The organism is Pseudomonas chaetocerotis (genome assembly GCF_015712105.2).
GTDB lineage: Bacteria > Pseudomonadota > Gammaproteobacteria > Pseudomonadales > Pseudomonadaceae > Aquipseudomonas > Aquipseudomonas chaetocerotis.
In genome coordinates, this window is record NZ_JACFYX020000018.1 from 1 (window position 1) to 53,893 (window position 53,893).

Below are 53,893 nucleotides of genomic sequence, written 5' to 3' on the forward strand. Positions count from 1 at the left end.
CTCAGCGCTGAGCAGGGGCAATGCGTCAGGCATCCTCCCGCGCCTTCTCGAGCAGCTCCGAGCGCAGAATGCTGACGGACGCAGGTGCATCGATCCCGATGCGGGCACGGGTGCCGTGCCGGCCGATATCGGTCACGGTGATGGTTATGCCGGAGCGGACCAGATCGAGGATGGCCTCGTCGCTCATGTCCCTTCCGAACGACAGGCGTATCGCCTGGCCCTGCTTGCGCTCAATCACTACGCCCATGTCGCGCTCCTTGCTGATGGTTGAGCCACGAGCGTAGATCATTTCCAACCAGCCCGCCGAGTGCGGGCTTTTTTGTGCCTGGAGAAATCATGACCCAACGTGAACAAGACATCGACGTGCTGGCCCGGACCATTTGGGGCGAGGCGCGCGGCGAAGGGCAGGGCGGCCAGGTCGCCGTGGGCTGGTGCATTCGCAACCGCGTCGAGATGGACCTGCACAACGACGGCAAACCGGACTGGTGGGGCGAAGGCTATGCCGGCGTGTGCAAAGCGCCCTGGCAGTTCAGCTGCTGGAACAAGAGCGACCCGAACAGCCCATACCTGCACGGCGATAAACCGATCCCGGCCGCGCAGTTCATGCAGTGCCGTGAGTCAGCTGTGGCAGTGATTGACGGACATGAACCTGACCCGACTGGCGGTGCCACGCACTACTACTCAACAACTATGAAGAAGCCACCGGCATGGGTGAAGGGCGCCACCCGAACCCGCAAGATCGGCCGGCACATTTTCTTCAAGGACGTGCCGTGATGGCCGCCTGGCTAAAGCTGGTGCCAGCCTGGGGGTGGGCGGTGCTGCTCGGTCTGATTCTGGCTGTGGGTCAGCAGATCCGCGTCAGCCTCCTGCAGGCCGAACTAGAGACAGAGCACACGGCCCGGCTTGATGACGCCGGCAAGCTCGCCGCCTGCCGCACTACGCGCACCACGCTTCTCGGCCAAGTGATTGAGCAGAACGGCGCTCTGGCGGATCTGCGCGCGGCCGAGCTGGAGCGTGCCACTCGTGCGCGCGACGTGCAGCATCATGCCGAGGGCAGGGCACAACAGGCCGACCAGCAGGCGCAGCAGGTGCTACAGGAACGAACTCCGGCCGGCGTCGATGCTTGCACTGCTGCAAGCCGGGCATTCGACGATGAGCTACGGCGGGAGCGTGCGCAATGAAGCGACTGATAGCTGTCCTGTGCCTGGCTCTGGCTGGCTGTGCCGGCCAGGTGGATGGGCCGTCCGAGCCGCAGGTAGTGCGGGTCGAGGTGCCGGTGCAGGTCCCGTGTCGCACCGAGCGCGTACAGCGGCCAGTGTTCGCCGTCGATGTGCTGCCCATCGGCGCCTCGATTGCCGAGCAGATGCGCGCGCTGCGTGCTGATCGCCTGCAGCGGAAGGGGTACGAGCTGAGGCTGGAGGCTGCTGTCGAGGCGTGTCGCTGACCGGCGCTACACCTCAAACTCCGCACTTCTCTGTATGATTCCCTATCTGGGAATCGATGAGCGCCTCAGCAGCGGAGCTCCATAAGTCCATCAATCAGTACATCGTCATAGGTGTGCGACTTCAAAACTGCCAAGATACAAGGCGTCCACGAGGTAAAGTGGGTTCCTATCTCCGGCACCATGTCCAGCAAAGGGTCAGCTTCGGCTGACCCTTTGTCGTATCAGCGCTGCAAATTCCCTGGCGCTGCTGTCAAAGCCGGTGTGATGATGATTTCGGCTCAGGCGCTTGACGTCTGGCCCTGACCCGCAGGGGAGGTGCTCATGTTCATTCGCTCGCTTGTACTGATTCTGGCTGCGTCGTTCGCCGGTGTTGCGTTCGCCGATCAGCCGCAGACCATTCGCGTCATCCCCAAGAGCTACGTCAGCCCCGGCGCCAGTGGCAGCGTCTCGGGTTCGTCGAGTTATCAGCAGCACAACCTCTACGGTGGGCAGCGTCTGCCGCAGGGCAGCGTGCGTCAGGAAAGCAGCTATGGCAGCCATTCCAGCGAAAGCCGTGGTGGCATCCGCCAGAGCATCGAATATCCGGGCGGGCTGATCATCGAGCGCCAGCCGGGCAGTGGCAGTTATCAGCAGCAGCGCAGCCGCTGACGCCTCAGTGGCTGGCGGCAGTCTTGTTTTGGCCGCTAGGGGCATCGGCGATCACCGCGCGATTGCGCCCCTCGCTCTTGGCGCGATACAGGCACTCATCGGCACGCTGCAGCCAGCTTTCCCAATGCTCGCCACTGTGCAGAATGGCGCCGCCGATGGAGACGGTCACCGCGCCGCCAGGGCTTTTCAGCTCCTGTGCGACCCAGCTGAGCAGATTCTGCGCCGCGGCCTGCAGGCCCGCCAGCTCGGTATTGGGCAGCAACAGGAGAAACTCCTCGCCACCAAAGCGGAACAAGCGATCTTCCTTGCGTGAACAGCGCTTGATCAGCTCGACGAAGGCCACCAGCACCTGGTCGCCAACGTGATGACCGAAGCGGTCGTTGATCTGCTTGAAGTGATCCAGATCCATTACCAGCAGGCCGTAGCTGTCGCTGTGGCGGCGATGGCTGGCCATGGCGATCTTCAGTTCTTCGTTCATCGCCCGGCGGTTGCGTGCGCCGGTCAGCGGGTCATGAATGGCCAGTAGTTGCAACTGGTCGCGTTGGTTACGGGTGCGGAAGGCGAAAATGAAGCTGAGCACGCTGGCCATCATGCAGGTGACCAGGAACGACACCATCTGGTAGTGGCTTTCGAACACGCTGCCGGGCACCAGCAGGGCATGGCTGACCAGGCTGACCAGCACCAGTGCAGTGGCCAGCAGGGCCTTGCCAGGCGTGACCATGAAGAAGTTGAAGAGGATCAGCGGGTAGATCCAGAACAGGCCGTTGACCCCCAGGTTGATGGCGATCAGCGTGGCGCCGACAGAGAACACGGCCGCCAGGTAAATACCGGGCTTGACCGTGTCGCGGGTAACCCAGGCATAGAGCACGGCGAACAGCGTGGACAGAACGATGATGGTGTCGGCGATGCCGACCAGATAGTTGCCCTGGAGCAAGCGGTAGATGGCATAGGGCGAGATGCCGATGACACCGAACAGCCCCATCAGGGTGATGATCGACAGCTGGAAATCGTTGCGCAGGCGCTTCAGCAAACGAGCGGTCTGGGTAGCCATAGCGTTTCTTTTCGTTGTTATGGAACAAGCATGCAGAGCTTTGACCGCGAATGGCAAGGGGCATTCCTGAGCAAAGTGCCAGTATTTTTGCCCAGGGCGACAGGCCGCTCAGTGGATGCGCAGCGAGATGAGCGATTTGTTGCGCTGATAGCGGGTCAGTCGTTCGGCCAGCTCGGCCGGCAGGCGTTGACAGTCCTCGAAGCCCAGGCGCTGATAGAAGCTGCGCAGTTCGGGATGGCAGAACAGCCAGACGGGTTCGGGATGCAATGCCAGGCTGTGGCTGAGCAGCGCAGCCGCCACGCCTTGACGTCGCAGCGCAGGGGCGACGAACAGGCCGGTCAGCCACTGCCCGCCCGCCAGTGGACGCAGGCTGAGGGCAGCGACGATCTGGCTGGCGCTTTGCGCCACCCACAGTTCATCTCCCGTCTGGCTGCGCATCGGCGAGCGGTGGTCGCGGTAGAACTTGTCGACCAGAGGTCGTAGCTGCAGGGGCAGATGGCGAAAGTGCGGTGTGATCATGGATTCAGTGGCGGCTTATTTGACCATCGCATTTTGGTTAACGGTTGCGCATTTACGACCTGGCGGGCGGTGACAGCTCGTTCGCGTCGCCGCATCATGGACAATCGCATTTTGCTCAAGGATTCGCCGCGTGTCTCAGCCTTTCCCCGTATCCGTGGTGTTCGCTGCGCAGAGCGTTGCCGGCCAGGTACGCACGCACAACGAGGATGCCCTGGCCTGCCGTCCCGATCTGGGGTTGTGGGCGCTGGCCGATGGCATGGGCGGGCATGAGCGTGGCGAGGTGGCCAGTGCCCTGGCGCTGGAGGAACTGGTGGGCGCCGTGCAGCAGGGCGAGGAGCTGCTTGCAGCGGTGCATGCCGCCCATCTGGCAATCGTAGCGGCGGCGCAGCCCGTTGCGGACGAGGCTGGCATGGGCAGCACCCTGGTTGCCGTGCGCCTGGACGGGGAGGAGTTCGAGCTGGCCTGGGTCGGCGACAGCCGCGCCTATCGCGTCGGCAGCGAACATATCGAGCAACTCAGTCACGACCACAGCTGGGTCCAGGCCATGGTCGATGCTGGCCAGATGAGCGCCGAGGAGGCGCGTGAGCACCCGCGTCGCAACGTGATTCTGCAGTGCCTGGGACAGGTCGGGCAGATGCCTGATGTCGGTCTGCTGCGCGCCCGGCTGGCGCCGGACGAACTGCTGCTGCTGTGCAGCGACGGGCTGACCAACGAGCTGGACGACGCGGCCATCCAGCACTGTTGCGCCGAAGCGGCCACGCTGGAAACGATGGTCGAGCAACTGGTGGGGCTGGCTAATAGCCATGGCGGCAGAGACAATATCAGTTGCATCGTCCTGGGCCTTGGCCCGGCTGCCGAGCCCCACGAAGCGCGGCCCCCCGGTCTGCTGCGCAAGCTGTTCAAGTCCCTCCAACCCTGAGCGCCAGTCGAGCCGCATGAGCCAGCCTTCCATCAGCGTACCCGGTTACAGCATTCATCATCGCCTCGGCAAAGGCGGCATGGCTGAGGTCTATCTGGCGACCGAGCAGGCATTGCAGCGCCAGGTGGCGCTCAAGGTGCTGCTGCATCGTGAAGACGCCGCCTTCACCCAGCGGTTCATCAAGGAAGGCCATACTGTCGCCTCCCTGCAGCATCCCTCGATCATCACCATCTACCGCATCGACCAACTGGACGATGGCCGCCACTTTCTCGCCATGGAATACCTGGCGGGCGGCGATCTGGCCCAGTTCAAGGGGCAGCGCCTGGAGCCGGCGCGTGCGCTGCGCATCGTCCGACAGATCGCCAGCGCCCTGGCGCTGGTACACGACAAGGGCCTGGTGCACCGCGATATCAAGCCCGGCAACATCCTTTTTCGCGACGATGGTACCGCCGTGCTCAGCGATTTTGGCGTGGCCAAGGAGCTGCGGCTCGACAGCGAACTGACCCAGTCCGGCATCGCCGTCGGCAGCCCGGCTTACAGCAGCCCCGAGCAGGCGCAATGTCAGGCGCTGGACGCACGCAGCGACATCTATAGCCTCGGCGTGATCCTGCTGGAGATGCTCAGCGGGCATAACCCCTTCCGCGGCGGCAACTACACCCGGACCCTGATGAACCAGTTGCAGCTGGAGGCGCCGCCGCTGCCGGAGCCTCTGGGCGAGTTGCAGTGGCTACTCGACCGCATGCTGGCCAAGGACCCGGAAGATCGCTTCGCCGACTGCCACGTGCTGCTGGCCAGCCTCGATGAGCTGCAGGATTTCGAGCAGGACCAGACCCGCCTGAGCCCGGCCGTCAGCCTGCCGCCTCGGCCTTCCCGGCGGCGCTGGCTGCCCTGGGCCGTGCTCGGTCTGTTGTTGCTCGGCATGGGCAGCGCGGGCGGCTACTACTGGCAGTTGCAGCAGCGCATCGCCGGGCTGCTCGCGCTGGCTGAAACGCGCTTGAGCGAGGGGCACCTGCTGACCCCGGCGCAAGACAACGCCGACTACTATTTTCGCCAGACGCTGGCCCTGGATGCAGACAACCGGCAGGCCAGCGACGGCCTGCAGCGCGTGCTGCAGGCACGCATCCAGCAGTACCTCGACCTGGCCGAGCAACGCCTGGGCGAGGGCTTGCTGATCCTGCCCGAGGACGACAGTGCAGTGCATTACTTTCGCCAGGTGCTCGGCTGGGAGCCTGACAACCTGCTGGCCCTGGCTGGCATCAATCGCGTGGCGCAGCGTTTCATCGAACAGAGCGAAGCGGCCTATGCGCGGCGTGAATACAACCTGGCGCTGGAACAGATCAAGCAGGGCCTCGAGGCAGAGCCCGACAACGAACGGCTGCTGGCCCTCTATGACAGCCACGAACAGCGCGTGCGCCAGGCGGCGAATCGCCCACGCAGCGCGCAGCCGGCCCAGCAGAACCCGATCAAGCGCTTGCTGAACAACCTATTCGACTGATCCGAGGCGACCACGATGCTCAGACTGCAGTTCCTGGATAACCGCCAAGCGCCGGTCTGGCTGACCGACGAGCGCCTGACCATCGGCCAGGACAGCCGTAACCAACTGGTGCTCGGCGATGCTGGAATCGCCAGCTTCCACGCGGAGATCCGTCAGGATCACGGCTACTACTACCTCAGTGATGCCGGCCAGGGCGCCACCTGGGTCAACGATCAGCGCGTCGGTACCCGTTTTCAGCTGCGCGACGGCGATCGCCTGCGACTGGGCACCGTCGAACTGCAGCTGGTCGACCCGGCGAAAAGCGCGGCCAGGCCCGAGGCCGCGGCGCCGCGCTGGTTTCTGCAGGTGATCCAGGGCGAGCACCAGGGGCGCAAGTTTCATGTGCACGGCTCGATGACCTTCGGCCGTTCGAGCAAGTGCGAGTTGTGCTTCAGCGATCTGGAACTGTCGCGCCGGCATTGCGAGTTCTTTCTCAAGGACGACGTGCTGGAGGTCAAGGACCTTGCCTCGGCCAACGGCGTGTTGGTCAACCAGCAGAAGGTCAGGACCGCCGTGCTGCAACCGGGCGATCAGTTGAAGATGGGCACTGTAACGCTGCTGGTGATCGGGCCGAAGGTGAGCGTGAGCGATGCACCCGACGAGGATGCCACCCAGTTCATGCGCGTGGCGGACCTGCCGCCTGCGCTGGCCGCCAAGGCGGCTGGCGGCGGCGCCACGCAGATCGCCCCTGTGCCGCAGGTGGCGCGCGCCAGTGCCAGGGCTGCGTCGGCGGCGGCCAATCCGCTGCGAGCGGCTCAGGCCAAACCCGCGCCTGTTGTCGTGGCGACTGCGAATAGTGCGGGCAAGCTTTGGCTGGGTGGCATCGTATTGCTGCTGATCGGCGTGGGCCTTGGCGCTGTCGCGGTGCGGCTATTGGGCTGAGCCGGGCGCGTCGCCCACCTTTGATGCGCTGCCCGCGTTGGTGCGCACCAGCCATTTACCGTCCAGATTGAGGCGCGCGTCGCCCGACAGAACCGGCATGGCGGGTTGCCCCCGCCCTGCGGGGTCGCGGTCGTGTCGGAGGGCGGGGGCACCCCGCCGTTGTGATCACGGTGGGGTGGTGCGCACGGCCTGGGTGGCCCCGCGACACCCTAAGGTGCCGCGCATCGCCAGTGCACCACTCGTAGGGTGCGCCGCGCGCACCGAATACACCGAGACACGCCACGTCTCAGGCCGGCGTCAGGCGCCGGCGTTCGGCGTGGATTTCCGGCAGGTCGCTGCGGCGCAGGTAGATGCGCAGCGGTTCGCTGAGGTTGACCCGGTCGTCGATGCGCTGTTCCTGCAGCCAGGCCAGGCGCTGGCGATCCAGACGCATCAGTTCGCCTTCGGCGCTGCTCCATACGTATTCGCAGGTAGGGGTGATGGTTTCGGCTGGCACGTCGAGGCCGAAGCTGTCTTCGGAAAAACGCAGCAGGTACTGGCCGGTCTTGGCATTGAAGCCGACGAAGCCCTGCAACTGGTCGGCGGCCTGGCAGATATGGGCTGAGCTGATACTCATGGCAAACCTCGGAGTCCTGTGGGGTTTGCACGCAAAACGAATGGTTCTGGTTATCGACGCAGCCTAATCGCTGGCGTTGTCACCCGCGTTGTCGTGGATCAAGAAACGGCCGGGAGCGGTTTTTGATATCGCTGGCGACGGCCCTACAGCGATGGCAGGCGCTGCAGAGTCGGCAGCACCTGATCACGCAGCAGCGGTGCCAGGTCATCAGGCAGGGGTAAGGTGGTATCGAGCCAGCGTAGCTCTTCCAACTCGGCGGCCGGCTGCACCGCGTGGGGCAGGACGGCGCGATAGATGTCCGCCTGCACCCAGGTGTCGGCCTCGTTGGCGGCGGGCGCCTGGAACTGGCCGAGCGGTTGCAGGGCGTCTGGGCCCAGTTGTAATTCCAGCTCCTCGAGTAGCTCACGCTCGAGCGCCGACAGCGCGTCTTCGCCCGGTTCACGCTTGCCACCTGGCAGCATGAAGAATCGGGTGTTGCGCTTGCGCACGAGCAACAGACGACCTCGTGCGTCGAACAGGCAGGCGGCGGCGATATGCAGGGTGGTTGTCATGGGGCAAGCAATGAACTGATGGCGTCTCTGGCGAAACCGGACAACGCACGTTGCCAAGCCTCGCCCCGTGGCGGTGCGCCTACGGGGCTGGAAGCCGTGCCTGACAGGGGCGCCGGATCAGGGCGCCCGGCGAACATCAGCCGGCCAGGCCGACGTAAACGTTCTGCACGTCATCGTGGCCGTCGATGGCCTCGAGGAAGGCTTCGACTTCTTCCATCTGCTCCGGCGTCAGGCTGCTTACCGGGTTTTTCGGGCGGTAGCCGAGCTTGGCCGAGTTGACGGTGAAACCCTGCTCCGGCAGCGCCTTGCACACGGCGTCGAGGTCGGTCGGATCGGTGATGAACAGGGTCGAGCCCTCGTCATCGGGCACGAAGTCCTGGGCACCGGCTTCGATGGCGGCCAGTTCCGGGTCGGAACCCTCTTCGCTGCTGGCTTCGATCAGACCAACGTGGTCGAAGTCCCAGCTGACCGAGCCGGATGCACCGAGCTGGCCCTTGCGAAACAGCACACGGATCTCGGCCACGGTGCGGTTGACGTTGTCCGTCAGGCACTCGACGATCACTGGTACCTGATGCGGGGCGAAGCCCTCGTACTGGGTACGCTCGTAGTTGATCACTTCACCGGACAGACCGGCGCCTTTCTTGATGGCGCGCTCGAGGGTGTCCTTGGGCATCGAGGCTTTCTTGGCCTGGTGCACGGCCAGGCGCAGCTTGGGGTTCATGTCCGGGTCGGCGCCGTTACGCGCGGCGAGCATGATTTCCTTCACCAGCTTGCCGAAGATCTTGCCTCGGGCATTGGCGGCGGCTTCTTTGGGTTTGGCTTTCCACTGGGCGCCCATCTGGGGTCTCCTGGCCGATAGGTGAGAGGGTGTCGCGGTGCGCAGAGGCGGCCGGACGATCACTTAGGCTGCGGATTCTAGTGCCTTGCGGCGCCGGCGGCACGCGCAATTTCCTGGAGGGTGTTGGCGGCGGTGGAGGGCCGACGCAGCGAGGCTGCGCCGGCAGGCTGGAACTCAGGCGTCCGGTGAGTGGCTGCCGAGCAGGGTCTGGCCGTGCTTTTTCTCGCGCTTGGCCATGCGTTTCTCATGCGCCGTTTTCAGCGGTTTCTTCTTGCCTTCTTTGTGTGAATCCATGCTTTTGCTCATGGTCGCGCCTCCGGGAAGCAGTTCATTGACTGGGGGGATGCGTTCGGGTCACTGCCACCTCCTCGGCCCCTGTAGCCGACTGCAATGCGATATCGCCTTTCAAGCATAGCTGGCGGGCAACACTCTGTTGCGAATCGTGGGTCGTCACGCTGTTCGGTTTTTCTATGCTTGGTCTTCGTCGTCACTCGCTCGAGGAACTCACCATGCCCCGTTTACTTCAGCGTTTCGCCGCCACGCTCGGCCTGCTGGTATTGCTGGGCGGCGCCCCAGTGCTGGCACACGCGGACGCCTTGCGTATCGGCATCATCGGCACCGGCAATATCGGCGGCGCGCTGGCGCGATTGTGGGTCGAAGCGGGGCATGAGGTGATGATTTCCTCGCGCAATCCCGAACGCCTGCAGCCGCTTGCCAGTGAGCTGGGCGAGCGTGCCCGCGTCGGCACCCCGCGTGAGGCGGCGGCCTTTGGCGAGGTGATTCTGCTGGCCGTACCCTACGGCGCGACGCCGCAGGTCGGGCGCGACTACGCCTCTGAGCTGGCTGGCAAGGTGGTGCTGGACGCCGGTAATCCCCGTCCGGGACGCGACGGGCCGATGGCCGAGGCGGCGGTCGAGATGGGCGCCGGATTGGCCTCGCAGCAGTTTCTGCCAGGCGTGCGCCTGGTACGCGCGTTCAATGCCATTTCTGCGCACAACCTGTGTAGCCAGGCCCATCGCAGCGGCGAGAAGCTGGCCATCCCGCTGGCCGCAGATGACGAGGCGGCGCTGGAGGTGGCGGCGCGTCTGGTGACCGATGCCGGCTTCGATCCGGTGATCGTCGGGCCGCTGGCCAGCGCCAAGGCCTTCGACTTCAACAGCGGTGTGTCGGCGCGCATGCCCACCGCGCGTGAGCTGCGCGAATTGCTGGGGTTGTGATGGCGCTTGCCTGGCTTGCTCGGGCCAGGGAACATGACGGCCCTGCGCAATCATCAAAAGGAGTTGTTCATGTCGCGTCGGATGCTGATCTCGGCTCTGCTGCTGGCGGCGGGAATGGTCCAGGCAGCACCCGAGCAGGTGCCGCTGTACCGGGAAATCAAGGATTGGGTGATCGCCTGCGACAACCTGCGGGCATGCCAGGCGCTGAGTGCCACGCAAGGCTTTGATTACACGCCATTGAGTCTTCATCTGCAGCGTGCTGCGGGTGCGCAGGCGCCGTTGGCGTTGTCGCTGCACTATGCGGGGCGAGGTGGATATGCACCGCTGCAGCTCGATGGTCACGCATTATCCAGTGCCGGGCGCCTGCGCCTGGTGGACAAGGATGGTGAAACACTGCTGGCGGCCGAGGGGGCCGATGCCCAGGTCGTGCTGGCCGAATTGCGTAATGGTGCGCAGTTGCGTATGGCAGGCGATGGCGAGCACCAGGCGGTGGTGTCGCTCAGTGGGCTGTCCGCTGCATTGCTGCTCATGGATGCCGTGCAGGGGCGGAAGGATACCCGCACGGCGTTGTACCGGTCGGGTACGCGCCCTGACAGCGAGGTGCCGGCGCCGCCGCAGGCGCCACGTCTGCGTGCCTATCCTGGCGCTGCGCCACTGAGCGAAGTCGAACAGCGTGACATCGCCCGGCACCTGATGGCCGCGACTCGCAACCAGTGGTTCGAGGAGGGCATGACAGACGAGCCTGAGGCCGAGGCCTTCGCACTCAACGAGCGCGAGGCGTTGGTCATCATTCGTACCTGGTGTGCGGCCTACAACTGCGATTTCGCGGTCTATCGCGTCAGCCGTCAGTCGCCGTATGTAGAGCAGGACATGCAGATCGATCCGCTGCCGTTGGGGCACGATGGGTTATCCGGCTGGGTCAGTTATCAGCCGCAGACAGGCGAGCTGGCATACCTGCACAAGGGACGTGGCATTGCCGATTGCGGCGAGTCGGGTAGTTGGCGCTTCGATGGCGAGCGTTTTCAGCTGGCCTCGTTCAGCTTCCTGAACCGCTGTGCGGGGCGTAACCCCGGCGAGTGGCCGCAGCTGTGGCGGGTGATCGAGCCCTGAACCGGCGTGGGTAGTTGGGCGCACCAGGGCTTCAGGCAGTATCGGGTCACGATCCAGAAAGCGGTGCGCACGGCGCACCCCAGGGGCGGGGGATCTATAGGTAGCGCCAGATCAGTTGCACACCCGCCATGAGAATGCCCAGCCGCGCGATGCGGTAGAACCACAAGTGGTTGACGCGCGATTGCAGCCACAGGCCGCTCCATACACCCAGCGGTACGATGGGCGCGAGCATCAGGCTCAGCAGCAGGTTTTCCTCGGTGAACTGGCCCAGCGCCGCGTAGGGGAACAGCTTGGCGGCGTTGGTCAGCAGGAAGAACAGGTTGATGGTGGCGACGAAGCGCACCTTGTCCAGTTGCTGCGGCAGCAGGTGCATCATCACCGGGGGGCCGCCCGCGTGGGCGACGAAGCTGGTGAAGCCGGCCAGGCTCGACAGCAGTGTGCCGCGCCCTTTGTGCAGCGGCCGTGGCGCCTGGCTGCCAACCACCAGGCCGAGCCCGACGAACGTGATGGCGATGGCGCCGATCAGCAGGCCGATGGCGCGTTCGTCGAACAAGCCGAAGGTCATCGAGCCGATGGCGATGCCGATCACTGCACCCGGCAGCATGACCTTGAGATTGGCCATATCCCATTTGCCCCAGTAGGCCTTCAGGCCCACCACATCGGCCAGGCAGAGAATCGGCAGCATCACCGCCACCGCCTGTTTCGGCGAAGTGGCCAGTGCCAGCAATGGCACGGCGATGCCGCCCAGGGCGCCGCCGAAGCCGCCCTTGGACAGCCCGGTGAGAAACACTGCCGGCAAGGCGAACAGAAGGAAATCGTGCAGAGTCATCGGCTTGGCATAACGCTACAAAAGCGCGCAGGTTAGCAGTCGTCAGTGGCTGTGTGGCTTTTTTCCTCGGCCTCTGTGTCTTTCTGCTGTTGGGGGGAGGCTGCTCTAATGCCGGCTCACTCAACCTGAGGTTTGCACTCATGACACCCAAGGATCTGCTGCTGGCGCTGCTGGTGATCGTCGTCTGGGGGCTGAACTTCGTGGTGATCAAGGTTGGCCTGCATGGCATGCCGCCGATGCTGATGGGCGCCCTGCGCTTCATGCTCGCAGCCTTTCCTGCGATCCTCTTCGTGCGGCGGCCGCAGGTGCCGCTGCGCTGGATGCTGGCCTATGGCATGACCATTTCAGTGGGGCAGTTCGCCTTTCTCTTCTATGCCATGTATGTCGGCATGCCGGCTGGCCTGGCGTCGCTGGTGCTGCAGTCGCAGGCGTTCTTCACCCTGTTCTTCGCCGCGCTGTTTCTCGGCGAGCGGCTGCGTCGCAGCAACCTGTTCGGGTTGCTGGTGGCGGCCAGCGGTCTGGTGTTGATCGGTCTGCAGGGCGGGCAGGCGATGACCCTGGCGGGCTTCGCCCTGACCATTGCGGCGGCCTCGATGTGGGCGCTGGGCAACGTGGTCACGCGCAAGCTGGGCAAGGTCAATCTGGTCGGCCTGGTGGTCTGGGGCAGCCTGATTCCACCGCTGCCATTTCTGGCCCTGTCGCTGTGGCTGGAAGGGCCGGAGCTGATCGGTCAGTCGCTGCGCACGCTCAGTCTGGACTCACTGCTGGTACTGGCTTACCTGGCGTTCGGCGCGACCATCCTCGGTTATGGGCTTTGGAGTCGCTTGCTTTCGCGCTATCCGGCCAGCCAGGTGGCGCCGTTCTCGCTGCTGGTGCCGGTGGTGGGTATCAGCTCCTCGGCACTGTTGCTCGGCGAGCGCCTCGGCAGCCTGCAGATGGTCGGTGCGGCGTTGGTCATGGCCGGGCTGCTGATCAACGTCTGGGGCGGACGTCTGCTCGATAGCTGGCGTCAGCGCGAGCCGACACTGCGGTAGGGGGCGCTGTGCGCACCGCTTTCTGAATCGTGACCCGATACTGCCTGAAGCTCTGGTGCGCACGTCGCACCCTACAACGACAGGCTCAGTCTTGCGGGCGTTTGCTCGATGGCTGGCGTCGACGTGAGTCGACAAGGCGTCACGAGATGCTGAACCGGATGAGCGCTGCGGTCACGAGCGGGGTACTTGAACCGAAGAGCCGCGCAGGCGACTCTTCGGTCTAGTCAGATCAGTCCTGGCGGCTGGTGACTTCCAGCAGGTGGTAGCCGAACTGGGTCTTCACCGGGCCCTGCACCACGCCGACCGGCGCGCTGAAGACGACGGTGTCGAATTCCTTCACCATCTGGCCGGGGCCGAACGAGCCCAGGTCGCCGCCGCTGCGGCCGGACGGGCAGGAAGAATTGTCTTTGGCCAGTTGGGCGAAGTCGGCACCGCCTTCGATGGCGGCTTTCAGTTCGTTGCACTTGTCTTCGCTGGCAACCAGGATGTGGCGGGCAGTGGCGCGGGCCATGGGAGTACCTCCTATCAATGAAGGTGCAGAGCCTAGCGCAATCGCTTCCACAAGCAAACGGTAGTCCGTTCGTCCATTTGCCTGGAGTTCTTAGGTGTCTGGCTTGTCCCATTTTCTATAAGTGGGCATGTGCCCTGAACTCGGGTTTCACTGAGGAGGCGTGCGGATGAACACCCTGAGCATCGACGGTTGGCGCAAGGCCGACAACGACAGCAAATCTATCCCCATCGGTACCCTGCAGTTCTATGTCAGCGAGGCGGAGCACCTGCGCCTGGAACGGGCCGAGGAAGAGCTGCAACGCAGCGGGCTCAGAGACACGATGATTGACGCCGACATGCAGACGCTGGAGTTGACCATGCCCAATGGCTTCGGCCCGCTGAGCGAATGCAAATGGCGCGTATACATCGGCGGCGAAGAGAGGCGGGGCCAGTTTCATCTGGTCGGCTACAGTGCCGAAGATGGCTGCCTGATCTACAGCAATGCGGTGATGGTCGACCTGTTGGGTTGACCGGCACAGGCAAAACCTTGCCCCGCGGTGGCAAGCCGCTGCCGCGAAAGGATGCGCAACCCGCGTAATCACGGGCCTGCAGTGGCTGGCCCGGAATCTGCTTTGCATGAGGCGAACGGATTTCGCGGAGGCCTCATGACCAGTATCAACAACAGCATGCCTGCCATGCTCAGCTACTACGGCAGTCAGCTCAACAATCGCTCGAGCGCAGGCAGTGGCGACACCGGCGACCAGGCCAGTCAGGACCCGCTGGCCGACCTGCGGCGTTTCGCCCAGCAGGTGGTGGCGCGCAGTGATGGCGGACTGCTGCGGGCGATGAATGGCGGCGCGGCGCAACCCCGCAACGCCGTGCAGCCCACTGGCGACAGCCAGCCGGCGACCCCTTCGGTGATTCGATTGCCGGACGTGATGCAACTCGATCGCGACGATGCAGCCACGCTGCTGGCGCAGGTACAGAAGATGGTGGATGCCGGCATGGAGGGCAGCGTGCGCATCTCCGGCTACAACGGCGACCAGCAGACCGACTCGCTGGAGACCTATCGTCAGTGGCTGCAGGAGAAGGGTGGGGTCAGCATCTACGTCTGATCCGCACCCGTTCAGTCCAGAACGGGCTCTACGTCCTCTCGGGTGATCACCCGGTTACGCCCGGCGCGTTTGGCCGCATAGGTGCGCCTGTCCGCCGCCAGCATCAGCTCGTCCAGTGATTGCCCGTCCCCCCCTAAGCAGGCCACGCCGGCGCTGAGGGTCATGCGCAGCGTGGTCTCATTCACCGCCAGCGGCTGTGCCGCCAGGCGTTCGCGCAGGCTTTCGGCGATTTCTCGAGCTTGCGTCGCCGTGCTGCCTGGCAGCAGTACGGCAAACTCCTCGCCACCCAGGCGGCAGAACAGATCGTTGACCCGCAAACGCTGCGCCAGCACCGCGGCGAAGTGAACCAGAGCGCGGTCGCCGACCTCGTGGCCGAAGCGGTCGTTGATCTGCTTGAAGTGGTCGATATCGACGAATACCAGTGAGAGCGGCGTGCCATTGCGCAGCGCATGGGCACGCTCGCGCTCGAATACCTCGGCCAGCTTCAGCCGGTTTGGCAGACCGGTGAGGGAATCGGTAGTCGCCTGATCGGTCAGACGCTGCTCGTTTAGAAGGCGGCTGCGCTCGTAGATGTGCGCAAAAATCATCACTGCCAGGCTGGCCAGGCCAAGATTGGCAATGATCTCGATGTTTTGCAGCAATTGATCAGAGGCAAACCGCCGGCTGAAGACGAACAGGCCGATGCCGACGAACAGCACCGAGCCGTACATGCCCAGACGCAGCCCCAGCAGCAGATAGCAGATGATCGGAATCGACTGTATCCAGGCGAACACCGCGAAGGTGGTGTGGGTCTGAGCCAGCGCCAAAATCATGATGCTGAAGAACGGCAGCAGGTAAACCGCGGTCAATAGCTGCAAGTTGTGCGTTCGGTCGACGATGGTCAGCAGATACAGCGACACAGCGGCGTAGCCGATCTCCAGACCGGCCAGCAGCCAGTTGTCGTGCAGCAGATTGACCACGGAGAAGAACAAACCACCGCCCAAGGTGATCCATAGCAAGGCCTTGAGCACCAGGCGACGATGTTGTTCGTTCTTGGCGAAGTAACCGGGCATCAGTGTTCTCAGCGGGAGAGGCAAGTGCGCAAATTGTTCGATGACGGCAGATGGCGTCATGCAGGAACCCTGCCGTTCGGCCGCGATGCCAGTGCATGCGGGCGTTCGATGGGACCAGGAAACCGGCCATGATCCTGCGCCGGAAATTGCGTCAGAATCACGACGTTAGTTGGGAGAGGACGGTATGACAACAATAAAGGACATATGCGGATGGCAACGCTGCCTGTTGGCGCTGCTGCTGATGGGCTTTTGGGGCGCGGCTCAGGCCGCTGAGGACCTTGCGCTGATCGAGACGATCAACAGCTATCGCAGCGAGGTGCAACGCTGCGGCGTGCAGGCCTCCGAGCCACTGCCGCCGTTGACCAACGACCCACGCCTGATCCTGCCTGCCAATGGCACTGGGGATCTGCAGGATTCGCTGAGCGCGGCCGGTTATCCGTTGGTCAACGTACAAGCCATCACGCTCTCCGGCCCGCGCAATGCGCAGGCGGCCATGCAGGCCTTGAGCGAGAGTTTCTGTCGTGTGTTGCTCGATCCGCAATTCATCGACATCGGTGTCAGCCAGCAGGATCGTGACTGGCGCATCGTGCTGGCAAGGCCGCTGCTCAGTGCGCGTCTGCAAACCTGGCAGACCGAGGGGGAAAGTCTGCTGCTGCTGATCAACTCGGCCAGCGCCGAGGCGCGCCAATGCGGTGACCAGCGCTTTGCCGCTGCCGCGCCGCTGGTGTGGAATGCCGAGCTGGGTAGCGCCGCCGAGAGCCACAGCCGGGCCATGGCCAACGGCAACTTCTTCGCCCACCAGGGGCGCGACGGCCTGACGCCGGGTGACCGCGCGGAGCTGGCGGGTTACGGCGGTAGCAAGGTCGGCGAGAACATCGCGGCGGCGCTGGATAGCACCGCCAGGGTGGTCGAGGGCTGGCTGGCCAGCTCCGGGCACTGCGCCAACATCATGAACCCGGCGTTCAGCGAACTAGGCGCTGCCTACGCCAACGATCCGCAGAGCGATGCCGGTATCTACTGGACGGCGCTGTTCGGCGGCGAGTGAATCCGTTTCGCACTTTGGCCATTTGCCACTGCAGCATCCACGGAGGCTACGTATAATCCGCGCCCTTCGATTGGCGCCTCGTGCCGAGGTGATCCATGTGGTTTGAGGGTGTTGCATGGTGCGTATGTTTTTCCAGGCCCAGCTGGTTGGCCTGTTGTTGTTCATGGGCGGTTGCAGCATTACCGAGCGCTCCGCGCTGGTCAGCGACCGTCTGAGTCCTGCGCCTGGGGAGCCGGCGGCCTATCTGGTTGGCGCCGTTGGCCCTGATGGGGTGATGGCCGCCACGGCGCAGAACCAGCGCCTGCTGTTTCGTCTGCGCGGCTCGGAAGAGGGCGCCGCTGCAGTCTGGATCGACAATGGCATACGCCAGACGCCGAAGGACATCCAGGACGGTTCGGCCAGCGCCAGCGTATTCGTGATGCCACTGAAACCCGGCGATTACGAGCTGTACGACTTCCAGTTCTTCTCCTCCACGAGTACCGGTTACGGCACCTACTACTCCTCGATGCAGGCGCGGGAGAAGTTCGTCGTGCCCATGCGCCTGGAGGCCGGCAAGGCCTATTACATCGGCGAGTACCGCTCGCGTTGCATCAGCGGCAGCCTGTGCCTGTTCGTGCAGCGCGAGCGTCTTGCGCGTGACGAAGCCATCGCGCGCCAGCAGTTCCCCGCATTGCCCGAGCTGCAGCTGCTGCCTTTGCAGCTGGAGCGGGCGAAACCGTTCATCCTGCCCGAAGCAGCCAATTCTTCATCCCGGACGAAGGACCGCCCCACACCATGAAACCGTCTCGTTACCTGCTGCTCGCCAGCGTACTGCTGTCGGGTTGCGCCGCGACTCATACCTTGCCGTCTACCGAATTGCGTTACGGCGAGTCCTACCTGCCGCCCATTCATGTGATGAGCAACGACCCTCTCAAGGGCGGGGAAATCCGCAACAGCCTGCGCGCCACGGGGATGTTCGAGGACGTGCTCGCCGGCCAGGCGCCGGGCGATGCCTACGCGGTGCGCGTCCAGGTCGCGCAGGAGCGTGACCATGCCGCTTTCCCGCTGGTACTGCTCAGTGCTGCGACCCTGTTCCTGCTGCCGCTGCCCAGCGACGCGGATACGCGCATGGACTTCACCCTGCTCAAGGGTGAACGCACGCTCAAACGCTACAGCTACGAGAATCGCACGCGCGCCTATTTCTGGCTGCTCGACCGAGGCGACGAGGCGAACGCGGAGCACCTGCGCCGCATCACCCGCTCCTTTGCCCGCGACGTCCAGCAGGACGATCTGATGCAGGCTGGGGTGGCGCAATGAGAATGTCCGACAAGGTTGTTTTACCGCTGCTGGTAGTGTTGTCGCTGCTGAGCGGCTGCTCCACCACGCTACCGCCGCTTGAGCATCGGCAGGTCGAACCGTTCGTGCCGGTCGGGCTGCGAGTGTCCATGCTCACCACGGGGCGCAAGGGCGACACCAGCAACCGCCAGGTGGTGCAGCGTCTGCAGCAGTCCGGCAGTTTTTCCTGGCTCGATGAAGGCATCAGCCGTAACGGCTACAGCCTGCTGATCGTCGAGCCGGCAGGCAAACGTGCCAACACGGGTGTCGTCCTGTTGGGGGCGCTGACCTTGCTCACGCTGCCGTTGCCGGTCAGCTACGAACAGCACCTGCGCGGTACCGTGTTCAAGGATGGCGTGCCGATCAAGTCCTACGACTATCGCCGCGATGGTTGGGGGGTATTGGCCTGGTACGTGCCCATGCCCTTTGACCGCAACAAGCGCGACATGCTCGACGAACTGCTTGGTGACATCGAGCGCGAGCAGACGATTCCCAAGCAGCGCTGATAGCACGGCGTATCAGTTGACGCCGAATACCTGGGCCAGGTGCTGCTCGTAGCGCACCACGTCGCGCTCGATGTTCGGCACCTTCATCACGTCGTTGCAGATGAAGGTGGGCAGGCCGCTCATGCCGAGGAATTCGTTGGCCTTGTGGAAGGGGAAGTACACCGCGTCCACGCCTTTGCCTTCGAAGAAATCGGTCGGGTCTTCGAAGGCCTGTACCGGGGCGTTCCAGGTCAGCGACAGCATGTACTGCTTGCCCTGGATCAGGCCGCCGCTGCCGTACTTCTGCGAGGCGTCGGAACGGGTACGGCCGTCGTTGGCATAGAGGCTGCCGTGACCGGCGGTGAACACCTCGTCGAGATACTTCTTCACCGTCCAGGGCGCGCCCATCCACCAGCCAGGCATCTGGTAAATCACCACGTCGGCCCAGAGGAATTTCTGCACTTCTTCCTCAGCGTCGTAGCCGCCGTCGATGAAGGTGGTCCTGACGTCGAAGCCGGCGCGGTCGAGGAAGGCCAGCGCCGCATCATGCAGGGTGTTGTTGTACTGGCCCTGGGAGTGGGCAAAGGCTTTGCCGCCGTTGAGCAGGAGGATCTTTTTCATGGGGGTCTCCAAAAATGTGGCGGCAGGTTATCCGGCCTCGCGCAGGCGAAACACCCCGGAACGGTCAAATGATTGTTGACTGAAAGTCATGAAAGGCTTGTCGAATACCGCGTTATGGTGGGGCATCTTCCCACATCGAGGAACCTGCTCCATGTACGGCTTCATCCTTCACGCCCACACCAGACCCGAACAGGCCGAGGCCTTCGAGCAACTGTTCCGTGCTTACGTCGAACCCAGTCGCGCCGAGCCCGGCTGCATCGAATATCACATGCTGCGCGACGCGCAGGACCCGACGCTGTTCATCTTCTTTGAAGTGTGGGCGTCACGGGAGGCGCTGGCCGAGCACACAGCCCTGCCGCACATGCGCGAGTTCCATGATCAGCGTATGGACTACCTGCGTCGTGATTTCGAGATTCGTGAAATCGAGATGCTCAGCCCGGCCCGTTGAGTGAGTCGCTTAGAACCCGCTGCGCACGACCTGGGCGGCCCCGCGACACGCTACGGTGTGCGTCGCCGTTGTAGGGTGCGCCGTGCGCACCGAGGCCAGGACGATGCAGCCGCAGGCCCGAGTACAAGCCGACAACACAAGCGTTGCGGCCGCTCAAGCCCGCTCGGCAGCGGCAGGGCGCTTTCGGCCCATCTGCTTGCTGGCCATGCTCATCAGGCGCTGAAAGGTGGGGCAGCTCAGGTGGTTGTCGGCTGGGCAAAGCGCCGTATGGCGCAGCCCGTCGCGAATGGCGGACAGGCGGCGAATGGTGTGATCCAACTGCTCTGCCTTGCGTTCCAGTTGCTCACGGTCGATGGCAGGACCGCCCTCGGCCGCCAGCATCTCGGCAATAGCGTCCAGCGAGAAACCAGCCGTGCGCCCGAGTGCGATCAGCGACAGGCGCTGCAGCACCGACTCGGCGAAGACCCGCTTCAGGCCATTGCGCCCGATGGAGTGGATCAGCCCTTTTTCTTCGTAGTAACGCAAGGTCGAGGCCGGCAGACCTGACCAGCGCGCGACCTTGCCGATATCCAGCTCTTTCATGCTTGACCTCAAGTCGACTTTAACTGGCAGCCTTGTTTTGAAGGCTTTCCAGATAGATTAGATGGAGGTGTGTATGGCAGTCGAGATCATCATGCTGGGTATTGGCGCAACGCTGTTGATGGACCTGTGGGCGCTGGCGCGCAAGCGCTGGTTCGGTGTGGCGGCGCTGGATTACGCCTGGGTCGGGCGTTGGCTGGGGCACATGGGGCATGGGCAGTTTCGCCATGCGGCGATTGGCAAGGCGCCCACCCTGCGCGGTGAGCGTGCGCTGGGCTGGGGCGTTCATTACCTGACCGGATTGCTATTCGCCGCGTTGTTCCTGGCCTGGGTTGGCGAGGCCTGGCTGCAGCGTCCAACGCCCGCACCGGCGCTGGCCTTTGGTGCGCTCAGCGTGGCCGCGCCCCTGCTGCTGATGCAGCCGGCGTTCGGCATGGGCATGGCCGCTTCACGCACGCCGCAGCCCTGGCGGGTGCGTGTGCGTGCGTTACTGACCCATCTGGTATTCGGCCTGGGCCTGTACCTGATGGGCCTGTTGGCTCAATGGCTGTAACCCGGCTTCTGGCGAATGGTCTTGAGCAGGTCGTCCGGGCTGATGTGGCCGACCACCTGGGTGGCGGCGCTGCCCGGTTGCGGCAGGTCGAGGATGTGGCCCTTCATCTTGCCGATCACGTGCATCTCGCACGGCTTGCAGTCGAACTTCAGGGTCAGTACCTCATCGCCATGTACGAGCTGCATCGGCGCCACCTTGGTGCGCACGCCGGTCACGCCCTTGGCCTGCTTCGGGCACAGGTTGAAGGAAAAACGCAGGCAGTGCTTGGTGATCATCACCGGCACTTCGCCGGTTTCCTCGTGGGCCTCGTAGGCCGCGTCGATCAGCTGCACGCCATGGCGATGGTAGAAGTCGCGCGCCTTCTGGTTGTAGACGTTGTAGAGGAACGACAGGTGCGACTCCGGGTACACCGGCGCCGGCTCGGTCTCGGCCTTGCGGCTACCGCGCGGGTGAGCGGCGACGCGCGCTTCGGTCAGCGCCTCGATGGCGTCACGGCGCAGTGCCTTGAGCTGCGAGTTGGGCACGAAGAACGCCTGCGGTGCATCCAGCGCCACGCTCTGGGCGTGGTAGATGGTGGTGCCGAGCTGGGTGAGCAGGTCGCGCAGGCCATCGAGCGCCTGCTCCGGCTTGTTGGCGACGCCGAACGGGCCGGGCAGGGCGACCTCGACGCTGATGCCTTCTTCGCTGGTGGCGACGAGTTTCAGCGCGTCCTCACGCAGCTCGGCCTTCCAGCTGACGCCGATACGGCGTTCGGCGCTGGTGCGCTGCAGCGCCTGCTGCCAGTTGTGGTCGAGGTTGCGGCTCAGTGGATGATTCGGACGCAAGCGGAACAGCCCTTCGGGCATTTCGTTGGGCTCGACGCGGTAGCGGTAGCGCTTCTCGCCGTCTTCCTCGAACTCCGCCTTCAGTTCGGCGATATTGGCGCGGAACCCCACCACCTCGCGCTTGACCAGCACGTTGAGGCCGTCGCCGTTGGACAGCGGCGCGTGAGTCACGGCGATCAGGTCGCGCTTGCCCACTTTCTCGACACAGCCCACAGACAGCCCGGTGAAGGTGGGCGAATCGAAGGCGCCGATGTCCACCTTGCGCTCGGTGACGAAGTAATCGGTGCTGCCGCGATGGAAGGTCTTGTCCGGATCGGGCACGAAGAAGTGCGCGGTACGGCCGCTGGAAGCGCGGGCCAGGTCCGGGCGGTCTTCGAGGATGGCGTCGAGCTCGCGGCGGTAGTGGGCGGTGATGTTCTTCACGTAGGCCACGTCCTTGTAGCGGCCCTCGATCTTGAACGAGCGCACGCCGGCCTCGACCAGGGCGCGCAGGTTGGCGCTCTGGTTGTTGTCCTTCATCGACAGCAGGTGTTTTTCGTAGGCGATCACGCCGCCTTTTTCATCCTTGAGGGTGTAGGGCAGGCGGCAGGCCTGCGAGCAGTCGCCACGGTTGGCGCTGCGCCCGGTCTGCGCGTGGGAGATGTTGCACTGGCCGGAAAAGGCCACGCACAGCGCGCCGTGAATGAAGAACTCGATGGCCGCGTCGGTGGCATCGGCAATCTGGCGGATTTCCTGCAGGTTCAGCTCGCGCGCCAGCACCAGCTGGGAGAAGCCGGCCTGGTCGAGGAATTTGGCCCGTTCCAGCGTGCGGATGTCGGTCTGGGTGCTGGCATGCAGCTCAATGGGCGGAATATCCAGCTCCATCACGCCCATGTCCTGCACGATCAACGCATCCACGCCCGCGTCGTAGAGCTGGTGGATCAGCGCGCGCGCCGGCTCCAGCTCATCGTCATGCAGAATGGTGTTGATCGTGGTGAACACCCGCGCGTGATAGTGGCGGGCGAACTCCACCAGCCTGGCGATATCGCTCACGTCGTTGCAGGCGTTGTGCCGCGCGCCGAAGCTCGGGCCGCCGATATAGATGGCGTCGGCGCCATGCAGAATGGCTTCGCGGGCGATCTCGACGTCACGCGCAGGGCTGAGCAGTTCCAGGTGGTTCTTGGGCAAGGACATGGTGTTTTCTTTTATCAGGCTGGCACACGGGCAAGGCGCGCATTGTACCGGGCTGACGGCCTGTGGGCACTGGCCAGATGCCGGACGGCTGGTAATACGCACCGATGGCGTTACAGTAGCGGCCTTTTTCAGGCGGAGGCGTGGCGATGGACAACAGAGGGTTGGAGAAGCTCGATCAGTGGCTGCTCAAGTACGGCAACGATGACTCGATCCTGTCCGCCAGCGAGCTGGACGGTTATTTCGCCGCCATCGTCTCCGGGCCGCGCCAGGTCGCGCCTGCCGTCTGGTATTCGGCGATCTGGGCCGACCAGCCGCCGCAATGGCCGAGTGACAAGGACGGCGAACGCTTCATGAAGCTGGCCGTCGAGCTGATGAGCGAGGCGGCCTACATGCTCAGCGAGGAGCCGGATGATTACGAGGCCATCTTCCTCGCTGACAACAACGGAAAGGGCGAGAAGCTGATCGTTTCCGAGTGGTGCGCAGGCTACCTGCGCGGCGCCGCGGTTGCCGGTTGGCTGGAGGAGGCGCTGCCCGAGTCGGTGCAGGCCGCCCTGGCGCTGATCACCCTGCATGGCGATGAAAGTGGCAGCGAGACGCTCAAGGCCATGTCCGACGCCGAATACGAGGCCAGCACGGCGATGCTCGAACCGGCTGCTGTCGAGCTTTACGAGTACTGGCAGGAGAATCTGCAACCCGTGTTGCCGGTGCGCCGTGATGACGCCAAGGTCGGGCGCAACGACCCGTGCACCTGCGGCAGCGGCAAGAAGTACAAGCAGTGCTGCATGCGCTGAGCGGTTGCCGTCACCCTGCCGGCGAGCGAGCCCCGATGGTGCGCTCAACCGCAGTGCGGGTCCTCGGTCATGGGCAGCAGTTCGGACCGTGCGCCGAAAATCTGCATCACGTCATTGACCGACATCCACCAGTCGTCGTGCCACTTGAGTACGCGCAGGCGCTTGTCTGCGGTATTCAGCTGGCGATAGCTGGGCGGGCTGGCGCTTCTTAACAGGTTCGGCAGCAAGACGTGGCAGAACCAGCTGCGCAGACGCTCGGCGCGTGAGCTGGTGCAGCTCAGGCTCAGGCGTAGCAGGTTTTCCAGGTCGATCATGGCTTGAGGCGCTTGCTCGTTGCCGAAGAGAATCCCCTCCGGCCGGCAATGCAGCAGCAGGGCGGCTTGTTCATCCGCCAGTTCCAGGGCCTGGCAAACGGCCTGCGCGGTGAACCAGAAGCGGCCGTCGGCGGCGCGCCGCACGGTGAGACGGATACCTTCGAAGATGGGATTGATCGGACTGGTCATGGCGCCCTCCCTGGTGCATGAAACAATGGCTTGTCGAATGCAATGAAACCATCAATTTCATTTAATATGCAACTGACTGTTCAATCAAGCATGGAAGCGGAACTTAACGTCCGCGTCCATGACCGAGAAAACCGAATTCGCCCAGCGCCTGCGTGGCGCCATGATTGCGGCTGGATATCCAGATCGCCCTGCTGTGCTCGAGCGCGAGTTCAATTCGCGTTACTGGGGCCGTTCCGTGACCTTCCAGGCGGTTTCCCGCTGGTTGCGTGGCGAGGCAATACCGTCGCAGGACAAATTGCAGGTCCTTGCCGAGTGGCTGCGCATCGAACCACAGGTACTGCGCTTCGGCGAACAGGCCGGCGCTGCCGTGCGCGGGCAGCGTGGCCGCTGGGAAGACCCCAAGTACTATCAGGAACGTGAGGTCATCGAGGCTTTTCTGGCGCTGCCGGCAGCACAACGCAAGGTGGCCCGCGAAGTGGTGATGGCCCTGGCAGTTGCGGCCAAGGCTGACTCCGGCAAGAAGCCTGGCTGAGGCCCTGCCTGAAGTCAGTCGTGGTGGTTATCAAGTGCTTTCCCGAGACGCGGGCCCTGGCGGACGCCGGCTGGTGAGGTCTCGAACAGGCCTGGTGCTTACCCCAGCAGCTCGGCAAACGCCTTGTCTGCCTCCAGCACCGCCGGCAAGGCTTCGAACAGCTTGCCCAGGTCGACTTCCTCGAATAACGGGCCTTCCAGGTTCTGCTTCGCGTGTTCGCTGACGCCGTCCAGCTCGATGGTTTGCGCAACGATCACCGACTGTGCGACCAGGCGCGCGTAGCGGCTGTCACCGGGTGCCTGAGTCGGCCGTGCCTGATAGGCAATGGCGTGCTGGATAAGCGCTGGCAGCTGCCAGCGGCGCGTCAGTTCAGCGCCCACTTCCGGGTAGCCGAAGCCCAGTTGCAGGGTTTCCTCGGCGGCATGGGCGGCGGCTTCACGCTTCGGATGACGGTTCATGCGCCTGGCGAAATCCGGTGCGCCGGTCTGGATCAGCAGTTCGCCAATGTTGTGCATCATGCCGCAGGTGAAGGCCGCGTCGGTGTCCAGCTTCAGCTGCTTGGCCAGGCTGCGGGCGATACTGGCGACGCGAAAGCTGCGAATCCAGAAACCCTTGAGGTCGAAGCCGGTATCGACCTGAAACGCACCCGTCATCGCTGAGGCCAGCACCAGTGTGCGCAGGGTATTGAAGCCCAGGCGCATGGCGGCGTCCTCCACGCTCACCGCTTCACGAGCCCCGCGAAAACGCGGCGAGTTGGCCAGGCGCAGGACCTTGGCAGCGATGACCGGGTCGCGCTCGATGTTGCGTGCCACGCTTTCCAGGCTGGAGGCAGGGTTGTCGAACTGTTGGATCAGATCCTGCGCAACCTTGGGAATACTGGGCAGGGTGTGCAGTTGGGCGAACAGGCTTTCTATATCCATGGTGACTCCGTCAGGTGCGAACGCCTGCTGGCGCTGGATGAAAAAATAGCCTTTTGAGCATAGTCGCGCCTTTCACCTCAGCCAGTCTCATCCCCGCCGTTCAGAGCCTTTTTCACATTCACAGGAAACACCCGCCCCGACGGGCTGGTGTGTCGGGGGAGCGCTTACTGACGCGGTGCGGTGCTGGTTTCGGCGGCTGCAGACCACACGCGATAGCGCACTTCGACATCCTTCGGCGCGTAGATCACCAGTGGCAGCTTGCTGTTGTAGCGCACCAGTTGCGGCTCACCGCCAACGCGTACGAAGGCCTGCTTGCGGCTGCCGTCCGGGCAGGCCATCAGCGTGCTCATGGCCGGGCCGACCTGGCCCAGTTCGTAGTAGCTGTAGCCCCAGCCTTCCACGGTCTTTTCCTGCCACTGGCCGCCCAGGCGTTGCGGGTTGCAATCCACTTCCAGGGTTTTGCCGGCGATGATCTCTACCTTGTGCTCGGCTTCGTTGGTTCGTGCGGGCAACTCGATCACATGGCGGGCGTAGCCGTCGGCAGCGGCGGGGTAGGGCTTGAGCGCTTCCGGGGTGGCGGCACAGGCGACCAGCGGCAGGGCGCAGGCGAGGGAGAGCAGCGGCAGTTTGAGTCGGTTCATGATGATTCCTTGCTGAAAGGCCTTTTGGGCCGTCCGTGATGAGGGAACCGCCTGATCGGCGGCGCAGCACTGACCGTTGTGAATAGGTCAAGTTCCTGCGCTTTTCAAGCCCCTGTGCCGCTGTCAGCTCAGCGTCAGGCGAATACGAAGTACTTGCGCACCGTTTCCACCACTTCCCAGGTGCCTTTCATGCCCGGCTCCACGACGAAGATGTCGCCAGCCTTGAGGTGAATCGGGTCCATGCCGTCCGGGGTGATGATGCAGTAGCCTTCCTGGAAGTGGCAGTACTCCCACTTCACGTACTCCACGCGCCATTTGCCGGGCGTGCAGATCCAGGTGCCCATGATCTTGCTGCCGTCTTCGCTGGCGTAGGCATTGAGGTTGACGGTGTGCGGGTCACCTTCGATGCGCTCCCACTGGCAGGCATCGACGACGGGCATCGGCCGGGTGTCGCGCAGAACGGTGATCGGTTGGTTGGCCATGGGGCGCTCCGGTGAGTGATCAAAGGGGCGTTCACCATAAAGCGGGGGCGGGGCGGTCGATTGCCTGGGGTCGACACGGGGCTGCTCATTCGCGCAGTGCGCGGGGCTTTCTATTCCTGAAAAAACCAAGGCCGGCTTATCAGGCCGGCCTTGTGGGGCTGCGCTTGCCATCGAGTCATAAGACGTTCTCGATCAGGTCATCAGGAAGGTATCAGGCAACGCGGTTCTCGATCAGACGATCGGAGCCACCTTCGGCAACGCGGTTCTCGATCAGACGATCCGAGCCGCCTTCGGCAACGCGGTTCTCGATCAGACGATCCGAGCCACCTTCGGCAACGCGGTTCTCGATCAGACGATCGGAGCCACCTTCGGCAACGCGGTTTTCGATCAGACGATCCGAGCCACCTTCGGCAACGCGGTTTTCGATCAGACGATCCGAGCCACCTTCGGCAACGCGGTTCTCGATCAGACGATCCGAGCCGCCTTCGGCAACGCGGTTCTCGATCAGGCGATCGGAGCCGCCTTCGGCAACGCGGTTCTCGATCAGGCGATCCGAGCCACCTTCGGCAACGCGGTTCTCGATCAGGCGATCGGAGCCACCTTCGGCGACTACAGGTTGGGCGGAAGAAGCGGCGAATACGTTGGCTGCCAGTACGGAGAGGGCGAAGCCGAGGATCAGTTGGCGTTTCATGGTGTTGTGCTCCAGCGGTGTTGTGGTTGGGTATGGAGCAGATGTTACGCACTGGATTTTTTCAGAGAACTTCATTGGCATGATGGTGAACATCGATGCGGCTGATAGCTGGCGAAAGCCCCGTGATAGAAGGCTTTCAGCTGTTTCGTGAGCGTCGCTGGGGCCCGTTCATGGTGAGCGTTGAGCTCGACCAGACGGCCGGCATTGCGACGGCAGCGATAGTGATTCTGCCCATTCGCGGCCTGAGCTATGATGCGCGCCCTTCGTCCTCGCGTCCCTGCCATCATGTCCGGCAATGCCCTCTATACCGACCTGTCGGGTTACTACGATCTGATGTGCGCGGACATCGACTACGCCGCCCAGAGCCACTGTGTGCACCGCCTGCACCAGCTGTTCGGCAACGGCGGCAAGCGTCACCTCGATCTGGCCTGTGGCACCGGCCCGCATGTGCGTCACTTTCTCGATGCTGGTTATGTCAGCAGCGGCCTGGACATCAACCAGCCGATGCTCGACCGCGCCGCCCAGCGCTGCCCCGAGGCACGCTTTGCCCGGCAGGACATGTGTGGTTTTCAGGTCGACGAGCCGCTGGACCTGATCACCTGCTTTCTCTACTCCATCCACTACAGCGCCAGCATTGATCGGCTCAAGGCCTGTATCGCCAGCGCGCACGGCGCCCTGGCGCCTGGCGGCGTGTTCTGCTTCAACGCCGTGGACAAGCAGTGCATCGACAACGCTTCGTTCGTTTCCCACAGCACGCGGCATGCCGAAGGGCAGTTCCGCTTCAGCTCCGCCTGGTACTACCGCGGGGAGGGCGATGCGCAGGCGCTGCGCCTGCGTATCGAACGCAGCGTCGCCGAGCAGACCGAGGTCTGGCACGACGAACACCCGATGGTGGCGGTGAACTTTGCCGAGCTGCAGAGCCTGCTGGCGCCGCACTTCGAGGTGCAGGTGCTGGAGCACGACTATCAGCGCCTGGCGCCGTGGGATGGCAGCTCCGGCAACGCGCTGTTTGCCTGCACCAGGCGCTGAGGCGAGGCAGCGTCAGCCTCAGCCTGGCCATTGCCTCACGCCGGCTCTGCGACGCGCTCGGTTTGCAATGAACGCTGCAGCTCGGCCACCAGCGCATCGACCTTGCCCAAGGCCTGTTTGACGGATTCGGCGAGCAGTTCACCGCCAACTTCCTGGCCTTCGATGGCGATCTGGTGCACGCGGGTGATGCCGATGAAACCGAGCGCCGTGATCAGGTTCGGCTCCAGATGGTTCATGTGCGCCATTTCGCCACCCACATCGAAACCGACACCACCGCGCGCCGTGAGGATTACCGCATGGCGCGGCCGGTCGGCCAGCCTGGGTACATAGGGATCGAGCGGGTTGCTCTCATCCACGTCCACGGTGCGTCCGGGACGTACCACCTGGTCGATCCACGCCTTGAGCGCGGCGGGCATGCCGAAGTTGTACAGCGGCGTGCCGATCACCAGCACGTCGGCGGCGATCAGTTCATCCACCAGGCGATCACTCTCGGCCAGCGTGTCGTGCATCCAGGCCTCGCGTTTCGGCTCCGGCGTGAAGGATGAGGCGATCCAGTCATGGCTGATGATCGAGGGCGGATTCTGGCCGATGTCGCGGTAGGCGACGACGTCCTGCGGGCGGCGCGCCTGCCACTGGCTGATGAAACGATGGCTGAGGTTGCGGCTGTGCGAGCCGTGCTGATCCTTGCCGGCGAGGCCGGGGCGGGCGCTGGCGTCGAGATGCAGAATATGGGTCATGATGAGTCTCCTGCTTGAATTTGAATTCATCTGTGTTTGGCAGCACACTCAGGCTAAGGTCGCCCTGTTCGGGCGACAAACGATCAATATTTTTCGCAATGGATGAGGAAAACTCAGGTATGAGCCGGCGCCGACTCCCTCCGCTTTCCGCCTTGCGCGCCTTCGAGGCGGCTGCCCGCCACGCAAGCGCCAAACAGGCCGCGCAAGAGCTTTCCGTTACCGCCACGGCGATCAGTCACCAGATTCGCGCACTGGAAGAATCCCTTGGTGTCGCGCTGTTCGTGCGCAAGCCGCGTCAGCTGGAACTGACCATGGCCGGGCGCGAGCTGCAGCAGGTGCTGGAAAGCGCCTTCGACAGCATCGGCGCCGCGGTCGAACGCCTCAGCGCGACGCCCAGCCGACAGGCCATCACCCTCAGCACCACGCCGGCCGTGGCCGTGCGCTGGCTGCTGTCCTGGGTATGCATGCTGCGCGACTCCCATCCCACTATCGACCTGCGTATCCACGCCTCGCACGAGCCGGTGGCGCTCGATGGCGTCACCGCCGATATCGCCATTCGCTACGGCGACGGCCGCTGGCCCGGCCTGGTCGCCGAGAAACTGTTCGACAACACCTTTGTCCCGGCCTGCAGCCCTTTGCTGGGGCTGCACGATGCTGCTGAGCTGCCCAGGCATACGCTGATTCACTTTCGTAACCAGGCCGCGATCTCCTCGCCGATGGACTGGGCCGTCTGGCAGAAACAGGCTCAGGTGCCGGGGCTGGATGTCAGTGCCGGGTTGGTATTCTCCGACGAAACCCACGCCGTCTCGGCGGCCGTCGGCGCCCAGGGCGTGGCGCTGATGAGCCGGCAACTGATCGAGGATGAGCTGAAAGAGGGACGACTGGTGCAGCCCTTCGGCCCGGAACTGGAAGGCAAGCCGTTCTTTCTGGTGTACCCGGAGAACCGCCGAAACGATCCGACCATCCGCGCGGTGCGGGAGTGGATCATGGCGGTGCCGGGTGGGTTGTGCTCGATCTAGAGGTAGCGGCCGGCTTTTGCCTGGCAAATACCGAACCCGCTAGGTGCCAGGTCGGGACTCATATAGTTTTGTCATTACCGCCCATCGCAGAGCTGGCGCCTCCTCCAGTGTCAACGCCCCAACGTTGAGTTGAACCTGTGTCGGGTCGTTGCCGGCGTAAGCGACTGCCTCGTCGATGGCGAGCTTCCAGTCATCCTCTGTGAAACCCGCGCCGACCAGGATGGCGCTTCCGCTTGCTGCGCGCTGGTCGGCCGCGAGAAGGCGTGACATGTACCAGAAATCATCGGACGCGCTGAGAAGCAGCTTGCCGCGGTTGTTGTTGGCGAACGGTACTTTCAGCTCGATGTAGTGGTAGCCATTGCCTGCGGCATCGCGCACCCACAAGTCGCATTGCTTGGTTGCGCGATCCATCTGCCCGCGTCGCTGATCCAGCCAGACCTTGTACTCGACGCCCACATCCGTCTGAGGCTGCAGCCCGAAGCGTTCGGTCAACCAGAGGTATAGCTCGATCTTGAGCCAGCCCTCGAATCCATTGCGCAGTCTGGATAGCTGGGGTAGGGCGGGTGCGCGATGCGCTTGCAGGTCGTTCAGAAACGCCTGGAAGGTATCGGCGACATGGATAATGCCGGGCATCTGAACTCCTGAACGCTCAATAATAAACATCTTCTGCGGCATGCTTTCTCTGCCGCATCAGGGCAAAGAACGACAGGCCCAGTAGCAGGAGGATCGCCGTCGAACAGCCCATGAAGACCTTGGCGTCTGCATCGCTGGTGTCGTAAGCGGCTTGCGTCATCTTGAGCGACGATACCCACGTGGAGTGGATCAAGGGGATCGTGTCGCCCATGGCATATGCAGCAGGGTCGTGTTGTCTGTTCTGCGTATAGGTAGCCGTGAACGCTGTGCCGTCGGCGTCATAGCGGTAGGTGATTATGTTCAGGTCGGGGTTGGGCGTGTTGTGTATCTCGGTGATGCGGGCTTGCGCCTGCTGATTGCCGAGCAGCATGAACAGCGCGGTCGCGCCGTGATTGCTCATGAGCGCGAGAATGGCTAGGGGCACGATCGCGATCAATGACAGGGTGGCGAGCGTGGTGAGGAAGTCTCTTTTTTCTTCCCGTGGGTAATACATGCGATGGCATCCGTTGTGTCGACGTGAGGTCCAGCGAGCGTTGAACCGCCAGTTTCAATCAGTGTTCAGTGGGCTGAAGGTAATAGGTATCCCATAGCGTGTTGCGGAATTTGTTGGTGGGATCGAAGCGCCTTTTCAGCGCGAAGAATTCCTCGGCGCGAGGGTAGGCAGCGAGAAATTGCTCACGGCTGGCGTGGATCTGATAGGGCAGGTAGTAGCTGCCCTGGTGGGCGATGGCGAGGTCGATCAGCTGTCGTGTCCAGTCGCCTACGGCGGCGCGCTCGCTGGGCGAGACGCCCTGTCGGTAGTAGATCACCAGTGCGAAGGTGTCTTCGCGGGCCCAGGCCAGCAGCGTACCCGGGTCGGCCTTGGCATGGCGGATGGAGATATTGGCGACCTTGACCTTGTGCGCTTTGAGCACGTCTCTCATGCCCGCGACGAAGTGCTCCAACTGGGCCTCGGGCACGAAATACTCCTGCAGCACATAGCTGTAGTCGGGGCCGGAAATGGGCTGCAACTCGCGCACATCCAGGCTGGCCTCATGGTTGCGCCACTGCACCTGCGGTCGCTTGAGTAGCAGCGGGTCGACGACGTTCTCGCGCACCTTCGCGCCGCCACTGCTGCTGGCAACCGCCAGCGCGGCGCGCATGGCCTTGTAGTCGCGGTCCAGCGGTACCAGGCGCTGCGTGACGGTCAGCGGCGCGGCCGTACGCAGGTAGGACACGGCGCGCACGCTGTCGTAGTCGTCCGTATAGAGAATGCCGTTATGCATCACCATATCCGGGTTATCGGCGACCTGGCTGGCGAAGAAACGCGCATAGTCGCCGAGCGGCATGAGCTGCGTCTGACGCACCAGCTTGCTGTTCTCCACCAAGGGCAGGGTGGCCTCGACGATGACGCCCAGCCCGCCGTAACCGCCTATGGCGCCATGGAACAACTCGCTGTTGTGCGTCGGGCTTGCCTCCACCACCTGACCGTCGGCCAGCACCAGGCGTAGCGAGCGAACGCCGAGCACCAACGGCCCCTGGCCGACGTAGCGGCCATGGGCGTTGACGCTCAGTGCGCCGCCGACGGTGAAATTGGCGTAGGACTGCATGATCTGCGGCGACAGGCCGTGCGGGTCGATGTATTCGAGTATTTCGCGCCAGGTGATGCCGGCCTGCACGCGGATTTCCCGGTGCTGCGCGGAAAACTCCAGCACCTTGTTGAACTGGCGCATGTCCAGTTGCAGAGCCTGCTCGGTGGCGGTCTGCCCGCCCATGCTGTAGCGCCCGCCACCAATGGCGATGGGGCCGGAATGCTCGCGCACTGCCTCGACGATCTGTTCCAGTTCGGTAGGCGCCAGCACCTGGGCTACCTCGATGGGATTCATGCCGGTGATGTCGTTGACGGTCTCGGTGGCGTGCGCGCAATGGCACAGAAACAGCAGTAGGACGAAGGCGAGGCGCATGGAGCTTCCTTGTTCGCAGCGGAGAACGAATTGCTTGGGCGATAGTGCGTCGTGGCATGTTCAGGTGGCAATCGCCAATGGCTATTCAAGGTGCTTCATTTTCAATGGGTCGAAGAAAGTATTAGCGCGTTCTGTCGATGTTTCTTTTCGATTGAATGGACAAGGATGACCCCACTCCACAGAGAGTGATGACGATGAAACCCATGATCAAACACCCGAGTCCTTGGCTGTGCGTGCTGCTGTTCACTGCCATCGCCGGGTGCGCAAGCCAACCCATCGAACGAGTTAACCCCATGACCCAACCATTGGTATCCCTTGCCGTACTCAAGGCCAAACCCGGTAAACAACAGGCGCTGAAAGAAGGCTTGCTGAGCCTGATAGAACCCACGCGAGCCGAGCCGGGCAATCTCGATTACGTGCTGTTCGAAATGCGGGATGAGCCCGGTACGTTCTACATGCGTGAAGCCTTCAAGGACCAGGCTGCCCTGGATGCGCATTTTGCGACGCCCTATTTTCAGGCATTTGCAGCCACAGCTGATGAACTGCTCAGCGAGCCGTTGCAGCTGATTTTCCTGGAGCAGGTGTCGGACTGAGTGGGACCTGTGCTCGTTGTTTAGTGCATGGGAATGCCCGTTGGCTCGCTGATGGTCGTTCCCGCGCTCTGCGTCGCGTGTAGCAGCGCTCGATCTCCATTCATGACGTGAGCGGATATGAAGATGGCAAAGAAATACTTCTAGATTTCAAATGAAAAGAATTATCATGCGCGCCCGTTAATCAATCGCTATTGTCTGGATGCGTGCTGAGATGTTCTTCCTTTCGCGACTCACCCCCGTTTCGCTGGGCTTTTCCGTTCTACTGACAGCCGGCTTCGCCTGTGCCGACCCGGCTAACCTGCCTGAGACCGTGGTCTATGGCGATGTCGACGAAGACGCCGATAACCCGCGCGTCAAGGAGGTCAGTACCGCCACCCGCACGGCCACGCCGGTGCGTTACGTGCCTCAGGCCATCGACGCACTGAAGACGAGCAACGTGCTGAACTATGGCACCAATGATCTGGGCAAGGCGCTCAGCGGCCTGCCCAACGTCAGCAGTGGGGCGGATACGCGCTTCGACAGCCTGCGCATTCGCGGCTTCGATGCCAGCAACGACTTCTACCTGGACGGCGTGCGTGACGACAGCCAGTACGTGCGCGACCTGCACAACATCGAGCGCATCGAAGTGCTCAAGGGACCGGCAGCCGTGCTCTATGGGCGTGGCAGCCAGGGCGGTATCGTCAACCGCATCAGCAAGGCGCCCGAGGCCGGGCGTCGCTCCACGCTCGAGGCACAAGGCGGCAGCGAAGACCTGCGCAGCCTGTACGCCGACCTCAGTGCCGACCCTACGGACACCATCAGCCTGCGCCTGAACATGGGCAATGAGGACAGCAACAGCTTCCGTGATGGCGTCTCCAGCCATCGCCAACTGTTCGCGCCGTCCATGAGCTGGCAACTGACGCCTGAGCTGAACTGGCTGGTGCAATACGAATACAGCCGTTTCGACCGCACCCCGGATCGCGGTATTCCCGGCGTTGGCGGGCGCCCGGCGGACGTCAAGCGCGGCACCACCTATGGCGATGACCGCGATTTCATCGACGACAAGACGCAATCACTGCGCTCCAGGCTCACCTACGAATTGAATGACAACTGGCAGCTGCGTCATACCGCCAGCCTGTTCAAACTCGACAGCGATTTCGATAACACCTACCTGACCGGCTTCAACGCCGCCACTCAGCGCGTGACCCGGCAACGCTGGCAGCAGGATCTGCGCACGCGCAACCTGTTCAACAACCTGGAGGCCGAAGGCACGGTCGATACGTTCGGTTTCGAGCATCGCTTGCTGACCGGTGTGGAAATCGGCAGCCAGCGCCGTGACCCTAAACTTTACAGCGCAGGTCAGGCCGTACCCGCGCTCGACCTGTACAACCCGGATCGCAGCCAGAGCCACCGGGGCGCCATGGCCCTTTCCAGCAACAACCACACCGAAGTCGAAAGCCGTGGCCTCTACGTGCAGGATCAACTGCGCCTGAATGATCAATGGCAACTGCTGGCCGGCCTGCGTTACGACGAGTTCGAGGTGGCCACCACCAACAAGCTGCGCAACCTTAAGGAAGATCGCAACAGCTACGGCCTCAGCCCCCGCGCCGGTATCGTCTGGACGCCGCTGCAGCATCACTCTTTCTACGCCTCCTGGAGCAAGACGTTCTCCCCGGTCGGCGGTGGCCTGATCGGCATCACCCCGGGCGCCTCGGGCAATGGCAACGAACTCGAGCCCGAACAGACCCGGCAGAAAGAAGTCGGCATCAAGAGCGACTGGCTGGACGAGCGCCTGAGTACCACCCTGGCAGTCTACGAGCTGGAACTTTACAACCGCCGTACCCGCGACCCGAACGATCCGACCCTGACCCTCCTCACCGGGCTGCAGCGCTCGCGCGGCATCGAACTGACCGTAACCGGTCAACTGGTTGGCAACTGGTATGTGCGCGGCGGCATCGGGCTGCAGGACGCCAGCATCGTCAAGGACAACAACGGCCTGGAAGGCAACCGCGTCAGCAACGTCGCCAAGCGCAACGGCAGCCTGTTCATCACCTGGAAGCCCGAGCTGGGCTGGTACGCCGAAACCGGCGTGACCCTGGTGGGTGAGCGCTTTGCCGACAACCAGAACACCACCGTACTGCCTGGCTATGGCGCCTGGGATGCCCTGGCCGGCTACCGCCACAAGGACTGGGACATCCGCGCGGCGCTGAACAACATCACCGACCGCACCTACTACAGCTCCGCCACCAGCGCCGGGCAGATCCAGCTGGGCGAGCCGCGTAACCTGGTGGTCAGCGCCAGCTACTCGTTCTGACCGGGCCAGAGCCCCTGTCGTAATGCTTTATCCGCGTTGGCGGGCGTTGAACGTCCGCCAACTGCGCGTGTGCATGCGCGATGTTGGCTGCCCGCCACAGGTGATGGCGCTCGGTGTTTCGTGAAACCCTCACGCCTGGCGTGGGGCATCACCTCAATGCAGCGCGCGTGAAGGCAGGCGCTCGTCGACCAACTGCTGAGCCTGCAGGGCGAGCGCGTCGAGGTGCGCGTCACGCTGTTTTTCCGCCTGTTGCATGGCGCGCTGGCCGTGCTGCTTGAGCAGGTAAGCGTGAATCTGCCTGACCTCCGTGGAGGCAAACACCGGCGCCAGGTCGGCGACGGCCACCATGCCGCTGGAGCGGTAGTCGCGGCTGCTCATCACCACCAACGCACCTTGAGCGGCCAGCACCTGCAAGCCCAGAGCCTCGAACAGCGGCACCTTGTCTGCCACGCAGGCCAGCTCCAGGTGCGGACGGTGCTCCAGCACGCGTTGCAGCAGCGCCCGGCCGATGCCTTGGGCGCGCTGCTCGCTGTGCACCGCCAGATAGGCGAGGGTGCAGGCGGCAGCATCGTCCGGGCTCGGCAGATACAGGGCAAACCCCAGCACATGGGCCGGGTCTTCGTCGTCCAGCGCCAGTAGCAACTGCACGGGACCTTCGGTCTCGCCGTTCATGGTTTGCAGGTGCAGATGCAGCTCATAGCCGATCACGTACTGGTACAGCTGATACAGCGGATTGCTCGGCAGCAACGGTACCGCGCTGACATCGGCGAAGTAGTCCACCACCATCTGCTGCACCTGGCTTTTCAGGGACTCGGGCGGCGGGCTGCTGAGGTGGGAAAGGGTGAACATCGGTATGTGCGGTCCGCTGGAGAATACGTGGGCCATGGATTGTAACCTGCTCGGGCGCCATGATCGCTCCCGCGCCCGGCGTTGCCCTGCGTCGCGGATGCCGTGTTCGACCTCCATCCATCTGTTCCCTCTGGCCGTTGAATGCCTCGGTTAAGATGGCGGCGCAGTGAACTCAGCCCCAGAAGAACCTTATGCCATCGCCGAAACGAAAATACTCAGCTGTTGAGCGCGAACTGATCCGCACCCTGACCCTTGCCTGCGAAACGGCAAAAAGCGAAATCGTCGGCTTCCAGTGGCTCACCCACGAAGTGGACTACGCGCGGTTTCCGCAGAGCCTGCGCGTGATCTGGATGTTCGACAGCGAAGCGAGCAAGGCGCGGGCACTCGCCAGCCCGGACAAGGCGCGAATGGTGGAACTGACCCAGGCCGCTTTCGATGACGTGGGCATCAGCGTTTCCGGCATCGTTGAACACGTGGCGTTTTCGGTCGAGCAGCCGGCGAGGGGCACGCGTGGCCAAGGACATTGAAAACCCCTGCGTGTCGCTGTGCCAGCTCAACAGCGAGCTGTGCGTCAGTTGCGGACGCACGCGCGAGGAAATCCGCAAATGGCGCGGCATGAAGCGCCCCGAGAAAATGGCCTGCGTGCAGAAGGCCGCGGCGCGGATGAAGGCGATCGCCAAGAAGAAGGGCAAAAGTCAGTAGGGTGGATGACGCTCTTTTCATCCACCATTTGGGCTGCGTGGGTAATCGGGCCACTTGTAGTGCCGTGAACGATGGTGGACAAGCTTCGCGTTGTCCACCCTACGGTTCGATTTCACTCGTAGGGTGGATGACGCTCTTTTCATCCACCGTTGGGTGACGTGGCTAATCGGGCCACTTGCTGTGCCGTGAGCGACGGTAGACAAGCTTCGCGTTGTCCACCCTATGCCCGATTTCACTCGTAGGGTGGATGACGCTCTTTTCATCCACCAGCGGGTGTTTTTGCCGGATAGCTCACTCACCATAACCACCCTCGTCCTTTTCCGGCATCCCACACCAATCTGCTGCATAGATGCCTGTCGCCACCGCCCGATGGAAGCTCGAATAGGGCCAATCCACCAACCGCTCGACGTGGCCATGTTTGAGCGGGTTGTAGTGGATGTAATCGAAGTGGCGCTGGTAATCACGCTCGTCCCGAATCAGATGCTCCCAGTAGCGCCTTTGCCAGATACCGCGCTCGCGCCTGTTCTGCTGGTTGGCGCTTAGCACTTCGGTGGCGGGCAGACGTTTGCTGAAGGCGAACTTGATGACCTTCCAGCGCAGGGCGAAATCGGCGTTGCCAGGTGGAAGGGTCCATAGACAATGCATGTGCTCGGGTAGCACCACCCAGGCATCGATATGGAAGGGATGACGGGCTTTGGTTGCACGCACCGTCTCGCGCAGCAAGTCGATTTCGCGGATCAGCAGATCGCTTGTGCGATCGCGCAGGTTGACGGTGAAGAAGTAGGTGGCGCCAGGCACGCGGGCGCGTCGGTAATTGGACATGGCGGCTCGTCCTTGAGCGATGGTTGTATCTGAACCATGGTGGACAAGCTTCGCGTTGTCCACCCTACGCGAGCAGGTCTGCGTAGGGTGGATGACGCTTTATTCATCCACCGTCAGCGGTTGTCCAGGTTGCTCGCTATGCCGTGAACCATGGTGGACAAGCTTCGCGTTGTCCACCCTACGTTCGATTTCACTCGTAGGGTGGATGACGCTCTTTTCATCCACCACTGGGCAGCGTGGGTAACCAGGCCATTTGCCGTGCCGTGAGCGACGGTGGACAAGCTTCGCGTTGTCCACCCTACGTGAGCAGGTCTGCGTAGGGGGATGACGCTTTATTCATCCACCATCAGCGGTTGTCCGGGTTGCTCGCTATGTCGGTCGGTAAGGCATCCAGGTATCGCCTTGCCAATGCAGCAACGACAGCCCCTGGCGGTTCTCGCGCCTTGGGCGGTGCCCGGCGGGTTGTTCGGCTTCGCGCAGCATCGGCACCACGTCGGCGGTGATCCAGCGGCGGATGCAGCGGTTCTCCGGGTGGTAGTAGTGGATCAGTGCGGCATAGACGCCGGATTCGCTGATCAGCCGTGTCGTCTCCGGTTGGCCGTGGGTGTTGAGCACCACGGCATCGATTAGCTGGTCGGCATCGAGCGTGCGTGCAGCGCGTTCGTCCAGATGGGGCTGGCCGATCAGCCGACCAAGATCCGTGGCGCAGAACCAGCATTGCCGTTCGATCAGCAGCGCGCGCAGTTGGCGGCGGTGGCGGGTGAAGGTGTGGGGGATCAGGATTTCGCCGGCAAGGGCGGGGATTGCGGGGGATGCGGATTGGGTAGGCATATCCATTACCTCAATGGAATACACCGCTGCTTTCGGGAGCAGTATTGCCGCTGCGTGAAGCGTTTCTTAGGCGCCGACGGCTAGGGTAGGGATGCGAGCCGAGGCGGTCAAGGACGGCGGGTCTTGTAGGGTGGATGACGCTCTTTTCATCCACCATCAGAGGTACTCCGGGCTTCTCGTTTTTAGCGTCTGGCCTACGGAGTTAACCCGCCGCTGATGTGGTGATTTGGATACCGGTTCCATGATCGTACCCACGCTCTGCGTGGGCACGTCATCCGAGGACGCTCCGCGTCCTGTTCTTGATCTGTGGCAGAGATTTGTTGACGTGCTGGATCTGGCATTGATCGACGCAGAGCGTCGAGGGCTACATTCCCACGCGGAGCGTGGGAACGATCAACGCTCTTTTCATCCACCATCAGCGGTTGTGCGGGCTACTCGCTACGGAGTGATCCCGCCGCTGATGTGGTGACTTGAATACCGGTTCCGCCCTTACGGCGGGTCACTTCTGGCAAACGCCCCAGAAGTAACCAAGAGGGCTTGCCCCTGGCATCCGGCCCGACTTCGTCGGGTTGATTCGCTTCGCTCACCCTGCGGGCCAGCCTTCGGCTGTTACTCCGCTTCGCTACGTTTCCTCGCTCCATCGTTGCTCCAGGGGCCCGCCGCGAAGGGCCATCCCTGGCCCATCGCGGCTCTCGCGGCATCCATGCCGCTCAACCCCTTGACTCGCTTCGCTCGCCCTTCGGGCCAGCCTGCGGCTGTTACTTCGCTGCGCTTCTTTTCACAACGATTCCACTCGGCCTCCTGACGGGGCGTTTGGCGTCGTCTGTGAGATCGGCGATCCAGCACCAAACATAGCGAGAGCATTGCGGCTTGGCCGCAATGCTCTCGCTTTAAGCTCTGCTTTTGCTTTTTTGCTCTGCCTTCCACAACACGTTCAAACACCGCGGTCCCCGAATCCCGTCAGGAGGCCGAGTGGAGGTGCTGTGGAGAGGGGCGTTTGGCATGGATGCCAAACGAGGAGTGATGGGCCAGGGATGGCCCTTCGCGACGACCCTCGGAACAGCGCCGGAGCGAGGGGAGTTTCGCGCAGCGAAACCCGGATGCCGGGCGCGCTTTCTCTTTGGTTACTTTCTCTTTCGCGCGAGCAAAGAGAAACGGAGCGCAGCGGAGTAACAGCCGCAGGCTGGCCCGAAGGGCGAGCGCAGCGAGTCAAGTGACTCGCCGTAAGGGCGAAAAGGGGCATGGGTGGCGTCGGTAAATCGTTGTCTGTCCCCGATTGTTTTCGCTCCGCGTGGGAATGCAGCCAAACCTGTTCCCTTTTCCTGTGTGCGGGCTACTTCAGAGCATCCTTAGGTGCCGTGCTCTTGCCTTTAGGCCTAGTTCTTGAGGCACTTTTGGCTGGTAAGACTTGCTCTGTAGAGGTTTTAGAAGATTTTGCCTCTATGTTAAGTATGGCTCGAAGTTCATTAATCCATTGTGGTTCAATATCAGTGTCAGGGTTGTGCTTGCAATTACTCACATACATCTCTGCTAGCTGATACTTTAATCCGGTAGTTTTTAATGCATTTTTAAGCATCTCTTGTTGTGATGCTTTTAGATCTAGCGCTTTAGCAGAGATTTTGGCATTGGGAAGTATTGCGTCTGAAAAATTGATTTTAGAAATATCATCATGCTTAAGCGCTTTCAGGGACTCAATATAGATGTTTGGATTTAGGCTGTCTTCAATTTCAGTGCATGGGGAGGATAGGGGATCTTCTATTTCAACTAGTACTACGTCGTCGTCTTTAAGTATTAGTCTTTTTACGTGAAGGCTTTTTACAGCCTGATCCTTGTTAAAGTCTTTTGAGTCTTTGTCAGTGTCAATTAGGCATAGAGCCATGCCATTAACTGGCATGCTTTTGTCTTGGAGAGGGGCCTGTAAGTATTTTGCAATACGTAGCACCTCTGGAGCCCCACCTGCTGGAAGTATTCTCAGTTTATGGAGGCTTATTTCTTTCTTTAGATAGTGTTCTAGATATATTTTTTCGGAGCTGCCCTCGCATACAATCCAATTGTATCCATTTTGCATGGATGCAACCATGGATTGAGTAAGGTCATTATAGCTCTTCATTTGTATAGAATAAGGTAGCGGGCCTTTGATGAGGTCTTTCTCTGCATTGATTTGTTCACGATAATTGGCTAGGTTAAATGCGTGTTTTGCTATTTCCTCATCGTTCTTTGTTATAAGTATGGATTTGCCGCTGGAGGAAATCGGCAGGTGTCCATACCAATGTGTTGTTATTATCAGTTGTGTGTGCTTTTTTGTGACTTCGCGTAATTTTTCGAATTGCTCGAAGCATGCTTCGATGTGCAGTGATGTCTCTGGCTCGTCAATTGCGAGGATTACGTCCTTTCGTTCTTCTTCGCTGTTAACCAGAAATGAGTAGGCAAGATCAACTAATGCTCTCCGTTTTTCTCCTGAGCTGAGGTGCTGTATTGCGATATCGGATGCTCCAATAGTTTTGTGCAACACCTGAATGGAGAAATATGCCTCGATGGTTTTTTGTACGATATCTAGTTTTGTGAGCTTTTTCTTGTTTCCGGTTGCTTTGTAGGTGTACTGAGGAAGTGTTTTTTCGATTTGTTTGACGAATGCGTCTAGGTCTGAGTTTATTCCTCGGACTATCGAGTCGTTGATTGCTTTTCCTACCTCTGTTTGGATATTTTTATCCATTAGGATTTGCATGTCAGCTTCTTCTAGTTTTGAAAAAGTGCTGACATTAGTTTCGACAGGTATGTATAGGTAGGTTGTTGAGTCTATTATATGCTGTAGAAATTCGTTAGCCGTTGAGGTGAAATCTACTTCGGCGATGGTGTCTATTGCTTTTCTGAATTCGTTTTCAAATCCGAAAAAGAAAGCATCTTTTTCTTCGTGGCGCTTGCCAATCATTATTATGTGGTGGGTTTTGTCAACACCCAAAAATTTTAAATGTTCTAAGTGCTTATGGAAGTCATCAGTTAGGATTTTTTTGGGCGCGTTCCATAAAAAGACACTGATTGTCTCTATGAATATCTTCAGGTTTTCTGGGAAGATATCTGCTTCATTTTTTGAGATTATGAATACAGGGCATATAAATGGTGCCTTGTCTTTTGAGCTTATGCCGCCTTCTTGACGGGCTTGTTTGTTTATAACCCAGTCGCGAGAATCTCGCTGATTAAAGAATTTGTCTAGGGAGTCTAGGACTGAGCTTTTTCCTACTCCATTTTCACCTATCAAAGAAGTAAATTTTTCACCGTCCGATAAGGGGATGTAATTTATATTTTTATATATGCTGTAGTGGCGTAGAAAAAGTCCTGCAATCATAATTTACTCTTTAAATAAAAAGCCCCGCACTAGGCGGGGCTTTTTATTTAGCTTCAACCCCAACATCCTTGGCAGGTGTAGGTTGAATCTACCGTGATTTCAATGGGCCATCAATCCCAGCTCAACGCCCCACCCGTCTGATACTCGATCACTCGCGTCTCGAAGAAGTTCTTCTCCTTCTTCAGGTCCATGATCTCGCTCATCCACGGGAAGGGGTTGGTGGTGCCCGGGTACTCTTCCTTCAGGCCGATCTGGGTCAGGCGGCGGTTGGCGATGAATTTGAGGTAGTCCTCCATCATCGCGGCGTTCATGCCGAGTACGCCGCGCGGCATGGTGTCACGCGCGTATTCGATCTCCAGCTGGGTGCCCTGCAGGATCATCTGGGTCGCTTCGTCCTTCATCTGGGCATCCCACAGGTGCGGGTTCTCGATCTTGATCTGGTTGATCACGTCGATGCCGAAGTTCAGGTGCATGGACTCGTCACGCAGGATGTACTGGAACTGCTCGGCGGTGCCGGTCATCTTGTTGCGGCGGCCCATGGAGAGGATCTGGGTGAAGCCGCAGTAGAAGAAGATGCCTTCCAGTACGCAGTAGTAGGCGATCAGGTTGCGCAGGAACTGGCGGTCGGTTTCCGGGGTGCCGGTCTGGAACTTGGGATCGGAGATCGAGCGGGTGTATTTCAGGCCCCAGGAGGCCTTCTTCGCGACGCTCGGGATCTCGTGGTACATGTTGAAGATCTCGCCTTCATCCATGCCCAGCGATTCGATGCAGTACTGGTAGGCGTGGGTGTGGATCGCTTCCTCGAAGGCCTGGCGCAGGATGTACTGGCGGCACTCGGGGTTGGTGATCAGGCGGTACACGGCCAGCACCAGGTTGTTGGCAACCAGGCTGTCGGCAGTGGAGAAGAAGCCGAGGTTGCGCATGACGATGCGGCGCTCGTCTTCGCTGAGACCGTCTGTGGATTTCCACAGCGCGATGTCGGCGTTCATGTTCACTTCCTGCGGCATCCAGTGGTTGGCGCAACCATCCAGATACTTCTGCCAGGCCCAGTCGTACTTGAAGGGTACGAGCTGGTTGAGGTCGGCGCGGGCGTTGATCATCTGCTTGTCGCCGACCTGTACGCGCGCGGAGGCGCCTTCGAGGTCGTCCAGGCCTTCCTGGATGTCGAGGTCGTTCAGGGCTTTCTTGGCGCGGGCCACGGCCTCGGAGTCATTGGCGTCGACGGCGCGGGCCTGCTCGACCGAGCCGGCAGCTTCGCTGTCGAGCTTGTCGAAGTTGGTGCCGGCGCTCTGTGCGTTGGCGTTGCTTGCGGCGGCTGCTTCTGCGCCGTCTTCCTTGTCGAATTCATCCCAGCTCAGCATGGTTTTGCTCCTGCGTGAGGGCCGGCGAATAAACCGGCCTGTATGGATATACAGATAATTTGAATTATGTTCCGTTGCGTAATGCGCGCAAGGGTAAAACGGGTACCACTGGTCAGCAGACGGTGGATGGCTGGCTGACCCTTGCCCCTCGACCCGGAGGAGGAGGGGCGGGAATTTGGTGGGGAGGGGTGCCGGTTTGGCCTGGGCTTTGGGTCGCGGCTAAAGCCCCTCCCACATGTACAAGCCGAACCGCCTTGCCCTCTCCCTAGCCCTCGGTTCGGGCTTCCTGCTTCACCCTACCTCCTGCATCCCTGCAGTCGTCTCCCGCAAGCGGGAGAGGGGACTGACTGTTGCTTTGCTTTAGAACTGCATCAGACCTTCGAGCGTGTAGCTGAGCGAGTGAGCGCTAGGCGCCTGGTAGGTCGGAGCCCCTGAGCGTACGCATGTACGTGATGGGGGCCGGCCTACCAGGCAACGACGCGGGCGCCGCTCAGATCCACGCGAAAGCCTTACTGACAAGCTTCGCAGTCGGGTTCGTCGATGGCACAGGCTTTTGGTACGGGCGCCGGGGCCGGTGCAGCTTGTTGCGCCGGAGCCTGGGCCTTGGCCGAGAAGCCGTCGTCACCACCAGCGGATACCGCGTTGAGCTTGCCGGTGTTGATGGTGGACTTCTCGGTGCTGGTGGCGGCCAGGGCACGGAGGTAGTAGGTGGTTTTCAGACCACGGAACCAGGCCATGCGATAGGTCACGTCCAGCTTCTTGCCCGAGGCGCCGGCGATGTACAGGTTCAGCGACTGTGCCTGGTCGATCCACTTCTGGCGGCGGCTGGCAGCGTCGACGATCCACTTGGTTTCCACTTCGAACGCGGTGGCGTACAGGTCTTTCAGGTCCTGCGGGATGCGCTCGATCTGCTGCACGGAGCCGTCGTAGTACTTCAGGTCGTTGACCATGACGCTGTCCCACAGGCCGCGGTTCTTCAGGTCGCGAACCAGGTAGGGGTTGATCACGGTGAATTCGCCGGAGAGGTTCGATTTCACGTACAGGTTCTGGTAGGTCGGCTCGATGGACTGCGACACGCCAATGATGTTGGAGATGGTCGCGGTCGGGGCGATGGCCATGATGTTCGAGTTACGAATACCTTTCTTCACGCGCTCGCGGATCGGCGCCCAGTCCAGCGACTCGGACAGGTCGACGTCGATGTACTTCTGGCCACGGGCTTCGATCAGGATCTGCTGCGAATCCAGCGGCAGGATGCCCTTGCTCCACAGCGAACCTTCGAAGGTGCTGTAGCTGCCGCGCTCTTCGGCCAGGTCACAGGAAGCCTGGATGGCGTAGTAGCTGATGGCTTCCATCGACTTGTCGGCGAACTCGACGGCAGCGTCGGAGCCGTAGGCGATGTGCTGCAGGTACAGGGCGTCCTGGAAGCCCATCAGGCCGAGGCCGACCGGACGGTGCTTGAAGTTGGAGTTACGTGCCTGGTCGACGCTGTAGTAGTTGATGTCGATGACGTTATCGAGCATGCGCACAGCGGTCTTCACGGTGCGGCCGAGCTTCTCGATGTCCAGCTTGCCGTCGGTGATGTGGTTGACCAGGTTCACCGAACCCAGGTTGCAGACGGCGATCTCGTCCTTGTTGGTGTTCAGGGTGATCTCGGTGCACAGGTTGGAGCTGTGTACCACGCCCACGTGCTGCTGCGGGCTGCGCAGGTTGCACGGGTCCTTGAAGGTCAGCCACGGGTGGCCGGTCTCGAACAGCATCGAGAGCATCTTGCGCCACAGGTCTTTGGCCTGGATGGTCTTGTACAGCTTGATCTTGCCGTACTCGATCAGGGCTTCGTAGTACTCGTAGCGCTCTTCGAAGGCCTTGCCGGTCAGGTCGTGCAGGTCCGGTACTTCGCTCGGGCTGAACAGGGTCCACTTGCCGTCTTCGAAGACGCGCTTCATGAACAGGTCCGGAATCCAGTTGGCGGTGTTCATGTCGTGGGTACGACGACGGTCGTCACCGGTGTTCTTGCGCAGTTCGAGGAATTCCTCGATGTCCATGTGCCAGGTTTCCAGGTAGGCGCAGACCGCGCCCTTGCGCTTGCCGCCCTGGTTGACCGCGACGGCGGTGTCGTTGACCACTTTGAGGAACGGCACGACGCCCTGGGATTTGCCGTTGGTGCCCTTGATGTAGGAGCCCAGCGCGCGCACCGGGGTCCAGTCGTTGCCCAGGCCGCCCGCGAATTTGCTCAGCATGGCGTTGTCGTGGATGGCGCCGTAGATGCCCGACAGGTCGTCCGGCACGGTGGTCAGGTAGCAGGAGGACAGCTGCGGACGCAGGGTGCCGGCGTTGAACAGGGTCGGGGTCGACGCCATGTAGTCGAACGAGGACAGCAGGTTGTAGAACTCGATGGCGCGGTCTTCGCGGTTCTTCGGCTCTTCGATGGCCAGGCCCATGGCCACGCGCATGAAGAACACCTGCGGCAGTTCGAAGCGGATGCCGTCCTTGTGGATGAAGTAACGGTCGTACAGGGTCTGCAGGCCCAGGTAGGTGAACTGCTGGTCGCGCTCGTGGTTCAGCGCCTTGCCCAGTTTCTCCAGGTCGTACTCTTTGAGTTTCGGGTCGAGCAGTTCGAACTGCGCGCCGGCTTCGACGTAGGCCGGCAGGGCCTTGGCGTACAGCTCGGCCATCTCGTGGTGAGTGGCGCTGGCGGTGATGTTGAGGAAGCTCAGGGCCTCGGCGCGGATGTTGTCCATCAGCAGGCGGGCGGTGACGTAGCTGTAGTTCGGCTCACGCTCGACCAGGGTACGGGCGGTCATCACCAGGGCGGTGTTGACGTCTTTCTCGGCGACGCCGTCGTACAGGTTCTTCAGGGTTTCGCGCTCGATCAGCGAACCATCGACTTCGGCCAGGCCTTCGCAGGCTTCGCGGATGATGGTCTGCAGGCGGCCCATGTCCAGCGGCTGCAGTTCACCGCCAGCGGTGGTGATGCGGATGCTCGGGTGCGGCTGGGCGATGTCGCTGCCGGCATTGGCGCTCTTGCGCTTGTTGGCCTGGGCTTCGCGGTAGATCACGTAGTCGCGGGCGACTTTCTGCTCGCCGGCGCGCATCAGGGCCAGTTCGACCTGGTCCTGGATCTCTTCGATGTGGATGGTGCCGCCGGACGGCATGCGACGCTTGAAGGTGGCAGTGACCTGCTCGGTCAGGCGCGCGACGGTGTCGTGGATACGCGACGAAGCGGCTGCAGTGCCGCCTTCTACTGCGAGGAAGGCCTTGGTGATGGCGACGGTGATCTTGTCATCGGTGTAAGGGACGACAGTGCCGTTGCGCTTGATCACACGCAGTTGGCCGGGGGCGGTAGCAGCCAGATCCTGGGAGGATTCAGCGGCCTGCGGCGCCACGGCCTGCGGGTTCTCGCGAGTAGTGTCGGTATGCATGGAGATCTCCGTGTTCTGTAATTTTTGGTTGGACGTCACGATTGGAAACCGTGCCTTGTCCGCCGTTCATTCCATTAACAACTGAGCCGCACGCGGCAGCAGGGCCGGGTACGGGGTGTTGCAAGAGCGGGCAGGGTGGGCACGACTTCAATTGCCGTCCTGGCGCATAAGTCACAGCGGGGCATTACCACACCCCGCCTACTACATATAGTGGTCGACTGGCGGATAAGACCGCTGTCTGACCGGCTCACGCGCGACGTCTGGCGTTGCTGCGTGGCTGTAACCCAGGCCAGGCCTGGGTCAGGGCAAAACGGTTAGCCGGATCATCTGGCAAACCCTGTGAAAAGGGCTTGCGCGATTCGTTCTTTTTGTATCTGGTTTTCTGTGGCAACCCAATATCTGGTGTGTGCCGCTCGATGGGGATACAAGATAGTGCGCTGTTGGAGGCATTGCAAGGCGCTAGAAAAGGAACTGCCTGTGGATAAGCTGTGAGTGCCTTGTGGGTGTTGATAGCCTAGCCCGCGTGTTCTCTGGCTCTGGCTGCTGATAACCGTTCGTCGCCCCTGGCAGAAGGTTTTCAGCGACGTGGCGAAGCTGTTTGGCGGTGCACAGAGTACTACTATATATAGTGCTCTTGGCATGTGCTGTGCTTAACCCGACGCCAGTTCCACGCGCGGGTTTGCCGCTCGCGCCGAGACGCGCTCAGCCCCTAGAATGGCCGCTGTGTTTGCGGCGCTTGCCGGTATGCAAAGGGGAAAGGGTGTGGAACAAGAAGCGTGGCAGATTCTGATCGTCGAGGATGACCAGCGCCTGGCGCAGTTGACCCGCGAGTATCTGGAGGGCAACGGCCTGCGGGTGTCCATCGAAGCCGATGGCGCGCGTGCGGCAGCGCGGATTCTCGCCGAGCAACCGCACCTGGTGATCCTCGACCTGATGCTGCCCGGTGAAGACGGCCTGAGCATCTGCCGCAAGGTGCGCAGCGGCTACAAGGGGCCGATCCTGATGCTCACCGCGCGCACCGACGACATGGACCAGGTGCTGGGCCTGGAGATGGGCGCCGATGACTACGTGTGCAAGCCGGTGCGCCCGCGTGTGCTGCTGGCGCGTATTCGGGCGCTGTTGCGCCGCCGCGAAGGCAGCGAGAGCGAGCGTGACGAGGGCCAGCCACGGCGTCTGCAGTTCGGCGCGCTGGCCATCGACAGTGCCATGCGCGAGGCGTGGCTGGGCGAGCAGGGCATCGAGCTGACCAGCGCCGAGTTCGACCTGCTCTGGCTGCTGGCGGCCAACGCCGGGCGCATCCTGTCGCGCGAGGAAATCTTCAACTCCCTGCGCGGTATCGAATATGACGGTCAGGACCGTTCCATCGACGTGCGCATTTCGCGCATCCGCCCGAAGATCGGCGATGACCCGATGCATCCACGAATGATCAAGACGGTACGCAGCAAGGGCTATCTGTTCGTCGCCGAGGCCGCCGAGGCGCTGCCGTTCGGTGATGCACCGCCGGCCCTGCGCGATTGATCGGGCGGCCATGAACTCGATCTTCCTGCGCATCTATGGCGGCATGCTCGCCGCGCTGGTGCTGGTGGCGCTGCTGGGGGTCGGCACCCTGCACCTGGTCAACGAGGTGCGCGGTGATCAGTATCGCGAAGGGCTGGCGCGCGGCACCTTTCGCCTGATGGCGGACAACCTGCTGCCGATGAACGAGGTGGAGCGCAAACGCGCCCTGGTGGTGTGGTCGCGCCTGCTCGGCATCCCGCTGGAGCTGCAGGCCCTGAGCGAAGTGTCGCTGGAAAGCAGTGAGCGCAATCGCCTGCAGCGCGGCCATGTACTGGTGCAGCAGACAGGCCCGCATTCGGCCAAGGTCTATGGCCTGCTCGATGGCAAGCAGCCGCTGCTGTTGACTGGCGAGATCCAGCAGATCAGCGAGCAGCTGGCGCGGGCCACCAACTACCTGCTGATCGACGAACTGGTTCGCTACCCGGTGCATGAGCAGCCGCAGCGTCTGGCCGAGCTGAAGGCGGCCAAGCAGTTCGGCTTCGACCTGCAACTGGTGCGACTCGAAGAGGCCACCATCGACCTCGACCAGCGTCGCCGCATCGACGAGGGCGATACGGTGATGGCGCTGGGCAAGGGCGGTGACTCCATCTACGTGTTCTCCGGCATCGTCGATACGCCCTGGGTGCTGGAGATCGGCCCGCTGTACCAGATGAACCCTTATCCGCCGCAGCTGCTGGTGCTGATCGGCGCGCTGGGCCTGAGCCTGATTGGCCTGATCGTCTATTTGCTGGTGCGCTCGCTGGAGCAGCGCCTGCGTGTGCTGGAAAGCGCGGCCACACACATCGCCAGCGGTCGCCTGGATGCGCGGGTGCCGGCGCGCGGCGCGGATTCGGTCGGGCGCCTGGCCAGCAGCTTCAACGCCATGGCCGAGCACCTGCAGACGTCCCTGAGCACCCAGCGTGAGCTGGTGCGCGCGGTGTCCCACGAGCTGCGCACGCCGGTGGCGCGGCTGCGTTTCGGCCTGGAGATGATTGCCGACGCGCCGAGTGAAGCTGCCCGGCGCAAATACATGGACGGCATGGACAGCGATATCCAGGACCTCGACAAACTGGTCGACGAGATGCTGACCTACGCGCGCCTGGAGCAGGGTTCGCCAGCGTTGAATTTCCAGCAGGTGGAGCTCAAGGCGCTGATCGATCAGGTGATCGACGAGCTGGCGCCGCTGAGCAACAAGGTGCGCGTGGAGTGTGGGGCGGTGCTCAGCGTGCAGGCCGAGGGCGCCTGTTGGGTCGAAGCCGAGCCACGCTACCTGCATCGGGCGCTGCAGAATCTGGTGAGCAACGCTATGCGTTATGCCGAAGGCAAGGTGCTGATCAGTTGCCAGGTCGGCTACAAGCGTTGCCGCATCGACGTCGAGGATGACGGGCCGGGCGTGCCGGAAGAAGCCTGGGAGCGCCTGTTCAGCCCCTTCCTGCGGCTCGACGATAGCCGCACGCGAGCGTCCGGCGGGCATGGCCTGGGGCTGTCCATCGTGCGCCGGATCATCTACTGGCATGGCGGCCGGGCGCAGATCAGTCGCAGCGACAGCCTCGGCGGCGCGCGTTTCAGCCTGGTGTGGCCACGGCGGCAGGGGGAGTAAGGCGCGATTGCGTGTGGGGCCTGGTGCGCATGGCGCACCCCACTGTTCCCGGACTTCATCCGGGCTACGCCGCGACCGCCGCCTGACCGATCCACCTTGGTGCCTGGGTGGTGGATGGGAAAAGCGTCATCCACCCTACGTAGCGCACTGTGCAGTGACCGTAGGGGGCGCCGTGCGCACCGGGTTATCCACCTGTGACGGGGTGTCCCGTGGTCATGCCGCCACGGCCACCAGGCTCAGCACCTTGTTGTCGAATAGCACGAACTGGCCATCCAGCTCGGCGCCCTCGCGCCAATCCGGGTGCAGGTCGATCAGCAGACGCAGGCGCGCGCTGTCGTGGTCGATCTCCAGCAACTCGGCGTCATGGAAATAGAAGCGCGTCAGGGTCAGCGGGTAGAGCGCCTTGAACAGGCTTTCCTTGAGCGAGAAGGTCAGGCTGATGCGTGCGGCGCGGGTCTCGTCGTCCAGGTCCGACAGGCGTTGCAGTTCAGCTGGCGTAAGGATTTCACCCTGCAGACGCTGGGCGCGCTCGGCCGGCAGCAGGCGCTCGACGTCCAGGCCCAGGGCGCGCCATCGATGGTCAGGCGCGACCAGCGCAGCCGCCCAGTTGTCGCCGTGGGTGATGGAGCCGACCACGCCACGCGGCCATTGTGGCGCCCGGTCTTCGCCGACTGCCGGCACGCTGGCTTGGCCGGTCACGCGGCGCAGCGCTTCGCGGGCGCACAGCCGCCCGGCCAGGTACTCGGCCTGACGCTTGGCCACGCCGCGCACCGGGGCGATGGCGCAGCGCTCGAAGTCATCCTCTGTGAGCAGGGCCGGATCGAAGTGCGTGCTGATCAACTGCGCGCCGGCAAGCGCGGTTGGCAGCGGGTTGTGCGTGTCGAGAGGGCTGCAGCAGGCGGGGTGGTGAGCGTTCATGGATGCGATTGTGCCGCGCGGCGGACCGTGCAGTCATCCGCCGTTTACATTTCTTTGCAGCCAGGTAACAAAGCTAAACGGACGCTTGCCCTGGCTTTTGTCAGACTGCGCTGGCATTCCCCAGGGAATGCAGGTGAGGTTGTAGTCAGTGCGAAGGCACTGACGTTTTCTCCGAGTTCGAGAACGGTAGCCCGGTTGGGCTACCGTTTTTTTTTGCGCTGCGTCATGTACGGCGTGCGGATTCTGCAGTGCGCGCGGCGCACCCTGCGGGATGCCGAGATACCTAGGGCGGATCACGCTGCACCGATCCATCGCTCTGGTGGATGTAAAAAGCGACATCCACCCTACGGGAGGGTGGCCAGGTTTCGTAGGGTGCGCCGTGCGCACCGCGGTTTCAGGGGCGTCTTGGTGCGCGCGGCGCACCCTGCGGGATGCCGAGATACCTAGGCGGATCACGCTGCACCGATCCACCGCTCTGGTGGATGTAAAAAGCGACATCCACCCTACGGGAGGGTGGCCAGGTTTCGTAGGGTGCGCCGTGCGCACTGCGGTTTCAGGGGCGTCTTGGTGCGCGCGGCGCACCCTGCGGGATGCCGAGATACCTAGGGCGGATCACGCTGCACCGATCCACCGCTCTGGTGGATGTAAAAAGCGACATCCACCCTACGGGAGGGTGGCCAGGTTTCGTAGGGGGCGCCGTGCGCACCGCGGTTTCAGGGGCGTCTTGGTGCGCGCGGCGTACCCTGCGGGCTGTATCGCCAAGGCGTTCGCATTTGTCCTGTGGCTTTCGTGGGTGGATTTGCAGTCAAATGCCTGTGCGGGCAAATCTACCCCCGCGAGGACCATGGACGATGACCCAACAATCGCAATTCGCCCTGCTCGGCAAGAAGCGTTTTCTGCCGTTTTTCGTGACGCAATTGCTCGGCGCCTTCAATGACAACATCTTCAAGCAGTCGCTGATTCTCGCCATCCTCTTCAAGCTCAACACGGGCGCCGACCGCGATCTGCTGGTCAATCTATGCGCCTTGCTGTTCATCCTGCCGTTCTTTCTGTTCTCCGCCCTCGGCGGGCAGTTTGGCGAGAAGTTCGCCAAGGACGCGCTGATCCGCAAGATCAAGTTCGCCGAGATCGGCATCATGCTCGCCGGCGCTGCCGGGGTGCTGTTGGATAACCTGCCGCTGATGCTCGCCGTGCTGTTCGCCATGGGTACGCAGTCGGCGCTGTTCGGCCCGGTGAAGTATTCGATCCTGCCGCAGCATCTCAAGGAAGAGGAGCTGGTGGGCGGCAACGCCCTGGTGGAAATGGGCACCTTCCTGGCGATTCTGGCTGGCACCATCGGCGCCGGCATCATGATGGCCAGCAGCAGTTATGCGCCCATCGTCGCTGGTTCGGTGGTCGGTGTGGCGCTGCTCGGTTACCTGGCCAGCCAGGGCATTCCGCGCGCGGCAGCGGCCATGCCGATGCTGCCGCTGGACTGGAACATCTTCCGTCAGTCCTGGGTGATCATGAAGCTCGGCCTGGGCCAGCGTCCGGCGGTGTCGCGCTCGCTGGTGGGCAACTCCTGGTTCTGGTTTCTCGGCGCGATCTACCTGACGCAGATCCCGGCTTATGCCAAGGAGTGGCTGTACGGCGACGAGAGCGTGGTGACGCTGATTCTCACCGTGTTCTCGCTGGGGATCGGCCTGGGCTCGATGCTTTGCGAGCGCATGAGTGGGCACAAGGTGGAGATCGGCCTGGTGCCGTTCGGCTCCATCGGCCTGACCCTGTTCGGCATCCTGCTGTGGTGGTTCTCCGGTGGCTTCCCCGAGGGCGCTGCGCCACATGACTGGCTGGCGTTGCTGGGCTACGGCCAGGCCTGGTGGATTCTCGGCTGCATTCTCGGCATCGGTCTGTTCGGCGGTTTCTACATCGTGCCGCTGTATGCGCTGATCCAGTCGCGCACCGCCGAGCACGAGCGGGCGCGGGTGATCGCGGCCAACAACATCCTCAATGCGCTGTTCATGGTGGTCTCGGCCATCGTCGCGATCCTCTTTCTCAGCGTCGCCGGGCTGTCGATCCCGCAGCTGTTTCTGGTGGTGTCGCTGATGAACATCGCGGTCAACAGCTACATCTTCAAGATCGTCCCCGAGTTCAGCATGCGCTTTCTCATCTGGCTGCTGGGGCATTCGATGTACCGGGTCGAGCACAAGGGGCTCGACGCAATTCCCGACGAGGGGCCGGCGGTGCTGGTGTGCAACCACGTCTCGTTCGTCGATGCGCTGCTGATCGGTGGCGCGGTACGGCGGCCGGTGCGCTTCGTCATGTACTACAAGATCTACGACCTGCCGGTGCTCAACTTCATCTTCCGCACCGCCGGCACCGTACCGATTGCCGGGCGCAACGAAGATCTGCTGATCTACGACGCCGCGTTCAGAAAGATCGCCGAGTACCTGCGCAACGGTGAGCTGGTGTGCATCTTCCCCGAAGGCAAGCTGACCGCTGATGGTGAGATCGATGAGTTCAGGTCGGGGGTCGAGCGCATTCTCGAAGAAAACCCGGTGCCGGTGATCCCCATGGCGTTGCAGGGCTTGTGGGGCAGCTTCTTCAGCCGCGATCCGCACAAGGGCATCTTCAAGCGCCTGTGGTCGCGGGTGCGCCTGGTGGCCGGAACCCCGATTGCGCCTGAGCAGGCCAAGCGTGAGGCGCTGCAGGCACAGGTGGTGGCCTTGCGTGGGGATTGGCGTTGATGAAGGTGCGCGCGGCGCACCTTGCGGATCACCTGATTTCGTAGGGTGCGCCGTGCGCACCGAGGTTTCGGTGGCGTTCTGGTGCGCAT

The 53,893-nt window shown here is 62.3% G+C and carries 57 protein-coding genes; 29 read left to right on the forward strand and 28 right to left on the reverse strand.

Features of this window, described 5'->3' with window-relative positions; all coding sequences use genetic code 11:
- Positions 1–25: 25 nt before the first annotated feature.
- On the reverse strand, positions 26–247 hold the full coding sequence (locus tag H3221_RS23950; RefSeq protein ID WP_196477052.1) for a carbon storage regulator: 222 nt from the start codon (positions 245–247) through the stop codon (positions 26–28).
- Between the two features lie 89 nt (positions 248–336).
- Here H3221_RS23950 and H3221_RS23955 point away from each other — a divergent pair, with 89 nt between their 5' ends.
- The 4 genes from H3221_RS23955 to H3221_RS23970 all read left to right on the forward strand — a co-directional run bounded on the left by H3221_RS23955 (position 337) and on the right by H3221_RS23970 (position 2,092).
- Positions 337–774, forward strand: a complete 438-nt coding sequence (locus H3221_RS23955) for a cell wall hydrolase (RefSeq protein WP_196477053.1) — start codon at positions 337–339, stop codon at positions 772–774.
- The gene (locus H3221_RS23960; RefSeq protein ID WP_196477054.1) at positions 774–1,181 is read left to right on the forward strand and encodes a hypothetical protein; all 408 of its coding nucleotides are present in this window, start codon (positions 774–776) and stop codon (positions 1,179–1,181) included. Before H3221_RS23955 ends, H3221_RS23960 begins: the two co-directional genes overlap by 1 nt.
- The gene (locus H3221_RS23965) at positions 1,178–1,444 is read left to right on the forward strand and encodes a hypothetical protein (protein ID WP_196477055.1); all 267 of its coding nucleotides are present in this window, start codon (positions 1,178–1,180) and stop codon (positions 1,442–1,444) included. The genes H3221_RS23960 and H3221_RS23965 overlap by 4 nt, the downstream gene beginning before the upstream one ends.
- A 321-nt stretch (positions 1,445–1,765) precedes the next feature.
- On the forward strand, positions 1,766–2,092 hold the full coding sequence (locus tag H3221_RS23970; RefSeq protein ID WP_196477056.1) for a hypothetical protein: 327 nt from the start codon (positions 1,766–1,768) through the stop codon (positions 2,090–2,092).
- Positions 2,093–2,096: 4 nt separating this feature from the next.
- Here the strand turns inward: H3221_RS23970 and H3221_RS23975 are convergent, their stop codons facing one another.
- A complete protein-coding gene (locus H3221_RS23975; protein WP_196477057.1) occupies positions 2,097–3,143 on the reverse strand; it encodes a GGDEF domain-containing protein in 1,047 nt (348 codons plus the stop codon).
- A gap of 108 nt (positions 3,144–3,251) precedes the next feature.
- Positions 3,252–3,662: a GNAT family N-acetyltransferase gene (locus H3221_RS23980; RefSeq protein WP_196477058.1), complete on the reverse strand. Its 411-nt coding sequence runs from the start codon at positions 3,660–3,662 to the stop codon at positions 3,252–3,254.
- A gap of 130 nt (positions 3,663–3,792) precedes the next feature.
- On the opposite strand from H3221_RS23980, the gene H3221_RS23985 reads away from it, so the two are divergent.
- From H3221_RS23985 to H3221_RS23995, 3 genes are read left to right on the forward strand one after another with little or no spacing between them, the layout of a single operon-like run.
- Positions 3,793–4,581, forward strand: a complete 789-nt coding sequence (locus tag H3221_RS23985; protein ID WP_196477059.1) for a PP2C family protein-serine/threonine phosphatase — start codon at positions 3,793–3,795, stop codon at positions 4,579–4,581.
- A gap of 16 nt (positions 4,582–4,597) precedes the next feature.
- Positions 4,598–6,076, forward strand: a complete 1,479-nt coding sequence (locus tag H3221_RS23990) for a serine/threonine-protein kinase (RefSeq protein ID WP_196477060.1) — start codon at positions 4,598–4,600, stop codon at positions 6,074–6,076.
- Positions 6,077–6,091: 15 nt separating this feature from the next.
- A complete protein-coding gene (locus H3221_RS23995; protein WP_196477061.1) occupies positions 6,092–6,997 on the forward strand; it encodes an FHA domain-containing protein in 906 nt (301 codons plus the stop codon).
- Between the two features lie 286 nt (positions 6,998–7,283).
- On the opposite strand, the gene H3221_RS24000 is transcribed toward H3221_RS23995, so the two are convergent.
- From H3221_RS24000 to H3221_RS24010, 3 genes are all read right to left on the reverse strand, one after another.
- Positions 7,284–7,613, reverse strand: coding sequence for a DUF2025 family protein (locus H3221_RS24000; protein ID WP_196477062.1), 330 nt, complete (start codon positions 7,611–7,613; stop codon positions 7,284–7,286).
- A 143-nt stretch (positions 7,614–7,756) separates the two neighbouring features.
- The gene (locus H3221_RS24005; protein WP_196477063.1) at positions 7,757–8,164 is read right to left on the reverse strand and encodes an NUDIX hydrolase; all 408 of its coding nucleotides are present in this window, start codon (positions 8,162–8,164) and stop codon (positions 7,757–7,759) included.
- Between the two features lie 136 nt (positions 8,165–8,300).
- Complete coding sequence (locus tag H3221_RS24010) at positions 8,301–9,002, reverse strand: YebC/PmpR family DNA-binding transcriptional regulator (RefSeq protein WP_160017393.1); 702 nt, start codon at positions 9,000–9,002, stop codon at positions 8,301–8,303.
- A 509-nt stretch (positions 9,003–9,511) separates the two neighbouring features.
- On the opposite strand from H3221_RS24010, the gene H3221_RS24015 reads away from it, so the two are divergent.
- Together H3221_RS24015 and H3221_RS24020 are read left to right on the forward strand one after the other, a co-directional pair.
- Positions 9,512–10,219, forward strand: coding sequence for an NADPH-dependent F420 reductase (locus tag H3221_RS24015; RefSeq protein WP_196477064.1), 708 nt, complete (start codon positions 9,512–9,514; stop codon positions 10,217–10,219).
- Positions 10,220–10,288: 69 nt separating this feature from the next.
- Positions 10,289–11,329 (forward strand): DUF1176 domain-containing protein, encoded by a 1,041-nt coding sequence (locus H3221_RS24020; protein WP_196477065.1) that lies wholly within the window; start codon positions 10,289–10,291, stop codon positions 11,327–11,329.
- Positions 11,330–11,423: 94 nt separating this feature from the next.
- Here H3221_RS24020 and H3221_RS24025 read toward each other — a convergent pair whose 3' ends face one another.
- The gene (locus H3221_RS24025; RefSeq protein ID WP_196477066.1) at positions 11,424–12,158 is read right to left on the reverse strand and encodes a sulfite exporter TauE/SafE family protein; all 735 of its coding nucleotides are present in this window, start codon (positions 12,156–12,158) and stop codon (positions 11,424–11,426) included.
- A 140-nt stretch (positions 12,159–12,298) separates the two neighbouring features.
- Here H3221_RS24025 and H3221_RS24030 point away from each other — a divergent pair, with 140 nt between their 5' ends.
- A complete protein-coding gene (locus H3221_RS24030) occupies positions 12,299–13,192 on the forward strand; it encodes an EamA family transporter (RefSeq protein ID WP_196477067.1) in 894 nt (297 codons plus the stop codon).
- Between the two features lie 229 nt (positions 13,193–13,421).
- Here H3221_RS24030 and H3221_RS24035 read toward each other — a convergent pair whose 3' ends face one another.
- Positions 13,422–13,703, reverse strand: coding sequence for a peptidylprolyl isomerase (locus H3221_RS24035; RefSeq protein WP_003462270.1), 282 nt, complete (start codon positions 13,701–13,703; stop codon positions 13,422–13,424).
- 166 nt (positions 13,704–13,869) lie between these two features.
- Here H3221_RS24035 and H3221_RS24040 point away from each other — a divergent pair, with 166 nt between their 5' ends.
- Positions 13,870–14,211 (forward strand): hypothetical protein, encoded by a 342-nt coding sequence (locus tag H3221_RS24040; protein WP_196477068.1) that lies wholly within the window; start codon positions 13,870–13,872, stop codon positions 14,209–14,211.
- A gap of 135 nt (positions 14,212–14,346) precedes the next feature.
- Positions 14,347–14,796 carry a hypothetical protein gene (locus H3221_RS24045; protein ID WP_196477069.1) on the forward strand — a complete coding sequence of 150 codons (450 nt, stop codon included), beginning with the start codon at positions 14,347–14,349 and terminating at the stop codon, positions 14,794–14,796.
- 11 nt (positions 14,797–14,807) lie between these two features.
- On the opposite strand, the gene H3221_RS24050 is transcribed toward H3221_RS24045, so the two are convergent.
- Complete coding sequence (locus H3221_RS24050) at positions 14,808–15,848, reverse strand: GGDEF domain-containing protein (protein WP_196477070.1); 1,041 nt, start codon at positions 15,846–15,848, stop codon at positions 14,808–14,810.
- Between the two features lie 241 nt (positions 15,849–16,089).
- Here H3221_RS24050 and H3221_RS24055 point away from each other — a divergent pair, with 241 nt between their 5' ends.
- The 4 genes from H3221_RS24055 (at position 16,090) to H3221_RS24070 (ending at position 18,713) form a co-directional block, all read left to right on the forward strand.
- Positions 16,090–16,893: a CAP domain-containing protein gene (locus tag H3221_RS24055; protein WP_397428114.1), complete on the forward strand. Its 804-nt coding sequence runs from the start codon at positions 16,090–16,092 to the stop codon at positions 16,891–16,893.
- A 115-nt stretch (positions 16,894–17,008) separates the two neighbouring features.
- Positions 17,009–17,671 carry a hypothetical protein gene (locus H3221_RS24060; RefSeq protein WP_196477072.1) on the forward strand — a complete coding sequence of 221 codons (663 nt, stop codon included), beginning with the start codon at positions 17,009–17,011 and terminating at the stop codon, positions 17,669–17,671.
- A complete protein-coding gene (locus H3221_RS24065) occupies positions 17,668–18,189 on the forward strand; it encodes a hypothetical protein (protein ID WP_196477073.1) in 522 nt (173 codons plus the stop codon). The genes H3221_RS24060 and H3221_RS24065 overlap by 4 nt, the downstream gene beginning before the upstream one ends.
- 2 nt (positions 18,190–18,191) lie before the next feature.
- A complete protein-coding gene (locus H3221_RS24070) occupies positions 18,192–18,713 on the forward strand; it encodes a hypothetical protein (protein WP_196477074.1) in 522 nt (173 codons plus the stop codon).
- A gap of 12 nt (positions 18,714–18,725) precedes the next feature.
- Here the strand turns inward: H3221_RS24070 and H3221_RS24075 are convergent, their stop codons facing one another.
- A complete protein-coding gene (locus H3221_RS24075) occupies positions 18,726–19,313 on the reverse strand; it encodes an NAD(P)H-dependent oxidoreductase (RefSeq protein ID WP_196477075.1) in 588 nt (195 codons plus the stop codon).
- 151 nt (positions 19,314–19,464) lie between these two features.
- Between H3221_RS24075 and H3221_RS24080 the strand changes: the two genes are divergently transcribed.
- Positions 19,465–19,761: a putative quinol monooxygenase gene (locus H3221_RS24080; RefSeq protein ID WP_196477076.1), complete on the forward strand. Its 297-nt coding sequence runs from the start codon at positions 19,465–19,467 to the stop codon at positions 19,759–19,761.
- A 153-nt stretch (positions 19,762–19,914) separates the two neighbouring features.
- Here the strand turns inward: H3221_RS24080 and H3221_RS24085 are convergent, their stop codons facing one another.
- Positions 19,915–20,343 (reverse strand): helix-turn-helix domain-containing protein, encoded by a 429-nt coding sequence (locus H3221_RS24085; protein ID WP_196477077.1) that lies wholly within the window; start codon positions 20,341–20,343, stop codon positions 19,915–19,917.
- Positions 20,344–20,416: 73 nt separating this feature from the next.
- On the opposite strand from H3221_RS24085, the gene H3221_RS24090 reads away from it, so the two are divergent.
- Positions 20,417–20,893, forward strand: coding sequence for a DUF2938 domain-containing protein (locus H3221_RS24090; protein WP_224490777.1), 477 nt, complete (start codon positions 20,417–20,419; stop codon positions 20,891–20,893).
- Here the strand turns inward: H3221_RS24090 and H3221_RS24095 are convergent.
- Entirely contained in the window at positions 20,881–22,890 is a 2,010-nt protein-coding gene (locus H3221_RS24095; RefSeq protein WP_196477079.1) for a peptidase U32 family protein, read from the reverse strand. The two genes, H3221_RS24090 and H3221_RS24095, sit on opposite strands and share 13 nt — an antisense overlap.
- A gap of 146 nt (positions 22,891–23,036) precedes the next feature.
- On the opposite strand from H3221_RS24095, the gene H3221_RS24100 reads away from it, so the two are divergent.
- Entirely contained in the window at positions 23,037–23,681 is a 645-nt protein-coding gene (locus tag H3221_RS24100; protein WP_196477080.1) for a YecA/YgfB family protein, read from the forward strand.
- Between the two features lie 44 nt (positions 23,682–23,725).
- On the opposite strand, the gene H3221_RS24105 is transcribed toward H3221_RS24100, so the two are convergent.
- Entirely contained in the window at positions 23,726–24,184 is a 459-nt protein-coding gene (locus H3221_RS24105) for a BRO family protein (RefSeq protein WP_196477081.1), read from the reverse strand.
- A gap of 118 nt (positions 24,185–24,302) precedes the next feature.
- On the opposite strand from H3221_RS24105, the gene H3221_RS24110 reads away from it, so the two are divergent.
- A complete protein-coding gene (locus H3221_RS24110) occupies positions 24,303–24,716 on the forward strand; it encodes a transcriptional regulator (RefSeq protein ID WP_196477082.1) in 414 nt (137 codons plus the stop codon).
- A 98-nt stretch (positions 24,717–24,814) separates the two neighbouring features.
- Here the strand turns inward: H3221_RS24110 and H3221_RS24115 are convergent, their stop codons facing one another.
- The 4 genes from H3221_RS24115 to H3221_RS24130 all read right to left on the reverse strand — a co-directional run bounded on the left by H3221_RS24115 (position 24,815) and on the right by H3221_RS24130 (position 27,450).
- Positions 24,815–25,636 carry an HDOD domain-containing protein gene (locus H3221_RS24115; protein ID WP_196477083.1) on the reverse strand — a complete coding sequence of 274 codons (822 nt, stop codon included), beginning with the start codon at positions 25,634–25,636 and terminating at the stop codon, positions 24,815–24,817.
- Between the two features lie 164 nt (positions 25,637–25,800).
- Positions 25,801–26,277 carry a serine protease inhibitor ecotin gene (gene eco / locus H3221_RS24120; RefSeq protein WP_196477084.1) on the reverse strand — a complete coding sequence of 159 codons (477 nt, stop codon included), beginning with the start codon at positions 26,275–26,277 and terminating at the stop codon, positions 25,801–25,803.
- Between the two features lie 134 nt (positions 26,278–26,411).
- Positions 26,412–26,759, reverse strand: a complete 348-nt coding sequence (locus H3221_RS24125) for a cupin domain-containing protein (RefSeq protein WP_196477085.1) — start codon at positions 26,757–26,759, stop codon at positions 26,412–26,414.
- A 211-nt stretch (positions 26,760–26,970) separates the two neighbouring features.
- Complete coding sequence (locus tag H3221_RS24130; protein WP_196477086.1) at positions 26,971–27,450, reverse strand: phage infection protein; 480 nt, start codon at positions 27,448–27,450, stop codon at positions 26,971–26,973.
- A gap of 285 nt (positions 27,451–27,735) precedes the next feature.
- Here H3221_RS24130 and H3221_RS24135 point away from each other — a divergent pair, with 285 nt between their 5' ends.
- On the forward strand, positions 27,736–28,479 hold the full coding sequence (locus H3221_RS24135; RefSeq protein WP_196477095.1) for a class I SAM-dependent DNA methyltransferase: 744 nt from the start codon (positions 27,736–27,738) through the stop codon (positions 28,477–28,479).
- A 35-nt stretch (positions 28,480–28,514) separates the two neighbouring features.
- On the opposite strand, the gene H3221_RS24140 is transcribed toward H3221_RS24135, so the two are convergent.
- Positions 28,515–29,216 (reverse strand): FMN-dependent NADH-azoreductase, encoded by a 702-nt coding sequence (locus H3221_RS24140; protein WP_196477087.1) that lies wholly within the window; start codon positions 29,214–29,216, stop codon positions 28,515–28,517.
- Between the two features lie 119 nt (positions 29,217–29,335).
- Here H3221_RS24140 and H3221_RS24145 point away from each other — a divergent pair, with 119 nt between their 5' ends.
- Complete coding sequence (locus H3221_RS24145; protein ID WP_196477088.1) at positions 29,336–30,235, forward strand: LysR substrate-binding domain-containing protein; 900 nt, start codon at positions 29,336–29,338, stop codon at positions 30,233–30,235.
- A 39-nt stretch (positions 30,236–30,274) separates the two neighbouring features.
- On the opposite strand, the gene H3221_RS24150 is transcribed toward H3221_RS24145, so the two are convergent.
- Genes H3221_RS24150 through H3221_RS24160 form a run of 3 tightly spaced genes read right to left on the reverse strand, consistent with a single transcriptional unit; the run spans position 30,275 to position 32,811 of the window.
- Positions 30,275–30,910 (reverse strand): hypothetical protein, encoded by a 636-nt coding sequence (locus H3221_RS24150; RefSeq protein WP_224490779.1) that lies wholly within the window; start codon positions 30,908–30,910, stop codon positions 30,275–30,277.
- Positions 30,885–31,361: a hypothetical protein gene (locus H3221_RS24155; protein ID WP_196477089.1), complete on the reverse strand. Its 477-nt coding sequence runs from the start codon at positions 31,359–31,361 to the stop codon at positions 30,885–30,887. The genes H3221_RS24150 and H3221_RS24155 overlap by 26 nt, the downstream gene beginning before the upstream one ends.
- Positions 31,362–31,419: 58 nt before the next feature.
- On the reverse strand, positions 31,420–32,811 hold the full coding sequence (locus tag H3221_RS24160; protein ID WP_196477090.1) for an FAD-binding oxidoreductase: 1,392 nt from the start codon (positions 32,809–32,811) through the stop codon (positions 31,420–31,422).
- Positions 32,812–33,104: 293 nt separating this feature from the next.
- Between H3221_RS24160 and H3221_RS24165 the strand changes: the two genes are divergently transcribed.
- Both H3221_RS24165 and H3221_RS24170 read left to right on the forward strand, forming a co-directional pair.
- Entirely contained in the window at positions 33,105–33,404 is a 300-nt protein-coding gene (locus H3221_RS24165) for a putative quinol monooxygenase (protein WP_192985706.1), read from the forward strand.
- Between the two features lie 211 nt (positions 33,405–33,615).
- The gene (locus H3221_RS24170; protein ID WP_196477091.1) at positions 33,616–35,697 is read left to right on the forward strand and encodes a TonB-dependent receptor; all 2,082 of its coding nucleotides are present in this window, start codon (positions 33,616–33,618) and stop codon (positions 35,695–35,697) included.
- 153 nt (positions 35,698–35,850) lie between these two features.
- On the opposite strand, the gene H3221_RS24175 is transcribed toward H3221_RS24170, so the two are convergent.
- Positions 35,851–36,546: a GNAT family N-acetyltransferase gene (locus H3221_RS24175; protein ID WP_196477097.1), complete on the reverse strand. Its 696-nt coding sequence runs from the start codon at positions 36,544–36,546 to the stop codon at positions 35,851–35,853.
- A 191-nt stretch (positions 36,547–36,737) separates the two neighbouring features.
- Between H3221_RS24175 and H3221_RS24180 the strand changes: the two genes are divergently transcribed.
- Together H3221_RS24180 and H3221_RS24185 are read left to right on the forward strand one after the other, a co-directional pair.
- Complete coding sequence (locus H3221_RS24180) at positions 36,738–37,073, forward strand: hypothetical protein (RefSeq protein WP_196477092.1); 336 nt, start codon at positions 36,738–36,740, stop codon at positions 37,071–37,073.
- Positions 37,057–37,248 carry a DUF1289 domain-containing protein gene (locus H3221_RS24185; RefSeq protein ID WP_196477093.1) on the forward strand — a complete coding sequence of 64 codons (192 nt, stop codon included), beginning with the start codon at positions 37,057–37,059 and terminating at the stop codon, positions 37,246–37,248. The genes H3221_RS24180 and H3221_RS24185 overlap by 17 nt, the downstream gene beginning before the upstream one ends.
- Before the next feature lie 291 nt (positions 37,249–37,539).
- Here H3221_RS24185 and H3221_RS24190 read toward each other — a convergent pair whose 3' ends face one another.
- The 5 genes from H3221_RS24190 to H3221_RS24210 form a co-directional block, all read right to left on the reverse strand.
- The gene (locus H3221_RS24190; RefSeq protein ID WP_196477094.1) at positions 37,540–38,070 is read right to left on the reverse strand and encodes an REP-associated tyrosine transposase; all 531 of its coding nucleotides are present in this window, start codon (positions 38,068–38,070) and stop codon (positions 37,540–37,542) included.
- A 369-nt stretch (positions 38,071–38,439) separates the two neighbouring features.
- Positions 38,440–38,901, reverse strand: coding sequence for a BRO-N domain-containing protein (locus H3221_RS24195; protein ID WP_196477228.1), 462 nt, complete (start codon positions 38,899–38,901; stop codon positions 38,440–38,442).
- A 1,333-nt stretch (positions 38,902–40,234) separates the two neighbouring features.
- Complete coding sequence (locus H3221_RS24200) at positions 40,235–42,244, reverse strand: ATP-dependent nuclease (RefSeq protein WP_196476905.1); 2,010 nt, start codon at positions 42,242–42,244, stop codon at positions 40,235–40,237.
- A gap of 110 nt (positions 42,245–42,354) precedes the next feature.
- The gene (locus tag H3221_RS24205) at positions 42,355–43,605 is read right to left on the reverse strand and encodes a ribonucleotide-diphosphate reductase subunit beta (protein WP_196476906.1); all 1,251 of its coding nucleotides are present in this window, start codon (positions 43,603–43,605) and stop codon (positions 42,355–42,357) included.
- Positions 43,606–44,114: 509 nt separating this feature from the next.
- The gene (locus H3221_RS24210; RefSeq protein ID WP_196476907.1) at positions 44,115–47,024 is read right to left on the reverse strand and encodes a ribonucleoside-diphosphate reductase subunit alpha; all 2,910 of its coding nucleotides are present in this window, start codon (positions 47,022–47,024) and stop codon (positions 44,115–44,117) included.
- Between the two features lie 762 nt (positions 47,025–47,786).
- Between H3221_RS24210 and H3221_RS24215 the strand changes: the two genes are divergently transcribed.
- Positions 47,787–48,542, forward strand: coding sequence for a winged helix-turn-helix domain-containing protein (locus H3221_RS24215; RefSeq protein WP_196476908.1), 756 nt, complete (start codon positions 47,787–47,789; stop codon positions 48,540–48,542).
- Between the two features lie 10 nt (positions 48,543–48,552).
- A complete protein-coding gene (locus H3221_RS24220) occupies positions 48,553–50,160 on the forward strand; it encodes an ATP-binding protein (protein WP_196476909.1) in 1,608 nt (535 codons plus the stop codon).
- 213 nt (positions 50,161–50,373) lie between these two features.
- Here H3221_RS24220 and H3221_RS24225 read toward each other — a convergent pair whose 3' ends face one another.
- Positions 50,374–51,078, reverse strand: coding sequence for a 4'-phosphopantetheinyl transferase family protein (locus H3221_RS24225; RefSeq protein ID WP_196476910.1), 705 nt, complete (start codon positions 51,076–51,078; stop codon positions 50,374–50,376).
- Positions 51,079–51,929: 851 nt separating this feature from the next.
- Here H3221_RS24225 and H3221_RS24230 point away from each other — a divergent pair.
- Positions 51,930–53,804: an MFS transporter gene (locus tag H3221_RS24230; RefSeq protein ID WP_196476911.1), complete on the forward strand. Its 1,875-nt coding sequence runs from the start codon at positions 51,930–51,932 to the stop codon at positions 53,802–53,804.
- Positions 53,805–53,893: the final 89 nt, after the last annotated feature.

Excerpts from the sequence above, each read along its gene's own strand:
- H3221_RS23950 (WP_196477052.1), bottom strand. The coding sequence starts at position 247 with ATGGGCGTAGTGATTGAGCGCAAGCAGGGCCAGGCGATACGCCTGTCG.
- H3221_RS23955 (WP_196477053.1), top strand. The coding sequence starts at position 337 with ATGACCCAACGTGAACAAGACATCGACGTGCTGGCCCGGACCATTTGG.
- H3221_RS23960 (WP_196477054.1), top strand. The coding sequence starts at position 774 with ATGGCCGCCTGGCTAAAGCTGGTGCCAGCCTGGGGGTGGGCGGTGCTG.
- H3221_RS23965 (WP_196477055.1), top strand. The coding sequence starts at position 1,178 with ATGAAGCGACTGATAGCTGTCCTGTGCCTGGCTCTGGCTGGCTGTGCC.
- H3221_RS23970 (WP_196477056.1), top strand. The coding sequence starts at position 1,766 with ATGTTCATTCGCTCGCTTGTACTGATTCTGGCTGCGTCGTTCGCCGGT.
- H3221_RS23975 (WP_196477057.1), bottom strand. The coding sequence starts at position 3,143 with ATGGCTACCCAGACCGCTCGTTTGCTGAAGCGCCTGCGCAACGATTTC.
- H3221_RS23980 (WP_196477058.1), bottom strand. The coding sequence starts at position 3,662 with ATGATCACACCGCACTTTCGCCATCTGCCCCTGCAGCTACGACCTCTG.
- H3221_RS23990 (WP_196477060.1), top strand. The coding sequence starts at position 4,598 with ATGAGCCAGCCTTCCATCAGCGTACCCGGTTACAGCATTCATCATCGC.
- H3221_RS23995 (WP_196477061.1), top strand. The coding sequence starts at position 6,092 with ATGCTCAGACTGCAGTTCCTGGATAACCGCCAAGCGCCGGTCTGGCTG.
- H3221_RS24000 (WP_196477062.1), bottom strand. The coding sequence starts at position 7,613 with ATGAGTATCAGCTCAGCCCATATCTGCCAGGCCGCCGACCAGTTGCAG.
- H3221_RS24005 (WP_196477063.1), bottom strand. The coding sequence starts at position 8,164 with ATGACAACCACCCTGCATATCGCCGCCGCCTGCCTGTTCGACGCACGA.
- H3221_RS24010 (WP_160017393.1), bottom strand. The coding sequence starts at position 9,002 with ATGGGCGCCCAGTGGAAAGCCAAACCCAAAGAAGCCGCCGCCAATGCC.
- H3221_RS24015 (WP_196477064.1), top strand. The coding sequence starts at position 9,512 with ATGCCCCGTTTACTTCAGCGTTTCGCCGCCACGCTCGGCCTGCTGGTA.
- H3221_RS24020 (WP_196477065.1), top strand. The coding sequence starts at position 10,289 with ATGTCGCGTCGGATGCTGATCTCGGCTCTGCTGCTGGCGGCGGGAATG.
- H3221_RS24025 (WP_196477066.1), bottom strand. The coding sequence starts at position 12,158 with ATGACTCTGCACGATTTCCTTCTGTTCGCCTTGCCGGCAGTGTTTCTC.
- H3221_RS24030 (WP_196477067.1), top strand. The coding sequence starts at position 12,299 with ATGACACCCAAGGATCTGCTGCTGGCGCTGCTGGTGATCGTCGTCTGG.
- H3221_RS24035 (WP_003462270.1), bottom strand. The coding sequence starts at position 13,703 with ATGGCCCGCGCCACTGCCCGCCACATCCTGGTTGCCAGCGAAGACAAG.
- H3221_RS24040 (WP_196477068.1), top strand. The coding sequence starts at position 13,870 with ATGAACACCCTGAGCATCGACGGTTGGCGCAAGGCCGACAACGACAGC.
- H3221_RS24045 (WP_196477069.1), top strand. The coding sequence starts at position 14,347 with ATGACCAGTATCAACAACAGCATGCCTGCCATGCTCAGCTACTACGGC.
- H3221_RS24050 (WP_196477070.1), bottom strand. The coding sequence starts at position 15,848 with ATGCCCGGTTACTTCGCCAAGAACGAACAACATCGTCGCCTGGTGCTC.
- H3221_RS24055 (WP_397428114.1), top strand. The coding sequence starts at position 16,090 with ATGGGCTTTTGGGGCGCGGCTCAGGCCGCTGAGGACCTTGCGCTGATC.
- H3221_RS24060 (WP_196477072.1), top strand. The coding sequence starts at position 17,009 with ATGGTGCGTATGTTTTTCCAGGCCCAGCTGGTTGGCCTGTTGTTGTTC.
- H3221_RS24065 (WP_196477073.1), top strand. The coding sequence starts at position 17,668 with ATGAAACCGTCTCGTTACCTGCTGCTCGCCAGCGTACTGCTGTCGGGT.
- H3221_RS24070 (WP_196477074.1), top strand. The coding sequence starts at position 18,192 with ATGTCCGACAAGGTTGTTTTACCGCTGCTGGTAGTGTTGTCGCTGCTG.
- H3221_RS24075 (WP_196477075.1), bottom strand. The coding sequence starts at position 19,313 with ATGAAAAAGATCCTCCTGCTCAACGGCGGCAAAGCCTTTGCCCACTCC.
- H3221_RS24080 (WP_196477076.1), top strand. The coding sequence starts at position 19,465 with ATGTACGGCTTCATCCTTCACGCCCACACCAGACCCGAACAGGCCGAG.
- H3221_RS24085 (WP_196477077.1), bottom strand. The coding sequence starts at position 20,343 with ATGAAAGAGCTGGATATCGGCAAGGTCGCGCGCTGGTCAGGTCTGCCG.
- H3221_RS24090 (WP_224490777.1), top strand. The coding sequence starts at position 20,417 with ATGGCAGTCGAGATCATCATGCTGGGTATTGGCGCAACGCTGTTGATG.
- H3221_RS24095 (WP_196477079.1), bottom strand. The coding sequence starts at position 22,890 with ATGTCCTTGCCCAAGAACCACCTGGAACTGCTCAGCCCTGCGCGTGAC.
- H3221_RS24100 (WP_196477080.1), top strand. The coding sequence starts at position 23,037 with ATGGACAACAGAGGGTTGGAGAAGCTCGATCAGTGGCTGCTCAAGTAC.
- H3221_RS24105 (WP_196477081.1), bottom strand. The coding sequence starts at position 24,184 with ATGACCAGTCCGATCAATCCCATCTTCGAAGGTATCCGTCTCACCGTG.
- H3221_RS24110 (WP_196477082.1), top strand. The coding sequence starts at position 24,303 with ATGACCGAGAAAACCGAATTCGCCCAGCGCCTGCGTGGCGCCATGATT.
- H3221_RS24115 (WP_196477083.1), bottom strand. The coding sequence starts at position 25,636 with ATGGATATAGAAAGCCTGTTCGCCCAACTGCACACCCTGCCCAGTATT.
- eco (WP_196477084.1), bottom strand. The coding sequence starts at position 26,277 with ATGAACCGACTCAAACTGCCGCTGCTCTCCCTCGCCTGCGCCCTGCCG.
- H3221_RS24125 (WP_196477085.1), bottom strand. The coding sequence starts at position 26,759 with ATGGCCAACCAACCGATCACCGTTCTGCGCGACACCCGGCCGATGCCC.
- H3221_RS24130 (WP_196477086.1), bottom strand. The coding sequence starts at position 27,450 with ATGAAACGCCAACTGATCCTCGGCTTCGCCCTCTCCGTACTGGCAGCC.
- H3221_RS24135 (WP_196477095.1), top strand. The coding sequence starts at position 27,736 with ATGTCCGGCAATGCCCTCTATACCGACCTGTCGGGTTACTACGATCTG.
- H3221_RS24140 (WP_196477087.1), bottom strand. The coding sequence starts at position 29,216 with ATGACCCATATTCTGCATCTCGACGCCAGCGCCCGCCCCGGCCTCGCC.
- H3221_RS24145 (WP_196477088.1), top strand. The coding sequence starts at position 29,336 with ATGAGCCGGCGCCGACTCCCTCCGCTTTCCGCCTTGCGCGCCTTCGAG.
- H3221_RS24150 (WP_224490779.1), bottom strand. The coding sequence starts at position 30,910 with ATGCCGCAGAAGATGTTTATTATTGAGCGTTCAGGAGTTCAGATGCCC.
- H3221_RS24155 (WP_196477089.1), bottom strand. The coding sequence starts at position 31,361 with ATGTATTACCCACGGGAAGAAAAAAGAGACTTCCTCACCACGCTCGCC.
- H3221_RS24160 (WP_196477090.1), bottom strand. The coding sequence starts at position 32,811 with ATGCGCCTCGCCTTCGTCCTACTGCTGTTTCTGTGCCATTGCGCGCAC.
- H3221_RS24165 (WP_192985706.1), top strand. The coding sequence starts at position 33,105 with ATGACCCAACCATTGGTATCCCTTGCCGTACTCAAGGCCAAACCCGGT.
- H3221_RS24170 (WP_196477091.1), top strand. The coding sequence starts at position 33,616 with ATGTTCTTCCTTTCGCGACTCACCCCCGTTTCGCTGGGCTTTTCCGTT.
- H3221_RS24175 (WP_196477097.1), bottom strand. The coding sequence starts at position 36,546 with ATGTTCACCCTTTCCCACCTCAGCAGCCCGCCGCCCGAGTCCCTGAAA.
- H3221_RS24180 (WP_196477092.1), top strand. The coding sequence starts at position 36,738 with ATGCCATCGCCGAAACGAAAATACTCAGCTGTTGAGCGCGAACTGATC.
- H3221_RS24190 (WP_196477094.1), bottom strand. The coding sequence starts at position 38,070 with ATGTCCAATTACCGACGCGCCCGCGTGCCTGGCGCCACCTACTTCTTC.
- H3221_RS24195 (WP_196477228.1), bottom strand. The coding sequence starts at position 38,901 with ATGCCTACCCAATCCGCATCCCCCGCAATCCCCGCCCTTGCCGGCGAA.
- H3221_RS24200 (WP_196476905.1), bottom strand. The coding sequence starts at position 42,244 with ATGATTGCAGGACTTTTTCTACGCCACTACAGCATATATAAAAATATA.
- H3221_RS24205 (WP_196476906.1), bottom strand. The coding sequence starts at position 43,605 with ATGCTGAGCTGGGATGAATTCGACAAGGAAGACGGCGCAGAAGCAGCC.
- H3221_RS24210 (WP_196476907.1), bottom strand. The coding sequence starts at position 47,024 with ATGCATACCGACACTACTCGCGAGAACCCGCAGGCCGTGGCGCCGCAG.
- H3221_RS24220 (WP_196476909.1), top strand. The coding sequence starts at position 48,553 with ATGAACTCGATCTTCCTGCGCATCTATGGCGGCATGCTCGCCGCGCTG.
- H3221_RS24225 (WP_196476910.1), bottom strand. The coding sequence starts at position 51,078 with ATGAACGCTCACCACCCCGCCTGCTGCAGCCCTCTCGACACGCACAAC.
- H3221_RS24230 (WP_196476911.1), top strand. The coding sequence starts at position 51,930 with ATGACCCAACAATCGCAATTCGCCCTGCTCGGCAAGAAGCGTTTTCTG.